The organism is Microtetraspora glauca (genome assembly GCF_040656155.1).
GTDB lineage: Bacteria > Actinomycetota > Actinomycetes > Streptosporangiales > Streptosporangiaceae > Microtetraspora > Microtetraspora glauca.
In genome coordinates this window covers 148,062-204,990 of sequence record NZ_JBFALK010000001.1, presented here as the reverse complement: position 1 = coordinate 204,990, position 56,929 = coordinate 148,062, and the positions used below count along the sequence as shown (strand labels likewise).

Genomic DNA, 56,929 nt, shown 5'->3' with positions numbered 1-56,929 from the left:
GCCGGTCACCGATGGCCCGCTGCACGATCGCGGCGGCGACCGCGGAGTCCACCCCGCCCGACAGGGCGCAGATGGCCCGGCCGTCGCCGACCTGCTCACGGACGGCGGCGACGGCGTCGTCGACGATGTTGAGCATGGTCCACGAGGGGCGGCAGCCCGCCGCGTCCAGGAAGTGCTTGAGAACGGCCTGGCCGTGCTCGGAGTGCAGCACCTCGGGGTGGAACTGCACCCCGTAGAAGCCGCGCTCGGGGTGCTCGAAGCCCGCGACCGGGGTGTCGGCGGTCGAGGCGGTCACCGCGAACCCCTCGGGCGCGGCCACCACCGAGTCGCCGTGCGACATCCAGACCTGCTGGACGCGCGGGAGGCCGGCGAAGAGCGCGCCTTCCTGGAGGACGTCGAGCGTGGTGCCGCCGAACTCGGCCGAGCCGGTCCTGGCGACCTCGCCGCCCAGCGCCCGGGCCATCGCCTGGAAGCCGTAGCAGATGCCGAAGGTCGGCACCCCGGTCTCGAACAACCCGTCCGGGACCGCCGGGGCGCCCTCGGCGTACACCGACGAGGGGCCGCCGGACAGGATGATCGCCTTCGGTTTCCTGGCCAGCATCTCGGAGACCGGCATCGTGCACGGCACGATCTCGGAGTAGACGTGGCACTCACGCACTCGCCGTGCGATCAGCTGCGCGTACTGCGCACCGAAGTCGACGACAAGAACCGTGTCGAACTCAGACACCGGAAGGACCCCCATAAGGCTGCGAGCGGTACGCCCAGTCTATCGGCGGCCTCCCGCCGCACCGCCCACGCGCCGTTCCCCCGCCGGCCGGTGATCCTCCCTGATGAGACGGGGTCTCCCGGTTCCCGTACGGGACGCCCCGGGGTTCCTACGCGGAGTGCACGGCCAGGGCGGGATAGTCGGTGTACCCGCGGTGGTCGCCGCCGAAGGCGGTGCCGAAGTCGGGCTCGTTGAGTGCGGCGCCGAACCGGAGCCGGATCGGCAGGTCGGGGTTGGCCAGGAACGCCGAGCCCATCGCGACCAGGTCGGCGCCCCGGCCGAGCCAGCGGGCGGCGGTCGCGGCGGGCTCGCCCGCCCCCGGGGCGTTGACGATGAGGGTGTTCGGCCACAGTTCGCGGATGCGCAGGTTGAGGTCGTCGTCGCCGGCCGCCACCAGGTGCAGGTAGGCCAGGTCCAGCTCGGCGAGCGCGGAGACCAGCGCCGGGTACACCTCGTTCGCGTCCTCCTCGACCAGGTCCTGAACGCCGCTGGCGGGCGAGATCCGGATGCCGACCCGGGACGCGCCGATCGCCTCCACGACCGCCTGGGCGGTCTCCACGGCGAACCTGATCCGGCCGTCCACGGACTTGCCGAAGCGGTCGTCGCGCAGGTTGGCGTTCTGCGAGAGGAACTGGTGGATGAGGTAGCCGTTGGCGCCGTGCAGCTCGACCCCGTCGAATCCGGCGTCCACGGCCCTGCGCGCGGCGTCCACGAAGTCCTGGACGGTCGCCTCCACCTCGGCGGTGGACAGCTCCACGGGCATCGGATAGTCCTGCGGGCCGCTCGGCGTGAAGATCTGCCCGGCGGGCCGTACGGCGGAGGGGGCGACGGGCAACGCGCCGGTGTTGTCGGGGTGACCCACCCGGCCGGAGTGCATGAGCTGGGCGAAGATCCGGCCGCCCGCCGCGTGGACGGCGTCCGTCACCTCGCGCCAGCCGGCCACCTGCTCGTCGGTGTGCAAGCCGGGCGTGTTCATGTATCCCTTGCCGGCCTGGCTCGGCTGGATCCCCTCGGTGATGATCAACCCGGCCGAGGCGCGCTGCGCGTAGTAGAGCGCGGTCAGGGAGGAGGGGATCCCGTCCACATAGGCACGCGAGCGCGTCATGGGAGCCATGGCGAGACGGTTGGGCAGCCGCAGGTCACCGAGTTCGAACGACGTGAAGAGCATGATGGGCTTCCTTTCTTGGTCAGCCAATTTGGTCGACCAAGCAATACTTCTACAACTTGGCCGACCAATATGCAAGCTGTAGGCTGATCGACAAGAGGAGGCCAGACATGGCGGAGCCGGTGATTGACGACGCGACCACCTGGGCGGGGTCGCGTGACGAGGATCTCGACGAGCTGAGCTGCCGGATGGCCAAGACGGCGCTGGGCCATCGGGTCCTACTCGCCGGGCTGCTGGCCGAGATCGACCTCTACCCTGGCCAGGACCGGGTGCTGATCGCCCTCTGGGACCACGGACCGCAGTCGCAGAACAAGCTGGCCGGCCTGCTCGGCATCGACGTCTCCACGATGACCAGGAGCCTGCAGCGCCTTGAGCGCAGCGGGTTCGTGAGCCGCGTGCCGTGCCCTTCCAACCGGCGCATCAGCATCGTGAGCACGACGCCGAGGGGCGACGCCCTGCGCCCCGAGGTCCGGCGCGTCATGGCGGAGGTCCACCGGCGCATGGTCCAGGGGCTGACCCCGGAGCAGGTGGCGACACTCTGCTCGCTGCTCGACGTCGTCCGGGACAACCTGTGCGGCGAGGACGCCTGCGGCACCTGCGTCGAGTGAGTCCGGGAGCACCGGCAGGCCCCATCATTGACATGTGACCTATTGGTCACATAACTTGAGTCGTGGCTGATGACGACTGCGTGTTCAAGGCGCTCGCCGACTCGACCCGCCGGTTCCTGCTCGACCTGCTCTTCGTGCGTGACGGCCGCACGCTCACCGAGCTGGAGTCCGAGTTGGAGATGAGTCGCTTCGGTGTCATGAAGCACCTGCGCGTGCTCGAAGACGCAGGCCTCGTGGTGACCCGCCGGTCGGGCCGGGAGAAGTTGCACTTCCTGAATCCCGTGCCGATCCGGCTGATCCATGACCGGTGGATCGACAAATACACCGAGTACCACGCGTCAGCGCTCACCGACCTCAAAGCCGAGCTGGAGGACCAGCAATGACCGGTACCCCGCTGCACACCCCCACCGTCCAGATCTACCGGATCTACATCAAGGCCACCCCCGAGGCGATCTGGGACGCGATCACCAGGCCGGAGTGGACCGAGAGGTACGGCTACCGGTCGCCCGCGACGTACGACCTGCGCCCCGGCGGCAGGTACCAGGCATTCGCCAGCGAGGAGATGAAGGCGATGGGCGCACCGGACGTCGCCGTCGAAGGGGAGGTCATCGAATCGGACCCGCCGCGCAGGCTCGTGCAGACCTGGCATCCGGTCTGGGACGTCGAGACCGCGGCCGAGCCGGTCACCCGCCTCACGTACGAGATCGAGGCGGGCGAGGCCGGTGTCACGAAGCTGACCGTCACCCACGACGTCACCGGCGCCTCCCACGTGGGCGCCATGGTCGCGGGCGACCTGCGTGGCGCCGGCGGCGGCTGGAGCGAACTGCTCAGCGACCTCAAGACCCTGCTGGAGACCGGAAAGCCGCTCGCGGGCTGACCCCGGGCGGGCGCCGCTAGGTGATGTCCACGACGGGCAGGCGCAGCGCTCCGGGCGCGGCGGCGGGGACGACCGGCCTGCGCGGCGCGACCGGCGCGAGCCGTACGTAGTCCGACCCGGGCGCGGGACGCGGGTCGGCGTCGCCCCTGTTCGGCCAGAACGCCATGGCGCGTTCGGCCTGCGCCGTGATCGTGAGCGAGGGGTTGACGCCCGGGTTGGCCGAGATCGCCGACCCGTCCACGACGTGCAGGCCGTCGTACCCGTAGAGCCGGTGGTAGGGGTCGATCACGCCGGTCTCCGGCGAGTCCCCGATCGCGCAGCCGCCGAGGAAGTGCGCGGTCGCGGGGATGTCGAACAGGTCGAGCCAGGAGCCTCCGGGCATGCCGCCGATCTCCTCGGCCGCGATGCGGACCGCCTCGTGCCCGGCCGGGATCCAGGTCGGGTTCGGCTCTCCGTGGCCCGGCCCTGCGCGCAGCCTGCCCCGCTTCAGCGAGAGCGTGATCGAGTTGTCCTTCGCCTGCATCACCAGGGCGATGACGGCCCGCTCCGACCATCCGCGGTTGTAGAACAGGCGCGGCAGGAGGTACGGCCGGCGCAGCGCCTGGCCGAGGAACCTCAGCCAGCGGGGGGTGCCGCCGCCGTCGATCAGGAGGGTGCGCAGCAGGGCCATCGCGTTGGAGCCGTCGCCGTACCGGACCGGCTCGATGTGCGTGTGCGGGTCGGGGTGGAACGAGGACGTGATCGCCACGCCGCGGTTGAGCTTGTCGCCTTTCGCGGAGAACCGCTCGAAGCCGAGCAGGGCCTCGGAGTTCGTCCTGGTCAGCGTCCCGAGCCTGGGGGAGATCCGGGGCAGCGGCCCCTTGCGGAGCCGGTGCAGCAGCCGCTGCGTGCCGTACGTCCCGGCGGCGAAGACGACCTGCCGGGCGGTGATCACGCGCCGCCCGCCGGGCGAGCCCGTCCTCCTGACGGAGACCTCGTAGCCGCCGTCGACCGGCCGCACGCCGGTGACCGTGGCCTCGGCGTGGACGACGGCGCCGGCCTTCTCGGCCAGGTAGAGATAGTTCTTGATCAGCATGTTCTTGGCGCCGTGGCGGCAGCCCGTCATGCACTCGCCGCACTCGGTGCAGCCGCTGCGGCGCGGGCCGGCCCCGCCGAAGTACGGATCCTCGGCCTCGACGCCGGGCGTGCCGAAGAACACACCCACGGGGGCGAGGTGGAAGGTGTCGCCGACGCCCATCTTCCCGGCCACGGTCCGCATCACCTCGTCGGCCCGGGTGACGGTCGGGTTGCGCACCACGCCCAGCATGCGCGCGGCCTGGTCGTAGTACGGCGCGAGCTCGGCCTTCCAGTCGGTGATGCCGCTCCACTGCGGGTCCTGGAAGAACGGGTCGAGCGGCTCGTACAACGTGTTCGCGTAGACCAGTGAGCCCCCGCCCACGCCCGCGCCGGCGAGGACCATCACGCCGTTCCTGCCGCCGAGCACGTGGATGCGCTGGATGCCCTTGAGCCCGAGCGCGGGCGCCCACAGGAAGTCACGCGCCCGCCACGAGGTCTTCGGGAGCGTGCTCTCGTCGAACCGGCGCCCCGCCTCCAGGACGGCGACGGAGTACCCCTTCTCGGTCAGCCGGAGCGCGGAGACGCTGCCGCCGAACCCGGAGCCGACGACGACGACGTCGTGGTCCATCACTCCTCCGTTCCCTGCCGCCCGCACAGGCGCGCGGCCGTCCGTCACTTCAGGTGAAGCTTCCGCATCGTCTTGAGCAGCCCGGCCAGGGTGTCGGCGTACTTGTCGTACGCCATGCCGAGCACGGGGTCGAAGCCGAGCCAGGACGCCTGGCTGGCGACGGTCTGGGACTCGGTGTACTTCAGCAGGCCCTCGGCTCCGTGCCTGCGGCCGAGGCCGGAGGACTTCATGCCGCCCATCGGGGCGTCGTAGGAGGCGTAGGCGGCGCCGTACCCCTCGTTGAGGTTGACGGTGCCCGCCTTGATCCGGGAGGCGAGGGCGCGGCCCCGCGTGAGGTCACGCGTCCAGATCGAGGCGTTCAGGCCGTAGACGGTGTCGTTGGCCTTGGCGACGACCTCGTCCTCGGTGTGGAACCGGTAGAGCGCGACGACCGGGCCGAACGTCTCGTTGCCGCACAGGTCCATCTCGTCGGTGACGCCCGACAGGACGGTCGGCTCGTAGAACAGCGGTCCGATGTCGGGCCGCGCCTTGCCGCCCGTGAGCACCGACGCGCCCTTCTCGACGGCGTCCGCGACGTGCGCCGTCACAGCGTCGAGCTGGCGCTGGAAGGTGAGCGACCCCATCTGCACGGACCATTCGAGACCGGATCCGATCTTCATGTTCCTGGTCGCCCGGACGAACCGGTCGGTGAACGCGTCGTAGATCGAGTCGTGCACGTAGAGCCGCTCGATCGAGATGCAGAGCTGGCCGGCGTTGGTGAAGCAGGCCCTGAGCGCGCCGTGAGCGGCCCGGTCGAGGTCGGCGTCCTCCAGCACGATCATGGGGTTCTTGCCGCCGAGTTCGAGTGAGGCGCCGATGAGCCGCTTGGCGGCCTCCTCGGCGATCTTCCTGCCGCCGCGGGTCGAGCCGGTGAAGGCGACGTAGTCCGCGCCGTCGATCAGCGGGTCGCCGATCTCCGCGGGGTCGCCCGTCACGACCTGCCAGATCTCCCGGGGCATCCCGAGCTCCACGAGGAGGTCGATCGTCCACAGCGTCGAGAGCGCGGTCTGGGTGTCGGGCTTGTGCACCACGGTGTTGCCCGCGATCAGCGCCGGGACCACGTCGGTGACGCCCAGGGAGAGCGGGTAGTTCCAGGGGCTGATCAGCGCGACCGTACCCTTCGGATGCCGCAGCTCGACTGCCTGGGTGGCGATGGGGAAGATCCCTTTGCGCCGCTTGGGGGCGAGCAGCTTCGGCGCCTGCCGTACGTAGTGGAGCGCGCATCCGGCGACGTCGAGGACCTCCTCGAACGCGTGCCGCCTGGCCTTGCCCGTCTCCATCTGGACGATGTCGAGGATCTCCTCGCGGCGGTTGAGTATCGCGTCGTGCAGCCGGAGGAAGGGCTTCACCCGCTCCGCGACAGGCTGCGACGCCCACGCGTCCTGGGCCGCCCTGGCCGTGGCGTACGCCCTGCGGACGTCCTCGGCCGTCGAGACGGGGAGCTCGATGAGGGTCTCACCGGTGAACGGGGCGGGGACCGCCACGGTCTTCCCCTCCGAGGTGACGTGCCGGACAATGCGCTCAAGCATCAGGGGGTCCATGCCCGAAGGATATTCACGAGCCCATCTCATGGCTACTGGCCGGTAGGCAACCATCGGGACACGAGGGTTCCAGCGGTTCCGATTACCCGCCAGAATCCAGATATGCCAGGAAATGCCGAGTTTCGCGGGACAACCACGCCGTCGCGGAAGACCGCCGACTGATGGCGGCTCCCGACGTGGCCCCGCTGCGGCCGGGCGATCCGCCCCGCCTGGGCGCCTACGACCTCGGCGGACGGCTGGGCGAGGGCGGCCAGGGAGTGGTCTATCTCGGCACCGGCCCCTCCGGCGAGCAGGTCGCGATCAAGTGGCTCCGGTCCGACCTCGCGGGCGATCCCACCATGCGGGAGCGCTTCCTGCGCGAGGCGATCTCCGCCAAGCGCGTGGCGCCGTTCTGCACCGCCCAGGTCATGGACACCGGCGTCGAGGAGGAACGCCCCTACATCGTCAGCGAGTACATCGAGGGGCCCTCGCTCCAGCAGCGCGTGCAGTCCTCCGGACCCATCGCGGGCCCGGCCCTGCACCGTCTCGCGGTCGGTACGGCCACCGCGCTCGCGGCCATCCACCAGGCCGGGGTCGTCCACCGCGACCTGAAACCGGCGAACGTCATCATGGGCCCCGACGGCCCCCGGGTGATCGACTTCGGCATCGCGCGGGCGGTGGGCGCCTCGCACACGCTCACCTCCCAGCCGGTCGGCACCCCGTCGTACATGTCGCCCGAGCAGATCATGGGCCATCCGGCCGGGCCACCCGCCGACCTGTTCGCGTGGGGCTGCACGATCGTCAGCGCCGCCACCGGGCGGGCCCCGTTCGGCAACGACACGATGCCCGCCGTGATCAACCGCATCCTCAACGCGCCGCCCGACCTGGGGAACCTCGCGGCGCCGCTGCGCGACGTGGTGGCCGCGTGCCTGTCCAAGGATCCGCACACCCGGCCCTCCGCCGAGCAGGTGCTGCTCCGCCTGCTGCAGCACTCCGCGCCCGGCCCGGCCATCCTGAGCGAGGCCGCCGCGGTGGCCGCCCCGGAAGGACCGGCGCCCGCCGCGGGCGGACCCACGACGCCCCCCGGAGTACCCGTACCGCCGCCGCCCCAGCCGTACCCGACGGACCCCGGGGCCTATCCGTACGCGCAGCGGCCCTATCCCCCGCCGCCCTACGGCGCCTCGCCCTACCCTCCGTCGCCCTATCCCCCGCCGCCCTACGGCGCCTCGCCCACCGTCGCCCCCCACCCGGCGGCGCCGTACCCGACGGTGCCCGGCGGGCAGGGAGAGAAGCGGTCCGGGGGCAGGGCCGGATTGGCGGCGGTCGCCGTGGTGGCCGCGCTGGCCGTCGTCGCCGTGGTGGGCTGGCTCGCGCTGCGGCCCGGCGACACGAGCGGCCCGACCGTCCCGATCGCGGAGAGGACGAGCGAGGGCGTGCCCTCTCCGTCGCCGTCGCCGTCGCCCAGCCCGACGCCTTCCGCCGTGCCCACCACCGGCCTGACCACCACCAAGCTGCCGGGCGTGCGGGCCACGCTCTACGAGCACCCCACCGACCCGATGACGCTGATCTACTACGAGGTCGAGGACACCGCCAAGAACACCTGGATCAACTACCCCAGGAACTCGCGTACCGGCTCGTTCACCAAGAGCACGAAGTACTGGCAGCAGTCGATCTCCCCCGACGGGACGCTCTCCGCCGGGCGGAACAAGAACTACACCGACGACGACTTCCACGGCATCGACATCGTCACCAGGGCCACCGGCAAGGTCCGCACGGTCAAGACCGTGAAGAGCCCGCTGACCTACGAGTACGCCGAATGGACGAGGGACGGCGGCCGCCTGCTGCTCAGCATCAGGAACCCGGGCGGCAGCACCTGGACCACCAAGGGGTTCGTCGTCATCGACATCGCGACCGGCAAGGCGCGGGTGAAGCAGATCAACGATCCGGCGATCAAGGAGGGCCGGTTCTACTGGAGCGGCGACGAGACCATGGTCGCCACGTACTTCCAGAGCGGCAAGAAGTCCGGGGTCCGCTTCTACGACCTCGACGGCGAGATCGTCAGGACGCTCGACCACGTCGGCACGCCGTACAACACGTCCTCCGGGCTGTTCTCACCGTCGGGCGAGTCGATCGTCACCGACTGCCCGGACGCGACGAGCAAGGTCTGCGTGTGGGACGCCACCTCCGGAACCGAGACGACCAGGTTCGGTTCCGACTGCTCCAAGGTGCTCGGCTGGTGGGACACGGCGCACGTGTTCTGCTGGACCACGCCCAGCTCCGGCAAGGCGAGCGTGATCGTCGTCGACCTCGACGGGGCCACCGTGCGGACGCTGCTGGACACCAGCCAGGCGGATCTCCTCGGTCCTTTCTACGTACGTGCCGGGACCGGCTGATCGTCACCGCCGCGAGAGGGGCGGGAGGGCGCTGAACCTCCGCCGGAGGTGATCCGTCGTAGGTGGCATGAGGACAACGATTCGTACGGCGGGGGCCGTCGCGCTCGCCGGGCTGCTCGCCGCGGCGTGTTCCGGAGGCCGTGCGGCGTCCGCTCCCGCCGCCGTCGACCTGAGCGGCAAGGTCCGCCTGGTCTCCTATACGAGCTGCGACGACATGCTGGCCGGGCTGCGGCAGGCGACGCTGAAGAACGTCAGCGAGTGGGGCCTCGGCAACGCCGTTCCGTTCATGGCCAGGGACACCGCGCTGGGCAAGCAGGCGGTGCCGGAGCAGGCGCACTCCACCACGAACGTGCAGGAGGCCGGGGTCGACGAGCCCGACCTGGTCAAGACCGACGGCAAGCGTGTGATCACCGTCAGCCGCGGCGTGCTGCGGGTGGTCGACGCCGCGACCCGCGAGGTCACCGGTCGACTCCGGCTCCTCAAGGAGGAGGACAGCTGGGCCCCGGCGGACCTGCTGGTCTCCGGGGACCGCGCGCTCGTGCTGGTCCAGAGCGGCGGCATCATCCCGTTCGGCGCGATGGCCAAGATCAGGCCGGGAGCCGAGGGACCGAGGTACATGCTCGTCGATCTTTCCGGCCCTCCGAAGCTGATCGGCACGCTCAGCGCACGCGGCTCGCACATCGACGCCCGCCAGGTCGGCTCCACCGTACGGATCGTCGTCAGGTCCCAGCCCGAGATCGCGTTCCCGCAGCAGAAGCCGGACGCGACCGTCGCGCAGATGATCGACGCCAACCGCGAGGCCGTGCGCACCGCCCCCATCGACGCCTGGCTGCCGCGCTTCGAGATCACTTCCGGGGGCGAGAGCCGTACGGACCGGGTGAAGTGCGAGCACGTCAGCCACCCGGTGGAGTTCACCGGCACGTCGATGCTGACCGTGTTCACCGTGGACCTCGGCGGATCGCTCGGCGCGGTCCCGCCGATCAGCGTGGCGGCCGACGGCGACACCGTGTACGGCACGGGCGACAGCCTCTACGTGACCAGCAACCCCAACTGGTGGTTCCGTCCGATGCCGGTCGACGACGTCGCCGAACAGCCGGCGACCGGTGAACCGACGCCGACGGCTGAACCGGCGTCGACGGGTGAACCGGCCGCCCCCGCGGCCGGCCCTTCGGGTACGGCCGTCGCCCCCCAGGTGGAGCCGAGCACGGCACCCGCCGAGGAGGTCACACCCACGCCGCCCACCATGGTCGAGCCGGCCGAGAGCCCCACGGAGACTCCCACCGGGACGGTCGCCCCCAAGAACGAGCCGAGCGGATCCCCCACGGAAACCCCCACACCCACCGCGCCTCCGGAGCAGACCGAGGTGCACCGGTTCGACATCACCGGTACGGGAATGCCGCGCTATGTCAGCTCCGGCGTCGTGCCCGGACGGCTGCTGAACCAGTACTCGCTGTCGGAACACGCGGGCCATCTGCGGGTGGCGACCACCTCCAACGCCGAGGTCTTCGGCGGCGCCGCGGACAAGAGTTCGAGCGGGCTCTACGTGCTCAAGGCCGACACGCTGGCCAGGGTGGGCGCGGTGACCGGCCTCGGAAAGGGCGAGCGGATCTACTCCGTGCGTTTCATCGGCGAGGTCGGCTACGTCGTCACCTTCCGCCAGGTGGACCCCCTCTACACGCTCGACCTGCGCGACCCGGCGGCGCCCAAGGTCACCGGCGAGCTGAAGATCTCGGGGTACTCGTCGTACCTGCACCCGGCGGGCGACGGACGGCTGCTCGGCGTCGGCCAGGAGGCGAGCGATCAGGGCCGGGTCCTCGGCACCCAGATCTCGCTGTTCGACGTCGCCGATCCCGCGAACCCGCGGCTGCTCTCCCGGTTCCACCAGCGGAACTCGGGCTCCGACGCCGAGTGGGATCCCCACGCGTTCCTCTACTGGCCGCGGACCGGGCTGGCGATGCTGCCGCTGCAGAACTACAACACCGACTGGCGGAAGGGCAGCTCCGCGCTGGTGCTCAAGGTCGGGGACGGCGCGATCGCGAAGACCGGCACGATCAGGCACCCGGGCATCACGGGCAAGGACGACGTCGCCGCGGTGAACCCCGGCATCCGCCGCTGTGTCGTCATCGGGGACAGCGTCTGGACGGTCTCCGAGCTCGGTCTCAAGGTGAGCGACGCCGCCACGCTCGCCGACCAGGCGTGGATCCCGTTCACCTGACGGCCACGACCGTTTCGTGGATCTCCGCCGCGGCGAAGATCCACGGAACACGACCTACGCCGGACGGCCCTCCGGGACGGCGACCGGCACGATCTCCGGGGCGCCGAGCCTGATGGCGTCGGCCTCCCGGTCGGTGTCCTGCTCCTGGGAGTCCCTCTCGGCCTGGACCCGTTTGGTGTAGTACTCGACCTCACGCCTGACATGGTCGGCGTCCCAGCCGAGCGGGTCGGCCATGAGTTCGGCCACCTCCTGTGCGACGGCGACGCCCCGGTGGAAGGTCTCGATCGAGATGCGGGTGCGCCGGGTCAGCACGTCGTTGAGATGCCGGGCGCCCTCATGCGTGGCCGCGTAGACGACCTCCGCGCGGAGGTGGTCGTCCGCCCCGGCGAGCGGCCGCGCGAGCGACGGGTCGCGCTCGATGAGCACCAGCACCTCGTCGATCAGCGAGCCGTACCGCTGGAGCAGGTGCTCGATCCGCGCGACGTGCAGGCCGGAGGACTGGGCCAGGCGGTGCCGGGAGTTCCACAGCGCCTGGTAGCCCTCCGCGCCCACGAGCGGCACCTGGTCGGTGCAGGACTGCGGGACACGCTGGTCCAGGCCGTGGGCGACGGCGTCCACCGCGTCACTCGCCATGACGCGGTACGTCGTGAACTTCCCTCCGGCGATCATGACGAGTCCGGGCACGGGATGGGTGACGACGTGCTCGCGCGACAGTTGAGAGGTCTGCTCGGACTCCCCCGCGAGCAACGGGCGCAGCCCGGCGTAGACGCCCTCGACGTCGTCCCGGGACAGCGGCACCGCCAGCACCTCGTTGACGTGGTCGAGCACGTAGTCGATGTCCGCGCGCGAGGCGGCCGGGTGCGCCTTGTCCAGGGTCCACTCGGTGTCGGTCGTCCCGATGATCCAGTGCCGGCCCCACGGGATCACGAACAGCACCGACTTCTCGGTGCGCAGGATGATCCCGGTGAGCGAGTGGATCCGGTCGCGGGGAACCAGGAGGTGCACGCCCTTGGACGCCCTGACATGGATCTGGCCGCGCCCGCCGACGAGTTCCTGGATGTCGTCGGTCCACACGCCGGTGGCGTTGACCACCTGCCGGGCGCGCACGTCGAACTCGGCCCCGGTCTCCAGGTCGCGTACCCGCACGCCGGTGACGCGCTCCCCTTCGCGCAGGAAGCCGACGACCTGGCTGCGCGACGCCACGTACGCCCCGTAGGTCGCGGCGGTGCGCAGCAGGGTCATCACGTAGCGGGCGTCGTCCACCTGGGCGTCCCAGTACTGCACCGCGCCGGTGAAGGCCGACTTGCGCAACGACGGCGCGACCCGCAGCGCCCGCCTCCGGGACAGGTGGCGGTGACCCGGCACGCCGCGGGTGATGCCGAACGAGAGCCCCAGTGTGTCGTACAGCAGCAGCCCGGCCCCGATGTACGGCCGTTCCCACCCCGTGTGCGTCAGCGGGAACAGGAAAGGGATGGGCCTGACAAGGTGCGGGGCGATCCGCTGGAGCAGCAGCCCGCGCTCCCGCAGCGCCTCCCTGACCAGGTCGAAGTTGAGCTGTTCGAGATATCGCAGTCCACCGTGGATGAGCTTCGACGAGCGCGACGAGGTGCCGGAGGCGAAGTCACGCGCCTCCAGCAGCCCCACCGACAACCCGCGGGTCGCGGCGTCCAGCGCGACGCCCGCGCCCACCACTCCGCCTCCGACCACGACGACGTCGAGTTCCTGTGCCGCCATCTGGGCCAGTGCGCCCGCACGCTCGGCCGGGCCGAGCCGCGCTGCGCCTGTTCGCGCCGTCATAGGGCTCCTCTTGAGGTACGGCAGTCGCCTTACGTTATGGGAGTTCTACCCCGTTTTGTCCGGCAAAACTACTCGCGAGTAGCCCAGCCTGCGCCCCTCGCTGTGCCTGATTGCCGCGCCTCCGGCACGGCGGGCTCGGCGCGCCCTCGAGACGGCGGCTTTCCTCGTCGCTCGGGACTCGTCCCTCGCCCACTCGCTCCTCCTCAAACCACCGCCGCGCCCCTCTGTGTCTATTGCCGCGCCTCCGGCACGGCGGGCTCGGGGCGCCCTCGAGACGGCGGCTTTCCTCGTCGCTCGGGACTCGTCCCTCGCCCACTCGCTCCTCGTCAAACCACCGCCGCGCCCCTCGCTGTCTATTGGCACCCGGAGTTACTCTGCACAATTTTGCGCGTTTCTGCTATAGATGATGCAGAAACACTCAAAGAGGAGCATGCTTTGACCACTCACACCGAGGCGGAGATCGCGTCCCAGCCCGACTGCTGGCGCAGGGCGATCGAGCTGGCCTCCGAGGCCGGTACGGCACTGCCGCGCGAAGGCGAGCGAGTCGCCGTCGTCGGATGCGGCACCTCGTGGTTCGTCGCCCAGGCGTACGCCGTACTGCGCGAGCGGGCCGGCCACGGCGAGACCGACGCCTTCGCCGCCTCGGAGATGCCCACCGGCCGCGGCTACGACCGGATCCTCGCGCTGACCCGCTCCGGGACCACCACCGAGGTGCTCGACCTGCTCCGCGACACCACGACGGCGACCAGCGCGATCACCGCCGACCCCGCGACGCCCGTCATGTCTCTTGCCGATGAGGTCGTGGTGCTGGACTTCGCCGACGAGCGGTCCGTCGTCCAGACCCGCTTCGCCACCACGCAGCTCGCCCTGCTCCGCGCCCACCTCGGGGAGGACCTCACCCGGGCCGTCGCCGACGCCGAGGAGGCCGTCGCCGAGCCGGTGGCGGCCGAGCTGGTCGACGCCGAGCAGTTCACCTTCCTCGGCCGGGGGTGGACCTGCGGCCTGGCCACCGAGGCCGCGCTGAAGATGCGCGAGGCCGCCCGCTCCTGGACCGAGAGCTATCCGGCGATGGAGTACCGCCACGGCCCGATCAGCATCGCGGGCCCGGGCCGGATCACCTGGATGCTCGGGCAGGACGTCCCCCAGGGCCTCGCCGACCAGGTCGCGGCGACCGGCGGCGTCTTCCTCTCCACCCACAGGGACGCCATGGCCGAGCTCGTGAAGATCCAGCGTGTCGCCGTCGAGAGGGCCAGGGCCCGCGGCCTCGACCCGGACGAGCCGCTGCACCTCACCCGCTCGGTGATCCTCGACTCGTGAGCCGCGCCCGGTCGCGGCAGGATGGACCCATGAACGAGGACTCCGGGAACCGATCACCGCGGCCGCAGCGGGCGAGGAGGGCGGCATGAGCATCACCCTTTCCGACGCCCGCGTCGTCACTCTCGACGGCGAGCACGACGGATGGCTCACCATCGAGGACGGCCGCATCACCCACATCGGCCACGGCCCCGCGCCGGGGAACGGCCACAGCCTGGGCGGCCGCCTGATCGTCCCGGGCTTCGTCGACATCCACAACCACGGCGGGGCCGGCGGCTCGTTCCCCGACGGCGACCCCGGCACCGCCGCCGAGGTCGCGGCGTTCCACCTGGGCAAGGGGACGACCACCATGGTCGCCAGCCTCGTCACCGCTCCGCCCGACCGGCTCGCCCGCACGGCGTCCGCGCTGGCCGACCTCTGCGAGCAGGGCCTCCTCGCCGGCATCCACTTCGAGGGTCCGTACATCTCCAAGAGCAGGTGCGGCGCGCACGACCCGACGTTGCTGCGCGAGCCGTCACGCGAGGAGTTCCACCACCTGCTCAAGGCGGGCAGGGGACACGTCCGGATGCTGACGATCGCCGCCGAGCTGCCGCACGCGCTCGACGTCATCAGGGACGCCGCGGCCGAGGGCGTGATCGCCGCCCTCGGGCACAGCGAGGCCGACTACGACCAGACGATCGCGGGCATCGAGGCGGGCGCCAGCGTGGCGACCCACCTCTACAACGCGATGCCGCAGCTCGGCCACCGCAGCCCCGGCCCCATCGCCGCCCTGCTGCAGGACGACCGGGTCACGGTGGAGCTCATCAACGACGGCGTCCACGTGCATCCGGCGATGCTGGGGCTGGCCATGCGGGTCGCCGGCGCGGGCCGTACGGCGCTGATCACCGACGCGATGGCGGCGGCGGGGATGGGCGACGGGCGATACCCGCTCGGCCCGATGACCGTCGACGTGAAGGACGGGGTGGCGCGCATCACCGACGGCGGCTCCATCGCGGGCAGCACGCTCACCATGGACGTCGCGTTCAAGCGGACGGTCGAGCTGGTCGGCATGGCGCCCGCCGAGGTGGCCAGGATGGCGTCCCTCACCCCCGCGCGCGTCCTCGGTCTCGACCACGAGATCGGTTCGATCACCGTCGGCAAGTACGCCGACCTGGTGGTGCTCGGCGACACGCTGGAGGTCGAGGGCGTCATGCGCCGCGGCGCCTGGGTGCACCGCCCGGCCTGAGGCACCGGCCCCCCGGACAGACCAGCCGGTGTTCTGCCCCGGAGAACGAAAGCGGGCCCCTCTGATCGAGGGGCCCGCGGATCGTCAGCGTGCCTGGTCCGGAGCGGAGCGGGTCGGCGCCGGGGCGGAGCGGGTCAGCGCTGGGGCGGCGCGACGACGACCTCGACGCGCTGGAACTCCTTCAGGTCGGAGTAACCCGCGGTCGCCATCGTGCGCTTGAGCGCGCCCATGAGGTTCATGGAGCCGTCGGCGAGCGACGAGGGGCCGTGCAGGATCTCCTGCAGCGTCCCGATGGTGCCGAACTCGACGCGCCTGCCGCGCGGCAGCTCGGGGTGGTGCGCCTCGGAGCCCCAGTGGAAGCCACGGCCGGGCGCCTCCGTCGCGCGGGCGAGCGGCGAGCCCACCATGACCGCGTCGGCGCCGCAGGCGATGGCCTTGGCGATGTCACCGGAGCCGCCCATGCCGCCGTCGGCGATCACATGCACGTACCGTCCGCCCGACTCGTCCATGTAGTCGCGGCGGGCGGCGGCCACGTCCGAGATCGCGGTGGCCATCGGCACGACCACGCCGAGCACGTTCCGCGTGGTGTGCGAGGCGCCGCCGCCGAAGCCGACGAGCACGCCCGCGGCACCGGTCCGCATGAGGTGCAGCGCCGCGGTGTAGGTGGCGCAACCGCCCACGATCACCGGGACGTCCAGCTCGTAGATGAACTGCTTGAGGTTCAACGGCTCGGCCCGGCCGGACACGTGCTCGGCCGAGACCGTCGTCCCGCGAATCACGAAGATGTCCACGCCGGCGTCGATCACGGCCTTGTGGTGCCGCACCGTCTTCTGCGGCGAGAGCCGTACCGCGGTGGTGACGCCCGCGGCGCGGATCTCCTCGATGCGGCGGCCGATCAGCTCGTCGTCGATCGGCGCCGTGTAGATCTCCTGCAGCCGCCGGGTGGCCGCGTCCCGGTCGAGGGTCGCCACCTCTTCGAGCAGCGGCGTCGGGTCCTCGTACCGCGTCCACAGCCCTTCGAGGTCCAGTACGGCGAGGCCACCAAGCCGCCCGATCTGGATCGCCGTCTTCGGGGACACGACGCTGTCCATGGGGCTGACCACCACGGGCAGGTCGAACCGGTAGGCGTCGATCTGCCAGGAGATCGAGACCTCCTCGGGGTCGCGGGTACGCCGGGACGGCACGATGCCGATCTCGTCCAACGCGTACGCGCGCCGCCCGCTCTTGCCGCGCCCGATCTCCACCTGAGTCATATCGTCCTACTCTTTCCCATCCATACGTGTACGGCTCCCGCCGAGCGGCGGCAGCCGTACCGGCGTCACGGTGGCTCGCCGTCCGTGACAGAACTTATCGGCGGTGGTAGTTGGGCGCCTCGACGGTCATCTGGATGTCGTGCGGGTGGCTCTCCTTCAGACCCGCCGCCGTGATCGGCATGAGCTGCGCCTTCTCGTGCATCTCGGGGATCGTGCGCGAGCCGGTGTACCACATGCCCTGGCGCAGCCCGCCGACGAGCTGGTGGGCGACCGCCGCGACCGGGCCGCGATAGGGAACCTGCCCCTCGATGCCCTCGGGGATGTACTTGTCCTCGCCGCTCACGTCGGCCTGGGCGTACCGGTCCTTGCTGAAGGACGTGCCGCCGCGCTCGCGGTTGCGCACCGCGCCGAGCGAGCCCATGCCGCGGTACGACTTGAACTGCTTGCCGTTGATGAAGATCAGCTCACCGGGCGACTCCTCGCAGCCGGCGAGCAGCGAGCCCAGCATGACGGTGTCCGCGCCGACGGCCAGCGCCTTGGCGATGTCCCCGGAGTACTGCAGGCCGCCGTCGCCGATGACCGGGACGCCCGCGGGCGCGCAGGCGAGTGACGCCTCGTAGATGGCGGTGAGCTGCGGCGCGCCCACGCCCGCGACCACGCGGGTGGTGCAGATCGAGCCGGGGCCCACACCCACCTTCACCGCGTCGGCACCGGCGTCGATGAGCATCTGAGCCCCCGCGCGGGTGGAGATGTTGCCGCCTATGACATCGACGGTGCTGTTGGCCTTCATCTTCGCGATCATGTCGGCGAGGCCCTTGGAGTGGCCGTGGGCGACATCCACGATGATCACATCGACACCCGCCTCGACGAGCGCCTTGGCGCGCCGTTCGGCCTCGTCGCCGACACCGATCGCGGCGCCCACGACCAACCGGCCGTTGGCATCCTTGGTGGCCAGCGGGTACTGCTCGCTCTTGGTGAAGTCCTTGACCGTCATGAGGCCCTGCAGCCGGCCGGCCTCGTCGACCAGGGGCAGCTTCTCGACCTTGTTCTTGCGCAGCAGCCGGAACGCCTCGTCACGCGACACCCCGACGGGAGCGGTGACCAGCGGCATCCGCGTCATCACCTCGCGGACCGGCCGGTTCTGGTCGGCCTCGAACCGCATGTCACGGTTGGTCACGATGCCCACCAGGACGCCGTCGGCGTCGGTGACCGGTACGCCGGAGATGCGATAGGTGGCGCAGAGCCGTTCGACGTCGGCGAGGGTGTCATCGGGGGTGCAGGTCACCGGGTTGGTGACCATTCCCGCCTCCGAGCGTTTCACCAGGTCGGCCTGCGTCGCCTGATCCTCGATCGACAAGTTGCGGTGCAGGATGCCGATCCCACCCTGGCGGGCCATCGCCACCGCCATCCGCGCCTCGGTCACCGTGTCCATCGCCGCGGAGACCAGCGGAATGCGCAGCGTGACGTTGCGGGACAGACGGGTCGTCGTATCAGCCTCACCGGGCTGTAGATCCGAATACGCCGGGACCAACAGCACGTCGTCGAACGTGTATCCCTGTGCGGTGAACTTGGCCATCCGTGACCCCTCCTTCGCCTCGGCGGAGCCCTCGCCAGCCCCCGCAGCAAGTGTAGTGGCCCCGTTCAAACCTCCTTGTCAAGGCATGAGGTGCAAAAAGAAGTGGGGGGACCGGCTGACCGGTCCCCCCACCATCGGCAACAATCGCGATCCCGCGACCCGAGCCCCCCTCCGCGCCCGGTGACGCCGGATCGCGGTAACTTGCCGACGCTGTGTTAAGACTGCGTCACAATCCGTTGATGTGCAATGTCTCACCCTGCAACTGCACAAAGCTGCACCCGCGTTCCGGCGAATGCCTGAAGTTCCGGACAGGCCAGGACCGCGGGGATATCCTCGCCACGCGGCGCCCCGGAGCAGTTTCCCGCGTGACCCGCCGCGCCTGGCGACCCGAGCGCGCGGAGCGAGCCATGAACACGACGCGAAACGCCGACCCCCTCCAAGCCCTCGGCCTCGACGAGGCAGAGACCGCCGTGTACACCACCGTGCTGCGGCTGCACCGTGCGACGCTCGACGAGGTCGCCCAGGCCGTGGACGAGCCCGTGGAGCGGGTGACCCGCCTCCTGTCCACGCTCATCCGGCTCGGGGCCGTCGACGAGGCCTGCGGGGAGTACCTCGCCCGCCATCCCGCGGCCCCGGTCGGCCGGCTGGTCGCCGAACGGCTCGCCCTACTGGCCCTGCAGAGCCGCCAGATCGACGAGATGCTCGCGGCGGTCGGTGATCTCGCGCACCACTACGACTCCGGGCGCGACTACCGCACGGGCGAGCTGCACGTGCGTCCTGTGAGCGGCGCCGACCAGCTCTACGAGGCCGTGATCCGGCTGGCCAGGCGGGCCCCCGGTAAGGACCTGGTGGCCGCCCTCCCCGACCGGCGTACGGCCGGGGACTTCTTCGAGAAATACGCCGACATGTGGATTCGCGCGATCAAGGAAGGAAGCCTGACCTCGCGCCTGATCGTCCCGGTCTCCGCGCTCGGCGTCCCCGGCTTCCGGGAGGTCGCCGGACTCCTCAGCCGGGCCGGCACCGAGGTCCGCTCCCTCGACCAGGTGCCGAGCTGGTTCTTCGCGCTCGGCGCCGACGCGGCCGGACTGCCCGTCCAATGGGGCGCCTCTCCCTCCGAACACGCCTACAACTGCTCGCTGGTCCAGTCGCCCGTCGTCGTCGGCTCGCTCCGCGCCCTGTTCACGGAGCTGTGGGGCCGGGCCGTGCCGGTCGCGCATCCGGGAGGCACCATCCAGGTGCTGCGGCTCGCGGCCCAGGGCCTCTCCGACGAGACGATCGCCCGGCACCTCGGCCTTTCCGTCCGCACCGTACGCGCCAGGTTCGCCGAGGCCATCGCCGAGCTGGGCGCCAACTCGCGATTCCAGGCGGGCGTGGAGGCCAGCCGCCGGGCCTGGCTCTGATCGGCCGCCTCCCGGTCCAGTCCTCCGAGCGCCCCTCGGACCACGCCTCGGACCACGCCTCGGACCACGCCTCGGACCACCCACTCGGGCCGCCTCCCGATCCGCCCGGAGGAACCGGTTCCGTACGAGCCGGTCAAAGCGTGTGGACCGGCCCGAGTGGGCCCACTTCCACTCGCCGGAGCGGGCCGGGTCATAAGGTGGGATGGTGCTGGAAGACGTCCCCCGCGATCCTTTCGCGGACGACCCGAACGATCCGTCGGCGGAGCTGGGCGAACCCGACGACCAGGAGCCGCTGAGCCTCGCCGAGCGCGACGAGGCCCTGACCGACCTCGCCGACGTCGAGGTCTTCCGCTCGCTGCTCGAACCACAGGGCGTGCTCGGGCTGGTCCTCGACTGCCCGGAGTGCGGCGAGCAGCACTACTTCAGCTGGGACCTGCTCAGGGGCAACCTCCGCCAGATGATCGACAACGGCCGGCCGCAGGTCCACGAGCCCGCCTTCCAACCGGACCCCAGCGACTACGTCAGCTGGGAGTACGCCCGGGGCTACGTCGACGGCGTGATCGACACCGAGGAGAGCCGATGACTGTCCACGTCGGCGATCAGCGCGCCTAGCAGGCGCACGGCGACGTCGCCCGCCTCCACACCGAAGGCGACGGACTCCCGCCGGGCCAGCGCGTCCAGAACGGCGTCGGTCCGCGCCACATCCGCATCCACTGCTGAATCGTCGCACGACCGCGGCCGGCGCGGCGCACGACCGCGGTGATCACGCAATCGACTCCAGTTCGGCCATCTGCCTGAGCCTGGTCAACGCCCGATGCTGGGCGACCCGCACGGCACCCGGTGACATGCCGAGCACGTTGCCGGTCTCCTCGGCCGACAGCCCCGACACCACCCGTAGGATCAGCAACTCGCGCTGGTTGTCCGGCAACCGCGACAACAACGCCCGCGCGTGCTCGGCCTCGATGTAGCGCACCACCGTCTCCTCCGGCCCCGGGCCGTCGTCCGGCCCGTCGGGAAGATCCTGGGTGGGCACGGCGGAACGCACCGAACTGCGCAGCGCGTCGGCGACCTTGTGCGAGGCGATCCCGAACACGAACGACGCGAACGGGCGGCCCATGTCCCGATAACGCGGCAAGGCGGACAGTACCGCGATGCACACTTCCTGAGCCACGTCGTCGGCGATGTGATAGTGACCGGAAACCCTTCCCAGTCGCGCACGGCAATAGCGCACCACCATCGGGCGCAGATGTCCCAGAAGCGATTCGATCGCGGTGCGATCTCCTTGTACGGCAAGGCTGGTCAGTTCCCTGAGGTCGGACTCATCCGATCTCGTCGCAAGCCTTACCCCAGTTGCGGCGTCGGCGACGCGTCCCTCGGTCACGTTAGGCATGATGCCCGCCACGATCGCGCATGTCGTCATGGTTAACGGCTACGGATTGGTCACATTGACGCGTCGATAACCGCACGTAATCGATTGAACACAACAGGGTTTGAATATTTCAGATGAATGGCCCAATTGGCAATTACATGTCAGATGTTCGACCAGCGCCGACGCCCGACGCCGCAGTTCGGTTTACACCAAAAAGAAGTACGGCCCTCGCCTCGGCGAGAGCCGTACTGTGCTACTTTGTCCCGCCTTCGGCGGGACGGGCGTGAGGCGCCCTAGACCACCCGACGGGCGTGAGGCCTGTCAGTGACCGTGGCCGTGACCGTGGCCGTGACCGTTGGCGGCCGCGGGGGCCTCCTCCTCGGGCTTGTCCACCACGAGAGCCTCGGTCGTGAGCAGCATGCCGGCGATGGACGCGGCGTTCTGCACGGCCGAACGGGTGACCTTGACCGGGTCGATGACACCCTGGGCGATCAGGTCGCCGTACTCGCCGGTCGCGGCGTTGAGGCCGTGGCCGACCGCCATCTCGGAGACCTTGGAGGTCACGACGTACCCTTCGAGGCCGGCGTTCTCGGCGATCCAGCGAGCCGGCTCGACGAGGGCCCTGCGGACGACCGTCACACCGGTGGCCTCGTCGCCGGACAGACCGAGGTCGTCCAGCTCCTTGGCCACGTGCACGAGCGCGGAGCCACCGCCGGAGACGATGCCCTCCTCGATCGCGGCGCGGGTCGCGGAGATCGCGTCCTCGAGACGGTGCTTCTTCTCCTTCAGCTCGACCTCGGTGGCCGCGCCGACCTTGAGCACGCAGACGCCGCCGGCGAGCTTCGCGAGACGCTCCTGGAGCTTCTCGCGGTCCCAGTCGGAGTCGGACTGCTCGATGGCGATCTTGATCTCCTTGACGCGGTCGTCGATCGCCTTGGCGTCACCGGCGCCGTCGACGATCGTGGTCGCGTCCTTGGTCACGACGATGCGCCGGGCGCTGCCCAGCACGTCGAGACCGACGTTGTCGAGCTTGAGACCGATCTCCTCGCTGACGACCTGGCCACCCGTGAGGATGGCGATGTCCTGCAGCATGGCCTTACGGCGGTCGCCGAAGCCCGGGGCCTTGACGGCCACGGAGGTGAAGGTGCCGCGGATCTTGTTCGTCACCAGGACGGCCAGGGCCTCGCCCTCGACGTCCTCGGCGATGACGAGCAGCGGCTTCTTCGTCTGGACGACCTTCTCCAGGATCGGGAGGAAGTCCGCGATCGACGAGATCTTGCCCTGGGTGATCAGGACGTAGGGGTCGTCGAGGACCGCTTCCATCCGCTCGAGGTCGGTCGCCATGTGCGGCGACAGGTACCCCTTGTCGAACTGGAGGCCCTCGGTGAAGTCCAGCTCCAGGCCCATGGAGTTGGACTCCTCGACGGTGATGACACCGTCCTTGCCCACCTTGTCGAACGCCTCGGCGATCAGCTCGCCGATCTTGACGTCCTGGGCCGAGATCGTCGCGACGTGCGCGATCTCCTGCTTGTCGGCGACGGGACGGGCGCCGTCGAGCAGCTTCTCGCTGACGGCCTTGGCCGCCAGGTCGATGCCGCGCTTGAGCGACAGCGGCTGGGCACCGGCGGCGACGTTGCGCAGGCCCTCACGGACCATCGCCTGGGCCAGCACGGTGGCGGTGGTCGTACCGTCACCGGCGATGTCGTTGGTCTTGGTCGCCACTTCCTTGGCGAGCTGGGCGCCGAGGTTCTCGTACGGCTTGTCCAGCTCGACCTCGCGAGCGATGGTGACACCGTCGTTCGTGATCGTGGGCGCACCGAACTTCTTGTCGATGACCACGTTCCGGCCACGGGGGCCGAGCGTAACCTTCACGGCGTCCGCGAGGGCGTTCACGCCACGCTCAAGAGCGCGCCGCGCGTCCTCCTCGAACTCCAGGATCTTGGGCATTCACGTCTCCTTACGAGCGCGTCGGAGCCCCGGGCACGTGCGTCCCGGGGCTCCTCATGCTTTGCGCGGCCTACTTCTCGATGATGGCGAGCACGTCACGGGCCGAGAGCACCAGGTACTCCTCGCCGCCGTACTTGACCTCGGTGCCGCCGTACTTGCTGTAGAGGACGACGTCGCCCTCCTTGACGTCGAGCGGAATCCGCTTCTCGCCGTCCTCGTCCCAGTTGCCCGGGCCCACCGCGAGGACCTTGCCCTCCTGCGGCTTCTCCTTGGCGGTGTCCGGGATGACCAGACCGGAAGCGGTGGTCTGCTCGGCCTCAAGCGGCTGGACCACGATGCGGTCACCAAGCGGCTTAACGGGAACCTTAGTGGCGGTCGTCACGATCGGACCTCCCCTTCAGATTGCGATGAATGAGCTGAAGAGGCGACCAGCGGCCTGCCGTCGCGGGTGTCAGACCTGTCTCGTCGCTGTTGGCACTCTCGCTAGGCGAGTGCCAACACGAAACAGTATGCAAGGGCGCCGTGACAGTCAACACGAACCCCCGTCGCAGGTCAGCTATGGCGTCCCACCGGCGCCGATTTCGCTCAGGGCGTCTTCCGTGGCACCGGCCGCGAGGTCTTCCACGATCCCGGGGCGTGACGGCGTCCATCCGAGCTCCCGGCGCGCGCGGGCGCCGCTCACCCGCTGGCTCAGCGCGAGCGCGTCCGCGAACGGCCGCCCGAGCACCTCCGCCGCCTGCTCGACGGGCCACGGCACCGCCCGCGCGCACGGCGTTCCGGCCGCGCGCGCCGCCGCCTCGGCGATGGTCGAGACCGGTACGCCCTCCTCCGCGACCGCGTGGAACAGGTCTCCCGGCCTGGCCCGCTCCAGGACGAGCGGGTAGAGGTCGGCGAGGTCCGCGACGTGGACGGTCGGCCACACGGGCGGCGGCCCTCCCGCGTGGACGTAGCGGCCGAGGCCGTACTCCGCCGCCTGGGCGGCGAGCAGCGCGGGGATGCCCCTGCCGTACCCGTGGACGATGCCGGGGCGGATGACGAACCCCCCGCCGTCGAGCACGATCCGCTCCACGGCCGGCCGGTAGCCGACGAGCGGGAGGGGATCGACCGGAGCCTCCTCGGTGGCGGGTTCCCCGGTCCGGCCGAGCACCCAGACACCGCTGGTGTAGACGAGCGGCTTCCCCGTCGAGATGAGTGCCCGGACGGCCGCGACGTCGACCCGCTCGTCGCCGGTGGGGCTCGCCGCGTGGATCACCGCGTCGACGTCCGGCGTCACCGCCCCGATCAGGCTCTCCGGCTCGCGCAGGTCTCCGCGTCGCACGTCTCCGGTCAGGCCGCTTCCGGCCGGGTCCCGGACCAGCGCCACCACCTCGTGACCGTCACCGGCGAGCCGCTCCGCCACCGCGGCGCCGATGTACCCCGTCGCGCCGATCACCAGGACCTTCATCACTCTCACCTCGAACTTTTCGACATCAAAGCTTTCGATGCCGCAACACTAGCCGTCGATGTCGAATATTTCAACGTCGAAGTTTCCGCTAGCCTGGTGCGGAAGCCGAGAGCACATGGAGTGAGATGACCGGCATGCCCGACGCCGTGGACACGATCCTCGGCCAGTGGGCCCGTACGCGGCCCGACGTGGACTGCTCCCCGATGGGCGTGGTCGGCCGGATCTCGCGTGCCGCCCGCCTTCTGGAGAAGGAGACGCGAGAGCACTTCGCCGGGCACGGCCTGGAGCCGTGGGAGTTCGACGTGCTCGCGTCGCTGCTGCGGTCCGGTCCCGAACACCGGCTCTGCATGGGTGACCTCGCCGCCGCGGTCATGGTCAGCTCGCCCGCGCTGACGAACCGGATCGACCGCCTGGCGGCGAAGGGGCTGGTGAACCGCGAGGTCGCCCCCGACAACCGGCGCATGGTCCTGATCACCCTCACCGATGAGGGGCTGGCCGTGGCGAACGACCTCCTCGACGGCCATGCGGCCAACGAGCGCCGCCTACTGGCCGCGCTGTCCGGCGCGGAGCAGGATCGGCTCGCCGCCCTCCTGCGCGCGCTCCTCGTCTCCCTCGGGGACGCGGGGGAGGGCCCGGACCGCAGCGCTCCGGCGAAGCGATAGCGTCGGGAGCCGTGGACCTTGAGGCGTTCCGTGAGCTGCTGACACCCGAGGGGCGGACCGCGCTGGCCGAGGCCGTCCGTGTGGTGGCCGAGGGGCTCGATCCCGTGGCGGCGGCGACCACGCTGCGGCGCGTCCACGATCCCGCGCTCACGTCGGCCGCCCTGACCCAGGCCGCCCTCCGCCGCCGAGGAGAGGCGAAGTTCGGCGACGAGGCCGCGGTGATGTACTTCACACCCCACGGCCTCGAACAGGCGACCCGGACGGAGGTCGCCGCGCACCGCGCCCGCCGCGTCGCCGGCGCGGCGGGGCAGGGGCAGGGGGTGGGCGCGACGGGAGCGACGGGACCGCGCGTGCTCGACGTGTGCTGCGGGATCGGCGGCGACCTGATCGCCCTCGCCCGCGCGGGCTGCGCCGTGGACGCGGTGGATCTCGATCCACTCGCCGCCGAGGTCGCCCTGGCCAACGCCGCCGCGCTCGGCCTCACCGACCGCGTCCAGGTGCGTACGGCCGATGCCGCGGACACCGATCCCTCGGCGTACGACGTGCTGTTCGCCGACCCGGCCAGGCGCGGCTCGCGCGGGCGGGTCTTCGACCCGATGGCCTACTCGCCCTCATGGCCGGCCACGCTGGAGCTGGCGTCGCGGGCTCCGGCGGCCTGCCTCAAGGTGGCGCCCGGCATCCCGTACGAACTCGTGCCCGAGGGGGCCGAGGCCGAGTGGGTCTCCTACAAGGGCGAGGTGAAGGAGGCGGCGATCTGGCTCGGCGGCTTCGCGCCCGCCCTCGACGACGAGAGCCCCGGTCACACGAGCACCGGCTTCTCCCGGCGGGCGACCCTGCTGCCGTCCGGCGAGACCCTCGTCCCGACCGGAGCGGAGGCGGACACCGGCCCGGTCGCGCGATATCTGTACGAGCCGGACGGGGCGGCGGTCCGCGCGCACCTGGTCGCGGAGGTGGCGGACCTGGTCGGAGGGCGACTCCTCGACCCGCGGATCGCCTACATCACAGGTGACGCGCTGGTGCGCACCCCCTGGGCCGCGGCATACGAGGTGCACGAGGTCATGCCGTTCTCGTTGAAGGCGCTGCGCGCGGCTCTCCGGAAACGAGGCGTGGGGAATGCCACGATCAAGAAGCGCGGCTCTGCGGTCGATATCGAGCAATTGCGCCGGGATTTGCGGCTTTCTGGGGATAATTCAGTAGTAATCGTGCTTACCCGGATCGCCGACCGCCCTTACGCGCTCATCTGCCAAGCCGTCTGACCTGGCACTACGGCAAATTATCGCAATCCATCGATAACCACGGTCTTTCACCGTCCCGCCGGAAATCGGCGCCGCACGCGGCTATTGTGGGCGGTCGGGCGCGGCCCGCCCGATCACGAATCCCTCGAAACCGGATCAACCCGCCACTATGCGTCGGCGGGCGAAGGAGCTTTCGGTGGACCACTCCAGCCACGGCCTCCTCCACTCGGGCAGCCAGACCGCCGTCTCCGAGCGGATGCGCGAGCTGCTGGCCCGCGCGGCCCAGGATCACGTCTACGAGCAGCGCACGCAGGGTGCCGTGTTCGACGAGATCCGCCAGCGTCTCGAAGGCATGGAATGGCTGCTCCGCGAGCTTCGCGAGCGCGGGCTCGGCGGCCTGTGCGGCATGATCGAGGCGGTGGGCGACCAGATCGACGCGCTCGCGGCGAAACCCCCGTCCTGGGCGGAGAGCCTCGCCCGGCACGTCGAGGCGGTCAGCGACCAGGTCGACGCCGTCGGCGAGCGCGTGGACCGGCTCCAGGCGAGCATGGACGCCGCGGCAGGCCGCTTCACCCGGCTGGAGGGCCACCTGACCGACCTGGGCGCGCGGATGGCCGACATGGCCGCCACGCTCGGCACGGTCAGCACGAGGCTGGGCACGATCGACGGGCACCTGAGCCGCCACGACGACCGCTTCGACGTGGTGGAGGGCCGGATCGACGGCCGGTTCACCACCCTGGACGAGCGCCTGATCTCGACCGAGACGCGCCTCACCGGCCGGGTGGAGGCCGTGAGACGCCATGTGGAGGAGGCAGGGCGCCGCCCCGGCGACGGCGCGGCCTCAGACGTGGATGGCCGTGATGGGGAGCGACGAGTCGGCCGGGATGTCCAGCGCTGACGGCCGGATCCCCGCGGCGACCAGCTCGGAGCCGAGCGCGGCCACCATGGCGCCGTTGTCGGTGCACAGCCCGGGACGGGGCACCCGGAGCCGCACGCCCGCCGCGTCGCAGCGCTCCTGGGCGAGCGCCCGCAGCCGCGAGTTGGCCGCCACACCGCCACCGATGAGCAGGTCCTTGACGTCGTAGCGACGGCACGCCTGGAGCGCCTTGCGGGTCAGCACGTCCACGACCGCCTCCTGGAAGGACGCGGCCACGTCGGCCACCGGGACCGTCTCCCCCGCCGCCGCGCGGGCCTCGACCCAGCGGGCGACGGCCGTCTTGAGGCCGGAGAACGAGAAGTCCAGGGTGCCGTCGTCGTACTTGCCACGCGGGAAGGCGATGGCCGTACCCGAACCGGACGTGGCGGAACGGTCGATGTGCGGGCCGCCGGGGAAGGGCAGGCCGAGCACCCTGGCCACCTTGTCGAACGCCTCACCCGCGGCGTCGTCGACCGTGGAGCCCAGCGAGATCACGTCGTGCGCGACGTCGGGCACCAGCAGCAGCGACGAGTGGCCCCCGGACACCAGCAGGGCGATGGACGGCTTGGGCAGCGGCCCGTGCTCCAGCTGGTCGACCGCGACGTGCGCGGCCAGATGGTTGACCCCGTAGAGCGGCACGCCCAGCCCCAGCGCGTACGCCTTGGCCGCGGCGACGCCCACGAGCAACGCCCCGGCCAGGCCGGGGCCGGCGGTGACCGCGACGGCGTCGACGTCGGAGAAGCGCAGGCCCGCCTTGGCCAGCGCGCTCTCCACGGTCGGGGCCATGGCCTCCAGATGCGCACGGGAGGCCACCTCGGGCACCACGCCGCCGAAACGGGCGTGCTCCTCCATGCTGGAGGCGATCGTGTTCGCCAGCAGGGTGTGACCGCGGACCAGGCCGACACCCGTCTCGTCGCAGGACGTCTCGATCCCCAGGACGATCGGCTCGTCACGCATGCTCATGCGCCCCTTCTCTGAGGTTCCGCACCATCGTGATGGCGTCGGTTCCGTCGTCGTAGTAGTTCCGCCGGACGCCGAGCCGTTCGAACCCGAACCGCTCGTACATCGCCTGAGCGGGCGAGTTGTCCGACCGGACCTCCAGGAAGACCTCGCTCGCGCCGCGCCGCACCGCCTCGGCGAGCAGCTCGGTCAGCAGAGCGGCGCCGACACCGGACCTGCGGTGCCCCGCGAGGACGGCGATCGTCTGCACATCGGCCTGGTCGGCCGCGGCCGCGAGCCCCGCGTACCCCACGATCTCGTCGTCGACCACGGCGACCACGTAGTGCCGGGTGCGCGGCTGGTCGTCGAGCTCGCCGCGCAACATGGCCTCGCTCCAGGCGTCGAGCGGGAATGTGATCCGCTCGATCTCGACCACGGAGGGAAGGTCCGCCACGGTCATCCGGCGCAGCACGGCGGTCACGCCGTCACCTTCTTGGGCGCCCCCGGAATCTGGGCGTCGGGCCTGCGCAGGTAGATCGGCCGCGCCGGGCCGAGGACGGCCAGCTCCCGTGCCTGCTCGACGGAGTCGATCCTGCCCTCGGGCACCCGGGCGAGCTCCGCGGCCCGCTCGGGGGTCAGCGCGGCCAGGTGCTCGGCGGCGAGCGCGGCCAGCGCCCCCGCCGAGGGGTACTCCGGATCGGCGACCCGGTCCGGCCCGATCGTCTCGGCGTACATCCGGGCGCCCGCGCCGATCACCGGCAGCTCTCCCGGCAGGTCGTGCGGCCGGTCCACGCGCGGCCCGTCCAGGCGGGTGCGCGCGTCGCCGTACCGCGCCCAGAAGACCTCCTTGCGCCGCGCGTCCGTCGCGACCAGGAAGGGTTCGCCGCGGCCGGAGGCGTAGGCGATCGCGTCGAGCGTGCAGACGCCGTACGCGTGGACGCCCACGGTCCCGGCCAGCGCGCTCGCGGTCATCAACCCGACCCTGAGCCCGGTGTAGGGCCCCGGGCCCGACCCGGCGACGATCGCGGTCACATCGCGCAGAGAGGCGTCGCATTCACGGAGGACGTGTTCGATCGCGGGCGCGAGCAGCTCACCGTGGCGGCGGGCGTCGACCGTCGTCGACTCGGCCAGCACGCGGTCGCCGTCGTGCAACGCGGCCGTGACTGCGGGGGTAGCGGTATCCAGGGCCAAGACCAGCACAAAGGCCAAGCCTAGCCGTTGTCCGGTCTCCTCAGGCCCGTACGCCCGGGACCGGAGGCCTACGCGCGGGGGTCGCTCCCTGCCGGCGAGGCGTAGACGATGACGTTGTCGCGGTACTCGTGGTTGGCCCAGTCGAAGCTGCCGCCGCAGGTGACCAGGCGCAGGCCGTCCTCGGTGTACACCCGCTCGGCGGGGAAGTCGCTCTTGGGCACCCGCTCGACCGAGTCGACGCGGTATTCGGCCGTCTTGCCGTCGCTGCGCAGCACCTTCACCAGCTGTCCCTTCCGCAGCTCACGCAACCGGTAGAAGACGGCGGGCGCGGTCTTCGTGTCCACGTGCCCGATGATCACGGAGGCCCCGCCGTCGCCCGGTACCGCGCTGCCGGTGTACCACCCGGCCGTCCCCGGCTTGTCGTACGGCGGGAGCTCGACATCGCCCTCGGAGGAGAGGCCGAGCTTCATCAGCGGGGCCTTGAGCTTCAGCGCGGGGATGTCGATGCGCTTGGGCACGACCGTGGAGCGAGGGGCGGGCTGCTCGTGGTCCTTGGCGCTCATCGCGAACAACGCCAGCCCGGTGGCGATCCCGGCCACGACCACCCACCGGGACGAACCGGCCAAACTCAGCCTCCCGCGCGCCTACGTGCCACACCGACGCCGATGCCGAGGGCCACCAGCAGGCCGACCGCGGTCGCACCGACCGGCAGGCCGGAGTCCTCCTCGGGAGCGCCCGCCGCCGTGCCGCCGCCGCCCGCGTGCGGTGCCCGAGTGGGGATCTTCGTGGGGGTGGAGTCGGACGCGGATCCAGGGGTGACCTTCAGGGACGTGCTGCCGATGTCGTTGGTGGCCTCGCAGCGCACCTCGATCTTGTAGCCGCCCGGCTTCGCCTCCGCCCTGACATTGGCGCCGCCGCGTACGTGGGGAACGCCCGGGGTGGAGCCCGGAGAGGGCGTGCCGGTCGGGGCGACCAGCGTCACCAGGCCGGTGAACGCGTCCGACCTGGCGGTCGCGCGGTAGTCGGTGCCCCCCTGGGGCAGCGGGCAGTAGGCCGTGATGTGGACGGTCCTGGTGGACCCGCCCTCGACCTTGGACGGATCGACCGTGACGCGGATGTCCTGGCGGGGAAGGGTCACCGAAGGCGACGGTTGCCCCGGCGTCAGGGTGATCGTGGGGGTGGCACCGGCCGTCTGGGCCTCCGCCGTACAGCCGAGCCCGCCGAGCAGGACCATTCCCGTGACGGCGAGATGCCTGACCTTGATCATCCGACCACCCCTCCCACCCCGACCCTGTATACCCAGAAAATCTATGCCAATCCAGGGCTAAGGATCTTCATTCTTGGATGTTTCGGAATGATTCGGTGGGGCGCGGGAAACGCCCTGATCACCGTGCCCGGCGTTCCTGCGTCGGGGAGCGTCCCCCGGATCTGCGCGGACCTCGTGCCGGGAGGGGCACTAGACCAGCGAGGCGGGGATCGCGGACCAGCGCCCGCCCACGCCGCGCAGCCGTACCCGCCGGTCCTCGCCCTCTGGGTCGCGCTCGATGACGATCTCGAGGCGGTCCTCGGCGAGGCCCTCGACGAGTCCCTCACCCCACTCGACGACGGTGACCGAGTCCTCCAGGGAGGCGTCCAGGTCGAGGTCGTCGACCTCCAGCGAGCCGCCGATCCGGTACGCGTCGGCGTGCACCAGCGCCGGGCCGCCGGAGAGCGAGGGGTGGACCCGCGCGATCACGAACGTCGGCGACGTGATCGGGCCGCGTACCTTGAGCCCCTCCCCGATGCCCTGCACCAGCGTGGTCTTGCCCGCGCCGAGCGGTCCGGTGAGCACCATCAGATCGCCGGGGCGCAGCAGCCCCGCGATCTCCGCGCCCAGCGCCCGCATCTCCTCGGTGGTACGGACGGTTCTCACGTGTCACTCCTCCGTTCGCCCGGGCTCACCGGCCGCTCGCCTGACGCTTCCATCGGTCACTGTACGGTCGCCGCGGGCTGACGTGCCGCGCCTCCGGCACGGCGGTACGTCCGTTCACGCCTCGTCGCGCTGTCCTCGCTTGATCAGCTCGCGCAGCGCGTCGTTGACGACGGCGGGGGTCTCCAGCTGCACCAGGTGCGACGCCGCGGGAACCGTGGTCAGCTGCGCGGTCGGCACGGCCGCCGCGATCGCCCGGCTGTGGTCGAGCGGGGTCAGCCAGTCGCGCTCGCCGACGATGATCGACGTGGGCACCTTGTTGAGCACGTCGAGCGCGGTCAGCTTGTCATGGGACATGAGCGCCGGGTAGAAGTCGGCGATCACCTCGGACGGCGTGGCCCTGATCATGGACTCGACGAAGTCCACCACGGTCGGGCTGACGTTCCTGGAGTCGCCGAACCCGAGGTAGCGCACGGCGAGGAAGGCGACGTCGTTGCCCGCCTCGCGTCCCCGGTCGACCAGGGATCCGCGCTTGCGCATCACCGACACCGCCGACGGAACCGCCCTGTGCACGATCTTCGACACCAGCGCGGGAAGGCCGAGCGTGAGCTCGGCCAGCTTTCCCGCCGAGGTGGAGAGCAGCGCCACACCCCGGACCTTGTCGTCGAACAGCTCCGGCCGCCGCTCGGCCAGCGCCATGATCGTCATGCCGCCCATGGAGTGGCCGACGAGCACGCACGGGCCGGGGACCAGCTCCTCCACCACCAGTGCCAGATCCTCGCCCAGGCGGTCGATCGTGCAGTCGCTCGGCTCGGCTCGCGCGGACAGGCCGTGGCACCGCTGGTCCCAGGTCACCAGCCGGTACGACTCACGCAGATCACGCCGCTGGTAGTGCCAGGAGTCCGAGGCGAGGCAGTAGCCGTGGCACAGCACGACGGTGAGGGGAGCGTCCTCGGGGCCGTCGACCTCGGCGTGGATCATCACGCCGTCGGACGTCGTCAGCGCCACCTCCCGGCCGCGCAGCTCGCCGAAGGGCTCGCTCGCCTCCAGGTCGGGGCGCAACCGGATCCGGCCCACGGCGTACCTCTTCGCCATGGCCGCCGCCGCCGCTCCCGCCGACGCGGCGCCCACCACGGCCCCGGCGATCCCGACCGTGCGGCGTGTGCTCATACCTGTTCTCCTCGTGACGGCGGCGCGCTGCGGGCCGGCTCCACCTGATCCCGCTCGCCCGCGTAAACGCGCGGGACACGGGATCCGATCCTGGTCACGATCTCATGGGTGATCGTGCCGAGGGAATCCGCCCATTCCTGACATGTGGCCTCGCCTCGCGTACCGGGACCGAAGAGGATCACCTCGTCGCCCTCACTGACCCTGTTGTCGCCCGCGTCGACGACGAACTGGTCCATGCAGACCCGCCCGGCGATCCGCCGCCGCCGACCTGCGATCAGCACTTCCGCCTGGTTCGTGGCGGTCCGCATGATGCCGTCCGCGTATCCGAGGGGCACCAGCGCCAGCGTCGTCTCACGCTCCGTGACGTACAGGTGGCCGTAGGAGACGCCGGAACCGGCCGCGACCCGCTTGGCCTGCGCGAGCCTCGCCACCAGCGTCATGGCCGGGCGCAGCCCGAACCCGCCCATCTCCGGAATGGGGCTCAGTCCGTACGCCGCGATGCCCGGGCGGACCATGTCGTACCGCGCCTGGGGCAGCGTGAAGGCGGCCGCGGAGTTGGCGATGTGGCGGATCGCGTCGCTCGGCACGCCCATCCCGTCGGCGATCCGCAGCGCCTCGTCGAACACGGCGAGCTGCGCGCCGATCGACGGGTGGCCCGGAATGTCGGCGCAGGCGAAGTGGGACCACATCCCGGCGATCTCGATGGCGCCCTCGGCCCGCGCGGCCAGCGCCGCCTCGATCAGCGCGGCCCACTCGGCCAGCGGCGCCCCGCCCCGGGACATGCCGGTGTCCACCTTGAGGTGCACCCGGACGGTACGGCCGGTGCGGCCGGCGGCGGCCACGATGTCGTCCAGCAGCCAGGGGGCGTTCGCGGACAGTTCCACGCCCTGGAGCGCGGCCTCCTCCAGCGGCTCACCCGGGGTGATGAGCCAGGACAGGATCGGCGCGGTGACCCCGCCCGCGCGCAGGGCCAGCGCCTCGCGCACGAACGCGGTGCCCAGCCTCGTCGCACCGGCTTCCAGGGCCGCCTTCCCGCAGGGGACCAGGCCGTGGCCGTACGCGTCGGCCTTGACCGCGACCATGACGTCGGCGCCTGAAGCCCGCTCGGCGAGGAGACCGACGTTGTGCCGGATCGCCGCGAGGTCGACCCTCGCCTCGGCGGGGGTCCGGACCTGGTCTTTCGCGTCCACGGCGATCTGGAGACTCATCGTTCCAGTCTGTCAGGTGATCCCGGTTGCTCGGGCCCGTTGCCCTCCCGCGTCACAGGGCGCGTACGGCCTCGGGCAGGGCTTCGGCCACGTCGAGGGCGGCGATCGGCGCCTCGCCACCGGGCCCGGAGTCACCGGGCCCGGAACCTCCGGCGGCGCGGTCCGGCCCGGCCGCCGCGATCCGCGCCGCCAGCCCGTGCAGATAGGCGGCGCAGGAGGCGGCGTCGTAGCAGTTCAGTCCCCCCGCGAGCAGCGCGCCCGCGATGCCGGAGAGCACGTCTCCCGTGCCGCCCGTGGCCAGCCACGGCGTCCCTGTGGAGTTGACCCGGACCGGCCGGTCCTCCTCGGCCACGAGCGTGGTGGACCCCTTCAGGAGCACGGTCGCCCCGAGCTCGGCCGCCGCGCGGCGCGCGTGCTCGATCCGCCGCGCCTCGATCCTCTCCCGCGGCACGTCGAGCAGCCGCGCCAGCTCCCCGGCGTGCGGGGTGAGCAGGGTCGGTCCCGACCTGCGCAGCAGCGACCTGTCCGCGGCGACGTGGGTCAGCCCGTCGGCGTCCACGAGCACCGGGAGGTCGGTCGCCAGGATCTCCCTGACGATCGCGTGCGCCTCCCGCCCGGTGCCGAGCCCCGGCCCGACCACCCACGCCTGCACCCGTCCGACGTCGTCGAGCGGTCGTTCGGCTCCGGGGGTGAGCACCGTCGTCACGGCCTCCGGCCAGCGGGCCCTGACCAGCCGGACGGGCTCCTCGAAGCTCGCGAAGCGCACCATGCCCGCGCCCGCGCGTACGGCGCCGCCCGCCGCGAGCACGGCGGCTCCCGCGAACGTGTCGCTCCCCGCGGCGATCCCGATGACACCCCTGCGGTATTTGTCCGACTCCGGGGCGGGCTTCGGCAGCAGGTCGGCGACGTCGTCGCCGGTCAGCGCGGCCACGTCCGGGTCCGGGAGGTACGGCCCGAGCCCGATGTCCACCAGCTCCACCGCCCCGCAGAACGACGCTCCGGGATCGACGAGCAGCCCGTTCTTGTACGCGCCGAACGTCACGGTCGCCTGCGCCCTCACCACCGGCCCGTCCACGCGCCCGCTGCTCGCGTCCACCCCGCTCGGCACGTCGACCGCGATCACCACGCCCGGGGCGTCCGCCGTGAACCCGGCCAGCGTGCCGTACGGCTCGCGCAGCGCCCCCGTGCTCCCGATGCCGACCAGGCCGTCCAGGACCAGGTCGGCGGCGCCGATCAGCTCCCGGGCCGGTCCCGGAGCGAACTCCACCGCCCTGCCGCCCGCGGCGCGCAGCGCGGCCAGGCCCTCCTGGTGGGCGCGTGACCCGGCGAGGATCGCGTCCACCCGGGCGCCGCGCCGGGCCAGCCGGGCACCGGCGTACAGCGCGTCTCCCCCGTTGTCGCCGCTGCCGACCAGCAGGACCACGCGCGAGCCGTACACGCGGCCGCGCCTTTCGGCGAGGACCGGCGCGCACGCGGCGGCGAGCCCGGCGGCGGCCCGGCCCATGAGGGTCCCCTCCGGCAGCCGCGCCATCAGCGCCAGCTCGGCGGCCCGGATCTGGTCAGAGGTGTACGCGGTCCGCATGCGTCCGACCGTATCCCGGGGACGATCACGAAGGCGACGACCCCGCCGGGGCTACGACTCCGCGATCACGTAGGCGATGGCGACGCCTCCGTCGTGGGTCAGGGAGACGTGCCATCTCTTGACTCCGAGGGCGCGCGCCACGTCGGCGGCCGCGCCCGTGACCCGGATCATCGGCCGGCCGACCTCGTTCTTGACGACCTCGGCCTCGACATGGCTGAGACCGGCCGGGCAGCCCAGCGCCTTGGCCACCGCCTCCTTCGCGGCGAACCTGACGGCCAGCGACTCGGTCCGCAGCTCGCGCTCCGCCTCGGTGAACAGCCGCTCCCGGAGTGCGGGGGTGCGCTCGAGCGTGGCGGCGAACCTGGCCATGTCGACGACGTCCACTCCGATTCCCACGATCACAGGGCGAGGCTACCCGCCGCCCGCGCGGCGCGCTCGCCGCCGTGTTCCCCGCCGTGTTCCCCGCGGCGTTCCTGCCGTGTTCCCCGCTGCGTTCCCGAACCCTGCGGCCTTCCCCGGAACCTGTGGTCGCAATCCACCGGTTTCGTCCACAGGCTGTGCACCGCTCCCGGCCGAAGACGTTTTCGACCGGCTGAGTAGGCTTGGCCGACGTGGCAGATGGAGACGCGTATGTCGAGCTCAGCCGTGCCCAGTGGCGGGATCTCCGCAAGAGCACGCCGCTGACCCTCACCGAGGCGGAGCTTTCGGATCTGCGCGGTGTCGACGATCCGATCGACCTCGCGGAGGTCACCGACATCTACCTGCCGCTCACCCGGCTGCTCAACCTGCACTTCACCGGGTCGCGCCAGCGCAGCGCCGCCGTTGGGGCCTTCCTCGGCGAGCGCGACGAGCGCGTGCCGTACGTGCTGGGAGTCGCGGGGAGCGTGGCGGTCGGCAAGTCGACCACGGCGAGGGTGCTGCACGCCCTGCTGGCCCGCTGGCCCGAGCACCCTCGGGTCGACCTGATCACGACCGACAGTTTCCTCCACCCCAACAAGGTGCTGGAAGAGCGCGGGATCATGCACCGCAAGGGTTTCCCGGAGAGCTACGACCGGCGGGCGCTGGTGAAGTTCGTCGCCGACGTCAAGGCCGGCAACCCGTCGGTGACCGCCCCGGTCTACAGCCACCTGGAGTACGACATCGTGCCCGGGGCGGCGCAGACGGTGCAGCGGCCCGACATCCTCATCGTCGAGGGCCTCAACGTGCTGCAGCCCGCGCCGCCCACATCCCTCGCCGTGTGCGACTACTTCGACTTCTCCATCTACGTGGACGCCCGCGTCGAGGACATCAGGGACTGGTACGTCGACCGCTTCCACAAGCTGCGCCGTACGGCCTTCGCCGACCCGAAGTCCTACTTCGCGCACATCGCCGAGCTGTCGTACGACGAGGCCACCGTGTTCGCCAGGAACGTGTGGCGTGACATCAACGAGCGCAACCTCGTCGACAACATCGCCCCCACGCGGGGCCGGGCCGGGCTGATCCTGCGCAAGGGACCCGACCACTCCATCAGCCGGATCCGGCTGCGCCGTACATAATCGTCATCGTGCTGCACCTGCGCGTGATCAGCCCGGCCGACCGTACGGACCGGGTGCTGGAGACGATAGAGCGGGCGACCGGAGTCGCCAACGTCGTGCTGATGCCGAAGGCCGCGCGTCGACCGGCGGGTGACGTGCTGCTGTTCGACGTCGCGCGCGAGGCCGCGAACGACCTGATCGAGGAGCTGAAACGCCTCGGCCTGGAGGAGGACGGCTCGATCGCGATCGACAACATCGAGCTGTCGATCTCGCGCGCCGCCGAGGAGGCGGAGGAGCAGGCCCCCGGCGAGGGCGACGACGCGGTCATCTGGGACCAGCTCGCCCAGCGGGTGACCGCGGACTCCCGGATCACCTGGGCGTTCCTCGCCTTCCTCGCGATCGCCACGCAGATCGCCGGCATCGGCGTGCTCATCCCCTCGCAGATCCTCATCGTCGGCGCGATGGTGCTCGGCCCGGAGTTCGGCGCGGTGGCCGCCGTCTGCTTCGGGCTGCTGCGGCGGGACCCGCGGCTGATCGCCGTCGCGTCCCGGACGCTGGTCGTCGGATTCGCCGTCGCCATCGCGGTCACGTTCGCCTGCGCGTTCGTGTCGCGCGCCATCGGCTGGGTCACCCTCGACATGCTCCAGCACAACGACGAGGTGCGGTTCATCGTCACGCCGGACAAGTGGTCGTTCATCGTCGCCCTGCTGGCGGGCGCGGCCGGGGTGCTCTCGATCACCGCGGGCAAGTCCTCGGCCCTGGTCGGCGTCTTCATCTCGGTCACCACGGTGCCCGCCGCCGGATACATGGCCGTCGCGATGGCGCTCGGCCGCTGGGACGCGGTCGGCCACTCGCTCGCCCAGCTCGCCGTCAACATCGCCGGCATGGTGGCCGCGGGCACCGCCACCCTGCTCGTCCAGCGGTTCCTCTGGCACCGGTACGGCCGCCGGATACCGGTCGTCGCCGGCGTACACCACGAGCATGAGCACGGGCACGACCGGCGGCTCGTCACCCGCACCGGCACCTGAAGACGAGGCTGCCCCGCCACGGTATGACGCGCGGTTCCTCCTCCTGATGGAGGACCGGACCGCTGTCACGGGGGTAGTCTCCGGATCATGACAATCCTCGCAACCGAGGGTCTGACCAAGCGTTTCCCCCGCGTGACGGCACTCGACCGGCTCACGGTCACGGCCGGGACCGGCGTCACCGGGCTCGTCGGCGCGAACGGCGCCGGGAAGTCCACGCTGATCAAGATTCTGCTCGGGCTGCTCCCGCCGACGTCCGGCCGGGCCGAGGTGCTCGGCATGGACGCCGCCACGCACGGCGCGGAGATCCGCCGCGTCGTGGGCTACATGCCCGAGCACGAGTGCCTGCCGCCCGACGTGTCCGCCACCGAGTTCGTCGTGCACATGGCCCAGATGTCCGGCCTGCCGCGCACCGCCGCCCGCGAGCGCGCGGCCGACATCCTGCGGCACGTCGGCCTGCACGAGGAGCGCTATCGCCCGATCGGCGGCTACTCCACGGGCATGCGGCAGCGGGTCAAACTGGCTCAGGCCCTCGTCCACGATCCCCGACTCGTCTTCCTGGACGAGCCGACCAACGGCCTCGACCCGCAGGGCCGCGACGACATGCTCGCGCTGATCCGGCGCATCGGCACCGAGTTCGGCATCAGCGTGCTGGTGACCTCCCACCTGCTCGGCGAGTTGGAGCGGGTCTGCGACCACGTCATCGTGATCGACGGGGGCGCGCTCCTGCGCTCGTCCGCGATCGGCGAGTTCACCCAGGCCACGCAGGCCATCGCCGTGGAGGTGGAGGAGGGACTCGAACCCCTCGCGGCACGGCTGGCCGAGCTCGGCGAGGCGGTGGCCGTACAGGGACGCGTCCTGACCGTCCAGGTCCGCTCGGAGGACACCTTCGACGCCGTACGCGACGCCGTCTGCGATCTCGACCTCAACCTCGTCCGGCTCGAACAGCGTCGCGGCCGCATCGAGGACGTCTTCAGGGAGCCGGCCGCATGACCGAGCAGACCGCGATCATCCACGACATCGGCTACCGGCACTACGAGGGACCCCGGCTCGGCCGCGGGAGCGCCGCGCTCGCCCTCGCCGTGCACAGCCTGCGCGGTGTCTTCGGCCTCGGCCGGACGACCCGCTCCAAGATCATTCCGTTCCTGCTCGTGGCGATCATGCTGCTGCCCGTGGTGGTGTCGATCGCCGTCATGGCCCTGCTGAAGCAGAGCGCGATGGGCTATCCCTCGTACGCCGTGACCATGCAGGCGGTGCTCGCCATCTTCCTCGCGGCGCAGTCGCCGTACCTGGTGGCTCCCGACCTGCGGTTCCGGGTCCTGCCGCTGTACCTGTCCCGGCCGGTGACCGTGCTCGACTACGTCGGCGCGAAGCTGGCGGCCATGACGGTCGCGCTGTTCCTGCTGCTGGCCGTTCCGCTCACCGTGCTGTACGCCGGGGAGCTGCTGGTGGACCTGCCCGGTCCGCCGCACACCCGCGACTACATCGCCTCGATGGTGTGCGCGCTCCTCGCCGCCGTGTTGCTCGCCTCGATCGGCCTGGCCCTCGCGTCGTTCACGCCGAGGCGCGGGCTCGGGGTCGCGTCGGTGATCGCGTTCTACCTGTTCACCTCGGCGGTCTCCGCGGTGTTCTTCGGCGTGCTCCTGTCGGTCGGCAGGGACGCCGCCGCCAAGTGGGCCCTGCTGGTCAACCCGTTCTTCCTCATCGACTCCGTACAGGTGGCGCTGTTCGGCACCGAGCCGTCCAACGGCGAGGGCTACCCCGCGGGACCGTGGCCGGCGCTCATCCTGGTGGCCGTGATCGCCCTCGCGCTGACCGGACTCATCATGCGCTACCGGAAGGCGGCCTCCTCATGACGGTCACCACCGTTCCCGCCGTCGCCACCCGTGAGGGCGTCGTGGAGCTGACCCGGGTCTCCCGCTGGTACGGCAACGTCGTCGCGGTCAACGACGTCACGATGACGATCGGACCCGGCGTCACCGGCCTGCTCGGCCCCAACGGCGCGGGAAAGTCCACGCTGCTGCACATCATGGCCGGATTCCTCGCCCCGTCGAACGGCACCGCCACGCTGACCGGGCAGCCGATCTGGCGCAACCACGGCATCTACCGCCAGATCGGCCTGGTGCCGGAGCGGGAGGGCGTCTACGGCTTCCTGACCGGGTGGCAGTTCGTGCTGTCCGCCGCGCGGCTGCACCGGCTGCCGGATCCGGCGGGGGCCGCCACGCGCGCCCTCGACCTCGTCGAGATGACCGACGCCAAGGACCGCAGGATCGAGACGTACTCCAAGGGCATGCGGCAGCGGGTCAAGGTGGCGGCCGCGCTGGTCCACGACCCACAGGTGCTGCTGCTCGACGAGCCGTTCAACGGCATGGACCCCCGCCAGCGGCTCCACCTGATGGAGCTCGTCAGGCGGATGGGCGCCGAGGGCCGGACCATCCTGTTCAGCTCGCACATCCTGGAGGAGGTGGAGCGGGTCGCCGAGCAGATCGAGGTCATGGTCGCCGGCCGGCACGCCGCCTCCGGTGACTACCGCGAGATCCGCAGGCGGATGACCGACCGCCCGCACCTGTTCCGGGTCCGCTCCAGCGACGACCGCCGGCTCGCCGCCGCGCTGATCGCCGACCCCTCGTCCGGGGCGGTCTCCCTGACGGAGAACGGGCTTGAGGTGCAGGCGCTCGACTTCGCCCGCTTCACGCGGCTGCTCCCGAGGGTCGCCCGCGACACGGGGGTCCGCCTCTGGCAGGTGTCCCCCACCGACGAGGACCTGGAAAGCGTCTTCTCCTACCTCATCCAGCCCCGTGCGTGATCAGGCCGGGACCGCCCGGACGAACACGCGGAAACGTATCTCACCGGACTCCATTCGCGAGCGTGCGAAGGACTGCCGGAGCAGTCGAGCGGAGCGAGACCAATGAACACCGTCGTAGCTGACATCACGTACCGGGCGATGCTCGGCCGCAAGCGGATCCTGCTGCTCGTGCTGCTGCCGCTCGCCCTGATCGGCGTCGCCGGGCTGCTCCGGCTGATCGGGGGGTCCAGCGAGGACACGGCCGTGACGCTGATGAAGACGTTCGCGATCGGCACGATCCTGCCGCTCCTCGGGCTCATCGCCGGGACCGGCGTGATCGCGCCCGAGATCGAGGACGGCACGATCATGCATCTGCTGTCCAAGCCGATCTCCCGGCCAGTGATCACTTTCACGAAGTTCGTGGTGGCCGCCTCGCTGATGGCGGTGTTCGCCGCCGTGCCCACGTTCATCGCGGCGTTCCTCGTGGTGCGGACCGAGTCCGGCGTCGCGTACGGCTTCGCCCTCGGCGCCCTGTTCGCCGGCGTCGCGTACGCGGCGGTGTTCCTTCTGCTCGGCGTGGTGACCCGGCACGCGGTGACGGTGGGAGTCATCTACGCCCTGGTGTGGGAGGGCCTGGTGGGCGGCTACGTGCCCGGGGCGCGCAAGTTCTCCATCCAGCAGTGGGCCCAGTCGATCGCCGACCAGGTGTCGTCGTCCGCGTTCTTCAAGGCGGACGTCCCGATCGGCTTCGCCGTACCCGCGATGGTCATCGTGACCGTCGCCGCCCTGCTGATCGCCGGACAGCGCCTGCGCGGGCTGTCCCTGACCGGCGACGAGTGACCTCGGCCGGAAACGCGTGTGGCCTCCGCCGGACGGCGGAGGCCACACGCGTTCACGGACTCACACGCAGCAGGTACGGACGACCTCGGCGAGATGGCCCGCGACGGCCTCGGCCTGGTCGTGCGACCCGGCCTCGACCATGACCCGGACCATGGGCTCGGTACCGCTCGGCCGGATCAGGACCCGGCCCCCCTCACCCAGCTCGGCCTCCGCCTCCGCGACGGCGGCGGCCAACTCGGCCGAGGACCGCGCCTTCGCCTTGGAGACGTCCCGCACGTTGACGAGCACCTGCGGCAGCTTCGTCATGACGGAGGCGAGATCGGACAGCGAGGTGCCCGACTTCGCCACCCGCGCGAGCAGGTGCAGCGAGGTGAGCAGGCCGTCACCGGTGGTGGCGTGGTCGAGCATGATCACATGCCCGGACTGCTCACCGCCGAGGATGAAGCCGCCCGCCTGCATCGCCTCCAGGACGTACCGGTCGCCCACGGCGGTCTCCACCATGGTCAGCCCGGCGTCCCGCATGGCGATCTTGAAGCCCAGGTTGGACATCACTGTCGCCACGACGGTGTCCTTGGCCAGCCGCCCCTCGGCGTGCATGCCGGCGGCGAGGATGGCCATGATCTGGTCGCCGTCGATCTCCTCGCCCTTGGAGGTGACGGCGAGGCAGCGGTCCGCGTCGCCGTCGTAGGCGATGCCGACGTCGGCCCCCCGCTCGACGACGGCCTTCTTGAGCTCGCCCAGATGGGTGGAGCCCACGCCGTCGTTGATGTTCAGCCCGTCCGGAGCCGCGCCGATGGTCTCGACCGCGGCCCCCGCGCGCAGGAGCGCTTCGGGAGCCACCATGTGGGCGGCGCCGTGAGCGCAGTCGACGACGACCCGCAGGCCGTCGAGGGGATGCGGCAGGGTGGCGAGCAGATGCGAGACGTAACGGTCGGCCTCTCCGTACGCCTCACGGACCCGGCCGACGGCGGCGCCGACCGGTCGGTCCCACTTCTCGCCGAGCCGCTCCTCGATCTCGTTCTCCACGGCGTCGGGTAGCTTGAAGCCGCCACGGGCGAAGAACTTGATCCCGTTGTCCGGGGCGGGGTTGTGCGACGCGGAGAGCATCACCCCGAGGTCGGCCCCGAGAGCTGAGGTCAGGTACGCGACCGCCGGGGTGGGCAGCACGCCGAGCCGAAGCACATCCACGCCAGACGACGCGAGGCCGGCGACCACCGCGGCCTCCAGGAACTCTCCTGAGGCGCGCGGGTCCCGGCCTACGACGGCGATCGGGCGGCCGCGCCGCCCGACGCTCGCGTGGAACGCCCCGGCATCGCCGAGGACATGAGCAGCCGCCACGGACAGGTCCATGGCGAGCTCGGCGGTGAGGTCGCGACCCGCGACCCCACGTACCCCGTCGGTGCCGAAAAGGCGCCCCCTGAAGGAGTCGCTTGCGGGCTCCGGAGACACTGCTAACGCTTGCTGTACTGCGGAGCCTTGCGGGCCTTCTTGAGGCCGTACTTCTTCCGCTCCGTGGCTCGGGCGTCACGGGTCAGGAAGCCGGCCTTCTTGAGCGGAGGCCGGTTGGTCTCGGCGTCCAGGATGGCGAGCGCGCGGGACAGACCCATGCGCAGGGCGCCGGCCTGGCCGGTCACGCCGCCGCCGCCGATGCGGGCGATGACGTCGAACTGGTCCTCGGCGCCGAGCGTCACGAAGGGCTCGTTGACGATCTGCTGGTGGACCTTGTTCGGGAAGTAGGTGTCCAGCGAGCGGCCGTTGATGGTCCACTTGCCGGTGCCCGGCACGATGCGGACGCGGGCCACGGCCTCCTTGCGGCGGCCGGTGCCGTACGAGTTGCCCGTGGTGATGGGGCGGCGCACGGGGGCGTCAGCGCTGGGCGCGGACTCGGTGGTGTACTCGGAAGGGAACTCCTCGGACGAGAATTCGTCCTGCTCGCCCTCGACGAGCGTCTCGATACCGTTGGGCTCGGCCACGGTTCTCCTCTTACTTTCCTGGCTCGGCGATTACTGGGCGATCTGGCTGATCTGGAAGGACACCGGCTTCTGGGCCTGGTGCGGGTGCTCGGATCCGGCGTAGACCTTGAGCTTCTTCGCCATCTTCCGGCCGAGGGCGTTCTTGGGGAGCATCCCCTTGACGGCCTTCTCCACGGCGCGGTCCGGGCGCTTCTCCATGAGCTCGCCGTAGGTCACGGAACGCAGACCGCCGGGGTAACCCGAGTGACGGTAGGCCTTCTTCTGCTCGAGCTTGTTGCCGGTCAGGGCCACCTTGTCGGCGTTGATGACGATGACGAAGTCACCGGTGTCGACGTGCGGGGCGAAGATCGGCTTGTGCTTGCCGCGGAGCAGGGTCGCGACGTGGCTGGCCAGCCGGCCGAGCACGACGTCGGTGGCGTCGATGACGTACCACTGACGTTCGACGTCGTTGGGCTTGGGTGAGAACGTGCGCACGGCAGTGCCTTCTGTCGGAAATGTGAACTCACGGTAGGTTGCGCAGGCACGGCGGCAACCTCCCGTCTCCACATGCATGGGAGAAGACGCCGGACGCGCCGTGCACGGGTCACCAAAGGACCAGTGCACACAACGAATCAGCAGGTTACCCGTCCCAGCGCCCCAGGTCAAAACGCGCCGCCCGGAACGGGGGCCAGAACGCCGGGACACGGAAATCCAATCCCTCAGTCCCCTTCATCCTCATCGCCTCACATCCCTATATTTGACTGCGGTATGTGGCAGACCCCTCACACCCGGCACCCCCAACGGACGCCCCGGCGCGGCACTCACGTTGGCCTGCTCGCCTGCGCTGTCACACTTCTGCTCGCCGGCGTCGTCATCGGCAGGATCAGCTCCCGGAGCGGTGTCGACGAGGTCTACCTCCGCAACTCCGAACCCACGCCTTCGCCCACGAAGACCTCGGGGCCGTCGCCGCGGAACCGTCCGCCGCTCGACCACGTGGCGCAGGCCGGCGAACCGCCCGCGGCCGCCCAGGCGACCCCGACGACCAGGCCGCCCACCAGGAAACCGTCCACCATGATCGACGGCTCGGACGGCGGATCGCAGTGGAACACCTTCGCCCCCGGGTACGGCGACGAGTCCGGCGCCGTCGGCGGCAGGACAGGCGGTGACACGGGGGGCACGGGCGGCGGAACGGCCGCTCTCACCAGCCTGGAGTCCGAGGTCATCCGGCTGGCGAACGCCGAACGCCGCCAGCGGGGCTGCGCCCCCATGCGGATCGACAAGCGCCTCGTCCGGTCGGCCCGGCTGCATTCGCGGGAGATGGCCGCGAGCAACGCGTTCGAGCACGCCTCGCCCGACGGCCGCTCCCCGTGGGACCGCATGGAGGCGGCGGGTTACCGGGACGGCGGCGCGGAGAACATCGCCCGGGGTTACCACACCGCCCGCGAGGCGATTCAGGGCTGGATGGCCAGCAGCGGCCATCGGCGCAACATCCTCAACTGCAGCCTGGTCGCGACCGGTGTGGGGGTCGACATGGGGCCTGGTGGACCCTGGTGGACCCAGGACTTCGGTTATTCCTGACTTTCCTCATGTGCTGGGATACGCGGCTAATCTCAGCGCATGGGTTATCCCGGCGACCAGCCATACCGCCAGCCGTACCTCCCGCAGGGCGAGCCGCCGACCACCGACCGTCCCACCGAGCGCCGCCAGGCGCCGTACGGATCCGCGTCCGGCCAGGACGCCTCGGCGTTCGACCCGTGGCGCCGGCCGCAACGGGACGGCGCGCAGCAGGCGCGGCCGCAAGCGGGAGGCTGGGGGCCGGGCGGGCAGCCCGAGAGCGGGCAGGGCGGAACCTGGGGACCGGGGCCGTCGCAGCCAGGCGGCGCGGCCGGAGGCTGGGGACCTGGAGGCACTCCGTCGGGCGGCCCGGACGCCGGCGCGCAACCGGGCGCCTCGCCTTGGGGGCCGGGAGGCACGCGACCGGGAAGCCCGTTGAGCGAGAGCCGTCGGCCGGAGGGGGAGCCCGCCGGTTCCGCCCCCGGCGCGGTCGGCGCGACCGGTCAGGCCGGAGGTTCGCAGCCGGGCGATTTCGCGGTGGGCGGTCCGCAGAGCGGTGGATTCGCGCCGGGCAGTCCACAGAGCGGCGGTTTCGCCCCCGGAAGCCCGCAGGGCGGTGGATTCGCCTCGGCCAGTCCGCAGGGTGGCGGTTTCGCGCCCGGAAGCCCGCAGCCGGGCGGACAGCCCTCCGGACATCCGCAGCCGGGCGGCCCCGAGAGCGGCGGTTCCCTCCCCGGGGATCCGCACGGCCGGCAGTCGCCCGCCTCCGGGGAACCGCCTCGCGCCGAACGGCGCGCCGCCGCCGAGTCGTCGGAACCGCCGTGGGACCCCTACGGACCGGTCCCCTTCTGGCGGCGCCCTCTCGTGCTCGTCCTGGCCGGTCTCGCGCTGATCGCCGCCCTCTTCGCGGGTCTGTGGGTCGCGGCGAGCCGCGAGCAGCCGGTCCGCGCGGTTCCCACGCCCACACCGACGCCCATGGTCTCCACCGGCCCCACGAGCAAGTACGGCTACGCGGGCTCGCGCACGACCGACAAGTCCCCGCTCACCGCCACGGAACTCTTCGGCCAGAAGAAGGTCACCAGCGGCACCCGGTCCTACCTCCGGACGAAGGTCAACAAAGAGAAGAAGTGCGCCGACGGCGTGTCCGGCACGAAGATCACGAAGGCTCTCAAGGACGGCCGCTGCACGCAGCTCATCCGCGCCAGCTACCGGGACTCCAAGGGCACGATCATCGGGACGGTCGGCGTCGCCAACCTCAAGACCACCACCGCGGCCAAGAAGGTGGCGTCCGCCGGCGGCGGCAAGGAGCGGCAGGACTTCCTCAAGCCGCTGCCGGGCACCGACGACATCACCAAGTTCCTCGGGACGGGCGACGCGTACGCGGGCGGCTGGATCCACGGCCACTACACCGTGCTGCTGTGGTTCCAGTTCAAGGACGGCCACAACCCGAGCAAGACCGAACTCAAGCGCCTCTACCAGGCAGCCATGGACATCACGGAGAAGACCGTCTTCCCTGCTCTCGACACGAGGTCCCTGACCGGAGGACGCGGCTGATCCGCGAAACCATCTTTCCGCCGATCTTTCTGGACAAACACCTCTCGGGGGCTGCGCACAAACGCCCATAGCGGCACGACGATCTCGTCTACGCCGATACGCTTCCGCATATGCGTGGCCAGGATCCCGTTTCCGAGCACGAACACGGCGCCGACGGCTCGACGGCACCCGCTGTGCCACCGCCGAGCTTCGGCCATCCCGACGAGACAGCCGGTGACGTACCCGGCGAGACACCGTCGGGCTACGACTGGTTCGCCCGCCCCCACGGCGCGGCGGATGAGCCTGCGTCGCCCGAGGGATCGCGGAACACCGCCCCCGGCGGTGCCCCGTCCGGTCAGGACACCGCCGACGCGGGACAGGCGTCCCGAACGCGTGCCGAAACCGTCCACGAGAGCACCCACGACCTCACGTCCGACGCCGCCCGTGACGCGCGGGAAAGTCCCGAGCGTCCGGGAGCGGTGACCCCCGGTGGAGCTCCTCGCCCGGCCGGAACCGAGCCCATGGAGAGCGCGGCCGGAGAGCCGCCCTGGTCCCCATGGGTGCAGGCGAGCCGGCCCACCGGGGAACGGCCCGCGGAGCAGGCGCCGTCCCCGGCCGAGACCCCGCAGTGGGGTCCGCCGCCCGCTTTCGGCGCGGCCACCGGACCCACTGCGACCGCTCGGCCGGACGGCCGGGGCACGGCACCCCAAGGAACGCCGACGCCCGCTGAACCGCGGGCATCGCAGGGAACGCCGGCATCGCAGGAAAGCGGCCGCTCGTTCCGGGAGAATCCCGAGCGGGACCAGTTCGAGACCATCGACTTCCCCGCGATCGACGTCACCAAGCCGTGGGTTCCTCCCACCGGCCAGGGGCGTCCCGGCTCGTGGAACGCCGGGGCCGCGCGGTCGGGCACCCAGCCGTCGCCTTCCGGCAACCAGCCGCCTCCCAGCACGCAGCCGTCGGCTTCCGGCAACCAGCCTCTCCCTGACACCCAGCAGCCGCCTGCCGGCAGCGAGGAGAGCACGTACGGCACGCCGGGTGGCACGCGTCCGGCACCTCCCACCACGCCCCATACGGCTCCGCCGCCCAGGCCACCCGCGCCGCCCGTCGCACACACACCGACTCCGGCCGCCGCGTCCCCCATGCATCCGGCGCCTCGGACCGTGCCCATGTCGCCGCCCGGGCCTGCTCCCGTCCCCGCCGAGCCGCAGGGCCAGGGAACGGCACAGCCCTCCCAGGCCGACGAGCCTTCGGAGCGCGGAGTGGAAGCGCCGCCGGAGGACCGGGGATGGCCAGAGGAGCACCTCGACGCCCAACAGGACGCGACGCGCCCGCGAGAGCGCCCCGAAGAGCTCACCGCCCGTACGACATCCAGCGACGCCGAGCGGCTTGGTGACCGTCGCGGGCCCCGCGGACCCGAATCCGGGACGTCCGGTGACCGTCGGTGGCTCGGCGGCCCGGAATCCGGGAAGGTCGACCACGCCGGAGACGAGGCCGAAGAGGTCGGGCAACCAGGTGACTTCGGAGCCTGGCACGAGCAGGCGCCGGCCATGGCCACCTGGTCGGCCTCGGCGGTCCGCGACGACCTGTCCGGCGACACTCCGGCCGAGCCCGCCCCCGGCCTCGCGGCCCGGCCTGGTTCACTGCCCGGTGCCGCGCCCGTGGAAGCGGAGCCCGCGTCTCCCCCGGGAGCGGGGCCCTGGCCGGAGCGGGAGCCGATTCCGTCGGGCACCGCGGAACCGGTCGCGACACCGGGACCGGTCACCGACCCGGACCCGAAGGAGCGCCCGCTTCCCACGGCGGCCCATGACCTGGCGGATGACCCCGGCCATGACCCGGCGGATGACCCCGGCCATGACCCGGCGCATGGCCCCGCGCATGACCCGGCCGCGCCGGAACGGCCCGCCCACCTCTCTGAGCAGGCTTCGCCGGTGACCCGCGAGCAGGGACCGACCGTTCCTCTCAGGCCGCCCGCTCCCCGGGAGGCTCCTGCCCGGTCCTTCAGGCCCGCGGAGCCCGGTGACGTTCCCGTGTGGCCGCCCAGGCTGCCCGGTGAGACGGCCCCGGCGCCCGACGCCCCCCTGAGCGGCGCACGGGCGGCCTGGCCACCGGACGAGTCCCCTGCCCCGGACGCCCCCGGAGCCGCCGCGCGTGCCGACGCCACCGAACGCGGATCCGCCGCTCCCGGGCAGGATCCCGAGGGCGAGCATTCTGACGACCACTCCCAGCCACCCGCCGATGCGGACACCGGCGACCCGGCGGACGGCGAATCCTTCCGGCCCCAGCCTCCGGAGGCTTCCGGCGAACCGCCGCTGGCCCGGCCTCTGCCCGGCGTCTCGGATCTCACGCCGCCCTCTCAGAGCGAGGCCGTGGGCCCCCGGCAATCCGGCACGGCGTACGACTCGGGCCCGGACCAGGACTCCGGCTCCCCGAACGGGCACGGCCAGGCGGATGGGACCCCCGGACCGCGTCAGCCGGTCGGACTCCAGGCCGAAGCGGCGGGCCACCAGCACCTTCCGGCCCGTTCGGGCCCGGCGTCGCCGCCCATGCCGGTCACTCCTTCGCCGAGCCCCGTACTGCTCGCGCCAGAACAGGGCCGGCCGCCCGGCGACCTTCCGGTCCCGTTCGTCCCACCGGCCGCTCCGCCCGCCAGGCGCTCCTCCGGCACAGGCAAGAAGATCCTGCTCGGCGCCGGCACGGGAATCGTGGTGGTGGCCATCGGCGCCGCCGCCTACCTGGCGTACACCGGGCAACCCGAGGACGCGTCGGCCGCCGGCGCGCCCCCGACGACCAGCGGCGCCCCCGCGGCCACCACCCCGGCGGCACAGCCGAGCACGAGCACGAACGCGAGCGGCGGCACGAACGTGAACGCCGCGGCCCCTCTCGACTCGGAGGAGACCGACCCGCGCAAGCTCACCCTGGCCGAGACGTTCCCGGACGCGCGGATCACCCTCGCCGGGCGCAGCTTCAAACGGGTCAAGGTCAGCATGACCGACAGCTGCGAGCAGGCGGCGGCGGGCACCTTCGCCGACGCGCTGAAGCAGCAGGAGTGCCGCAGGGTCCTCCGGGCCACCTACGTGGACGCCAAGCAGCACTACGCGGTGACCACCGGAATCGCGGTGCTGCCCACCAAGGACGCGGCCCTCGCGGTCGACAAGGCCAAGAACCTCAGCGGCAACCTCTGGTTCCGCGGGCTCAACGGCGACACGGGCAGCGGCGCCGAGCGCGTGGCGATCTCCGGCGGCTACGCCGCGGGCATGGTGTGGGGTCGCTACATCGTGTTCAGCTACGCGACCTACGCCGACGGCCACACGCCGGGCGCCAAGGAACAGGATCTCGGCCCGGTCAGCGGTGCGTTCCGCGACCACACCGCCGAGGTGATCGGCAAGCGCATCACGGGCTGAGCGTGCGCACCCGGCGCGTCGCCATGGCGCGCCGGGCCAGTTCCTCGCCTACCGGGTAGCGAACCTCCTCCAGGGTCAGCCCGTGCGCCGGGGCCACGTGCACCCCGGACTCCCGTACGGCCCTCGACAGCACCAGACCCGGCCATTCGACGGGCTGCCTGCCCTCCCCGACCGCGAGCAGGGAGCCCACCAGGGCGCGGACCATGGAATGGCAGAACGCGTCCGCGACGACGGTCGCCCGGATGATCCCGTCCTCGCCCCGCGACCAGTCGAGCCGCTGGAGCTCGCGTATCGTCGTGGCGCCCTCGCGTTTCTTGCAGAACGCGGCGAAGTCGTGCTCGCCGATCAGCCGCTCGGCCGCGGCGTTCAGCAGATCGACGTCGAGCGACCTGTTGTGCCACAGCACCTCGCGCCGCCGCAGCGGGTCGGTCCCACCGGGAGCGTCACAGACGCGGTAGACGTATCGCCGGAACAGAGCGGAGAATCGCGCGTCAAACCCCTCAGGAGCCACTGAGACGGCATAAACGCGTACGTCTTGGGGCAGAACACCTGCCAGCCGTCTGGTCAGCGCAGCGAGCCAATGAGCGCCTTCGGCACGCCAGGCGTCCTCGGGGTCGGTCTCCGGATCACGCTGCCGGTGCCGGGCCGTGTCGGCGACCGCGAGCCGGGAAAGCGCGAGATCCACGTGCGCCACCTGCCCCCGGGCGTGCACCCCCGCGTCCGTACGGCCCGCCACGGTCAGTTGAGGAGCCGGATCGAGCCGGAGGATGCGGCCCAGCGCGCCTTCCAGCTCTCCCTGGACGGTTCGCCGCTCCGGCTGCCGCGCCCAGCCGGAGAAGTCGGTGCCGTCATAGCCCAGATCGAGCCTCAGCCGAACTTCTCGGTCCACGTCCATCCTCCCGTACGGCAGGCGACCAGCCGTACCTGAAACGAAGAGCGGGCCCAGCGATCCCGGAAGGGACGCTGGACCCGCTCACAGGCTGTTGATCAGCACAGGCCCCTGATCAGGCCTCGTCCTTCTTGGCCTCGGCCTCGGGGGCCTCCGCCTCGGCGGCCGGGGTCTCGATGACCTCCTCGGCCGGGGCGGCCGGAGCGGTCTCGGCAGCGGCGGCCGGACGCGAGACGGTGACCGGGCTCAGCTGCTCGCTCACCAGCTCGATGACCGCCATGGGGGCGGCGTCGCCCTTACGCGGGCCGAGCTTGGTGATGCGGGTGTAGCCACCGGGACGCTCGGCGAAAGTCGGCGCGATCTCGGCGAAGAGGTGGTGGACGACGCCCTTGTCGCGGACGACCGTCAACACCTGGCGACGGTTGTGCATGTCGCCCTTCTTCGCCTTGGTGATCAGCTTCTCCGCGAGCGGGCGAAGACGCTTGGCCTTGGCCTCGGTGGTGCGGATCCGGCCGTGCTGGAACAGCTGGGTGGCGAGGTTCGCCAGGATCAGCCGCTCGTGCGCCGGGCTGCCGCCGAGACGGGCGCCCTTGGTGGGCTTGGGCATGTCGTTTCTCCTTGAGAGACAACCCGCTCCGGCCGTGTCAGGTACCGAAGTCGGGGCGGCGGGCTCCTGCGAGCCCGCCTTGGGCGAATCAGTGGTTCAGCAGGCACCCCGACTGATCGGGGATGCCTTCCGGCCGCCGGGACAGCGGTGTACCCGCTGTCCCGGTGCCGGCTCGGCCGGAACGCGACCTAGTACTGCTCGGTCTCGATGAAGCCGCCGTCCTCATCGTCGTACCCGCCGCCGGCGACCGCGCTGGGGTCGAATCCGGGCGGGGAGTCCTTGAGGGCGAGGCCCATCTCGTGCAGCTTCTGCTTGACCTCTTCGATCGACTTCGCGCCGAAGTTGCGGATGTCGAGCAGGTCCTGCTCGCTGCGGGCGACGAGCTCACCCACGGTGTGGATGCCCTCGCGCTTGAGGCAGTTGTAGGAGCGGACCGTGAGGTTCAGCTCCTCGATCGGCAGCGCCAGGTCGGCGGCCAGGGCCGCGTCGGTCGGCGACGGGCCGATGTCGATGCCCTCGGCCTCGACGTTCAGCTCGCGCGCCAGGCCGAACAGCTCGACCAGGGTCTTACCCGCCGAGGCGACCGCGTCGCGCGGCTTCATCGACGGCTTCGTCTCGACGTCCAGGATCAGCCGGTCGAAGTCCGTGCGCTGCTCGACACGGGTCGCCTCGACCTTGTAGGTGACCTTGAGGACCGGGGAGTAGATGGAGTCGATCGGAATCCGGCCGATCTCCTGGCCCGGCTGCTTGTTCTGGGCCGCGGAGACGTAGCCCCGACCGCGCTCGACGGTCAGTTCCATCTCCAGCTTCGCCTTGCCGTTCAGCGTGGCGATGTGCAGGTCGGGGTTGTGCACCTCGACACCGGCCGGAGGCGCGATGTCGGCGGCGGTGACCTCACCCGGACCCTGCTTGCGCAGGTACATCACGACCGGCTCGTCGTGCTCGGACGAGACGACCAGCGACTTGAGGTTCAGGATGATGTCGGTGACGTCTTCCTTGACCCCCGGCACGGTCGAGAACTCGTGCAGCACGCCCTCGATGCGGATGCTGGTGACCGCCGCCCCCGGGATCGAGGACAGCAGCGTGCGCCGCAGCGAGTTGCCGATGGTGTAACCGAAGCCCGGCTCCAGCGGCTCGATGACGAACTTGGACCGGTGCTCCTCGAGCGACTCCTCCAGGAGGCTCGGGCGCTGTGCGATGAGCATGTGGGTTCTCCCCTGATTTCCGGGACGATTCCACCGCGCCCCGCACCACCGCCGGCCGCTGATCGCGACTCGGCCGTGCCGGACCGGTTTCCTCTCCCTGTACGGCGGCGCCCGCTATTTGACGCCACTCGCCTACAACCATGATGCCGCACGGCTCGCGTTCCGCGAGCCGTGCGGCCATCATCTGGTCGAGAGCTCTTACTTGGAGTAGAGCTCGACGATGAGCTGCTCCTGGACCAGCGTGTCGATCTGCTGGCGAACCGGGAGCTGGTGCACGAGGATGCGCATGCTTTCCGGGGCGACACCCAGCCACGCCGGGACGGTCTTGTCACCGGCGGTGGCGCGGGCCACCTCGTACGGAAGCAGGTTCCGCGACTTCTCGCGGACCTCGATGATGTCGTGCTCGCGCACGCGGTACGACGGGATGTCGACCTTCTTGCCGTTCACCACGATGTGCCCGTGGCGCACCTGCTGGCGGGCGGCGTCGCGCGACTCGGCGAATCCGGCGCGGTAGACCACGTTGTCGAGACGGCTCTCCAGGATCTGGAGGAGGTTCTCGCCGGTCTTGCCGGACTTGCGGTTGGCTTCCTCGTAGTAGTTGTGGAACTGCTTCTCGAGGACGCCGTAGATGCGGCGGGTCTTCTGCTTCTCACGAAGCTGGAGCTGGTACTCAGACTCCTTCGGCCGACCGCGACCGTGCTCACCCGGCGGGTAAGGACGGATCTCGATGGGGCACTTCGCGGACTCGCACTTCTTGCCCTTGAGGAAGAGCTTCGTCTTCTCGCGTCGGCAGAGCTTGCAGTCCGCACCCGTGTAACGAGCCATTTCTCTCTATCTCCTGGAGCTCAGACGCGGCGGCGCTTCGGCGGGCGGCAACCGTTGTGCGGGACCGGAGTCACGTCCTGGATGGACCCGACCTCGAGGCCGGTCGCCTGCAGCGAACGGATCGCGGTCTCACGGCCGGAGCCGGGACCCTTGACGAAGACGTCGACCTTGCGCATGCCGTGCTCCATGGCGCGGCGGGCGGCGTTCTCAGCGGCCATCTGCGCGGCGAACGGGGTGGACTTACGGGAGCCCTTGAACCCGACGTGGCCGGCACTGGCCCAGGAGATCACGTTCCCGTTCGGGTCGGTGATCGAAACGATCGTGTTGTTGAACGTGCTCTTGATGTGGGCGTGCCCGTGAGCGACGTTCTTCTTTTCCTTGCGGCGCACCTTCTTAGGTGCGCCCTGGCGGCTCTTCGGCGGCATTTAAGCGCTATCTCCTGGAATGTGGCTGCTAGGACTACTTCTTGCCCGGCTTCTTCTTGCCGGCCACGGTCTTCTTCTTGCCCTTGCGGGTACGCGCGTTCGTCTGCGTCCGCTGACCGTGGACAGGCAGCCCCTTGCGGTGCCGGATGCCCTGGTAGCAGCCGATCTCGATCTTGCGGCGAATATCGGCCTGAACCTCGCGACGGAGGTCACCCTCGATCTTGAAGTTCGCCTCGATGTAGTCACGCATCGGCACGAGCTCAGCGTCGGTGAGCTGGTGGACGCGCAGGTCCGGGCTGATGCCCGTCGCCTCCAGGATCTCCTGGGCGCGAGTGCGACCGATTCCGAAAATGTAGGTGAGAGCGATCTCCAGCCGCTTGTCGCGGGGGAGGTCGACGCCAACCAGGCGAGCCATGGTCGGGCATTCTCCTTCGTGGTGGCGGAGGTCCTGCGCCTCACTTCCCCTCCCCATGCCCGGGGTGAGGGCCCCGGCCTCCGACCGGGGGTCTCCCGTGTGGTCCGGCTCCCGACATCGGGAAACCGCCTTCACGGGTGTGACGCGCGATTACTGTTCAACGGTCCACATGGCTCGAGCCCGCCACTGGAGCGGACTCACATGGAACCTTTTCTGCGACCGTCGCCAGCCGAGTCCGCCTCGCCTCGCGCCCCATCGGCCCGCTTTCGCGAACTTCCCGGTGCCCGGCTCGGCTTCCTCTCCTGCTGACTGGTCGAGTCCGCCTCGCCTTACACCCGATCGGCCCGCTTTCGCGGAACCGCCCGATGCCCGGCTCGGCTTCCTCTCCTAGCCCTGGCGCTGCTTGTGGCGCAGGTTGTCGCAGATCACCATGACGCGACCGTGCCGGCGAATCACCTTGCACTTGTCGCAGATCTTCTTGACGCTCGGCTTGACCTTCATAGTCCTTATTCGTTCCTCAGACGGCCCGCCCTGATTAGAGGGGGGCTTACTTGTACCGGTAGACGATCCGCCCGCGACTCAGGTCGTAGGGGCTCAGTTCCACGACCACCCGGTCGTCGGGGAGGATCCGGATGTAGTGCATCCGCATCCGTCCGCTGATGTGGGCCAGGACCTTATGGCCGTTGTCGAGCTGCACCCGGAACATCGCGTTCGGGAGCGACTCAACCACAGTGCCCTCGATCTCGATGGCGCCGTCTTTCTTGGCCATGTCCCTCGCGTTTCACTGATCGGTCGTCTGAGGCTTCGGATCACTACGCAGCCGCGACCTAAGGGCGCTTCCAGAGAGCGGCGACCGGCAAGGTCACCTGTGCGCAAAAGGTCATAGTGAGCCGACAAAGGAGTGTACGACAACCCGGCCAGAAATGCGAAACGGCCGGCGCTGTCTCCCACACCGGCTGCCAGGCTACCCCAGATCACCGTCTACTCACGCACTGCCGTACGCGATGGTGGAAGGGCTGTTCCGGCCACCGGGTCCCCCTGCCGGCGCCGCCGATGTGCCGGGCCTGGCGGACACGGCGACCAGATCCGGCCGGCCGACGAAGATCACCTACCCGGCTACAAGCCGAGCGATCACACCCGGCCGGTAAAGAGTGCGTCCGTCTCGGCGCGGGCCGACCGGCCCGCGCCACCCGGGCTCACGACCGCTTCTGGTCCCGCCCGAAGATCGTGCCGACTAGGAGGACGGCCCCCCACGGGCCCATCACCCACAACGGCCACGGATAGACCCAGTGGACCGACGAGATCACGACGATCAACCAGATGACCCAGTTGACCGCGCTCGCGGTCGCCCAGGCGCCCCAGGCGGCCTTCAACCCCGCCTGGGTGCCACGTCGCGGGCGCGGGCGCGACTGAGAGGAGACCGTAGCGGGAAGAGTGTGCAGATCGATGTCCGGCAGGTCCGACGTCAGCGTGGCGAGCTCGCCGTACGTCCGGCTCTCGTAGACCTGCGCCAGCCGCTCGTTGAACTCGTCGACGGTGAGCCGGCCCTCGGCGACATGCTCTCGCAGAGCGGCGGCGACCCGGTCCCGGTCGCCGTCGGAGGCTCGCATCTCCGGAGTTGCCGCCATCACCATCTACTCCCGCCGCTCCACATGATTAGCCCCATTATGTGACACGAGACGGCACGAGGGGCGCTGTGAATCAGCCCTGTTCGCCGGAACCCGCGGAGGTCTGGCCGAAGCGCGACGCACCCCCGTCGAGCGCCGTGAGGACCAACGGGCCGTTGTCCGTGACCGCCACGCTGTGCTCGAAGTGCGCCGACGCCTTTCCGTCCACCGTCACGACCGTCCAGTCATCGGACAATACGCGAGTACGGTCGGTGCCCAGGTTGACCATGGGCTCGATCGCGAAGCACATGCCGGGCTCGAAGCGCGGCCCGCGGCCGGGACGGCCGTGGTTGGCGACCCACGGGTCCATGTGCATCTCGGTGCCGATGCCGTGCCCGCCGTACTCCTGGGGGATGCCGTAGCGGCCCTGGGACCGTACGTACTTCTCCACCTGGAACCCGATGTCCGACAGGTGACCGCCGACGCGGAGCGCGGCGATCCCGCGCCACATGGACTCCTCGGTCACTCGCATCAGCTCGGTGAGCGCCGGGTCGACCTCGCCCACGGGGACGGTGATGGCGGAGTCGCCGTGCCACCCGTCGAGGATCGCACCGCAGTCGATGGAGATGATGTCGCCTTCGCGCAGCTTGCGCCGGTCGCTGGGGATGCCGTGCACGACCTCCTCGTTCACGGAGGCGCAGATGGTCGCGGGGAAGCCCTGGTAGCCCTTGAACGACGGAATCGCGCCCTCGTCCCTGATCGCCTTCTCGGCGATGACGTCGAGATCGAGCGGGGTCAGGCCGGGCTCGACGGACGAGCGGAGCAGTTCGAGCGTCCTGCCGACGACCAGACCGGCCGCCCGCATCTTCTCCAGCTGCTCAGGCGTCTTCACCTGGATTCCGTGCTTGTTCTTCTTGAACACTCTGGCACCCCCTGGGGTGTTCT

General features: G+C 70.9%; 56 protein-coding genes (1 of these 56 running past the window's edge). 21 read left to right on the top strand and 35 right to left on the bottom strand.

Annotated features, from left to right (window positions below; translation table 11 throughout):
- Positions 1-742, bottom strand: the beginning of a protein-coding gene (gene guaA, locus AB0I59_RS01080) for a glutamine-hydrolyzing GMP synthase (protein WP_061253275.1). Its footprint begins 821 nt before the window's first position; 742 of the gene's 1,563 nt are visible here — the first part of the coding sequence; the start codon lies at positions 740-742; its stop codon lies off the left edge, out of view.
- 133 nt (positions 743-875) lie between these two features.
- Complete coding sequence (locus tag AB0I59_RS01075; protein WP_358128786.1) at positions 876-1,934, bottom strand: alkene reductase; 1,059 nt, start codon at positions 1,932-1,934, stop codon at positions 876-878.
- A gap of 107 nt (positions 1,935-2,041) precedes the next feature.
- On the opposite strand from AB0I59_RS01075, the gene AB0I59_RS01070 reads away from it, so the two are divergent.
- From AB0I59_RS01070 to AB0I59_RS01060, 3 genes are all read left to right on the top strand, one after another.
- Positions 2,042-2,539 (top strand): MarR family winged helix-turn-helix transcriptional regulator, encoded by a 498-nt coding sequence (locus AB0I59_RS01070; protein WP_061253273.1) that lies wholly within the window; start codon positions 2,042-2,044, stop codon positions 2,537-2,539.
- A gap of 62 nt (positions 2,540-2,601) precedes the next feature.
- Positions 2,602-2,922 (top strand): ArsR/SmtB family transcription factor, encoded by a 321-nt coding sequence (locus AB0I59_RS01065; protein ID WP_358128783.1) that lies wholly within the window; start codon positions 2,602-2,604, stop codon positions 2,920-2,922.
- Positions 2,919-3,416, top strand: coding sequence for an SRPBCC family protein (locus tag AB0I59_RS01060; protein WP_061253271.1), 498 nt, complete (start codon positions 2,919-2,921; stop codon positions 3,414-3,416). The genes AB0I59_RS01065 and AB0I59_RS01060 overlap by 4 nt, the downstream gene beginning before the upstream one ends.
- A gap of 16 nt (positions 3,417-3,432) precedes the next feature.
- On the opposite strand, the gene AB0I59_RS01055 is transcribed toward AB0I59_RS01060, so the two are convergent.
- Positions 3,433-5,100: a GMC oxidoreductase gene (locus AB0I59_RS01055; RefSeq protein ID WP_358128780.1), complete on the bottom strand. Its 1,668-nt coding sequence runs from the start codon at positions 5,098-5,100 to the stop codon at positions 3,433-3,435.
- A 44-nt stretch (positions 5,101-5,144) separates the two neighbouring features.
- Positions 5,145-6,668: a succinic semialdehyde dehydrogenase gene (locus AB0I59_RS01050; RefSeq protein ID WP_358128778.1), complete on the bottom strand. Its 1,524-nt coding sequence runs from the start codon at positions 6,666-6,668 to the stop codon at positions 5,145-5,147.
- Between the two features lie 173 nt (positions 6,669-6,841).
- Between AB0I59_RS01050 and AB0I59_RS01045 the strand changes: the two genes are divergently transcribed.
- Positions 6,842-9,052 (top strand): protein kinase domain-containing protein, encoded by a 2,211-nt coding sequence (locus tag AB0I59_RS01045; RefSeq protein ID WP_358128776.1) that lies wholly within the window; start codon positions 6,842-6,844, stop codon positions 9,050-9,052.
- Between the two features lie 67 nt (positions 9,053-9,119).
- Entirely contained in the window at positions 9,120-11,267 is a 2,148-nt protein-coding gene (locus AB0I59_RS01040; protein ID WP_358128774.1) for a beta-propeller domain-containing protein, read from the top strand.
- Positions 11,268-11,321: 54 nt separating this feature from the next.
- On the opposite strand, the gene AB0I59_RS01035 is transcribed toward AB0I59_RS01040, so the two are convergent.
- A complete protein-coding gene (locus AB0I59_RS01035) occupies positions 11,322-13,064 on the bottom strand; it encodes a glycerol-3-phosphate dehydrogenase/oxidase (protein WP_061253266.1) in 1,743 nt (580 codons plus the stop codon).
- Between the two features lie 435 nt (positions 13,065-13,499).
- Between AB0I59_RS01035 and AB0I59_RS01030 the strand changes: the two genes are divergently transcribed.
- Together AB0I59_RS01030 and nagA are read left to right on the top strand one after the other, a co-directional pair.
- Complete coding sequence (locus AB0I59_RS01030; protein WP_358128771.1) at positions 13,500-14,381, top strand: SIS domain-containing protein; 882 nt, start codon at positions 13,500-13,502, stop codon at positions 14,379-14,381.
- Between the two features lie 85 nt (positions 14,382-14,466).
- Positions 14,467-15,603, top strand: coding sequence for an N-acetylglucosamine-6-phosphate deacetylase (gene nagA / locus AB0I59_RS01025; protein ID WP_358128768.1), 1,137 nt, complete (start codon positions 14,467-14,469; stop codon positions 15,601-15,603).
- A 134-nt stretch (positions 15,604-15,737) separates the two neighbouring features.
- Here nagA and AB0I59_RS01020 read toward each other — a convergent pair whose 3' ends face one another.
- On the bottom strand, positions 15,738-16,856 hold the full coding sequence (locus AB0I59_RS01020) for a GuaB3 family IMP dehydrogenase-related protein (protein ID WP_358128765.1): 1,119 nt from the start codon (positions 16,854-16,856) through the stop codon (positions 15,738-15,740).
- 94 nt (positions 16,857-16,950) lie between these two features.
- Entirely contained in the window at positions 16,951-18,432 is a 1,482-nt protein-coding gene (gene guaB, locus AB0I59_RS01015) for an IMP dehydrogenase (protein WP_061253263.1), read from the bottom strand.
- Positions 18,433-18,839: 407 nt separating this feature from the next.
- Here guaB and AB0I59_RS01010 point away from each other — a divergent pair, with 407 nt between their 5' ends.
- Both AB0I59_RS01010 and AB0I59_RS01005 read left to right on the top strand, forming a co-directional pair.
- Complete coding sequence (locus AB0I59_RS01010) at positions 18,840-19,832, top strand: helix-turn-helix transcriptional regulator (protein WP_358128762.1); 993 nt, start codon at positions 18,840-18,842, stop codon at positions 19,830-19,832.
- A 205-nt stretch (positions 19,833-20,037) separates the two neighbouring features.
- Complete coding sequence (locus tag AB0I59_RS01005; RefSeq protein ID WP_358129505.1) at positions 20,038-20,415, top strand: DUF5319 domain-containing protein; 378 nt, start codon at positions 20,038-20,040, stop codon at positions 20,413-20,415.
- Here AB0I59_RS01005 and AB0I59_RS01000 read toward each other — a convergent pair.
- The 5 genes from AB0I59_RS01000 to AB0I59_RS00980 all read right to left on the bottom strand — a co-directional run bounded on the left by AB0I59_RS01000 (position 20,376) and on the right by AB0I59_RS00980 (position 24,592).
- Complete coding sequence (locus tag AB0I59_RS01000) at positions 20,376-20,546, bottom strand: hypothetical protein (RefSeq protein WP_228645257.1); 171 nt, start codon at positions 20,544-20,546, stop codon at positions 20,376-20,378. The genes AB0I59_RS01005 and AB0I59_RS01000 overlap by 40 nt on opposite strands.
- Positions 20,547-20,595: 49 nt before the next feature.
- Positions 20,596-21,222 (bottom strand): sigma-70 family RNA polymerase sigma factor, encoded by a 627-nt coding sequence (locus AB0I59_RS00995; RefSeq protein WP_228645294.1) that lies wholly within the window; start codon positions 21,220-21,222, stop codon positions 20,596-20,598.
- 300 nt (positions 21,223-21,522) lie between these two features.
- Positions 21,523-23,148 (bottom strand): chaperonin GroEL, encoded by a 1,626-nt coding sequence (groL, locus tag AB0I59_RS00990; RefSeq protein WP_061253261.1) that lies wholly within the window; start codon positions 23,146-23,148, stop codon positions 21,523-21,525.
- 70 nt (positions 23,149-23,218) lie between these two features.
- Complete coding sequence (gene groES, locus AB0I59_RS00985) at positions 23,219-23,530, bottom strand: co-chaperone GroES (RefSeq protein ID WP_055482820.1); 312 nt, start codon at positions 23,528-23,530, stop codon at positions 23,219-23,221.
- Between the two features lie 174 nt (positions 23,531-23,704).
- Entirely contained in the window at positions 23,705-24,592 is an 888-nt protein-coding gene (locus AB0I59_RS00980) for an NAD-dependent epimerase/dehydratase family protein (RefSeq protein WP_063818609.1), read from the bottom strand.
- Positions 24,593-24,717: 125 nt separating this feature from the next.
- On the opposite strand from AB0I59_RS00980, the gene AB0I59_RS00975 reads away from it, so the two are divergent.
- From AB0I59_RS00975 to AB0I59_RS00965, 3 genes are all read left to right on the top strand, one after another.
- Entirely contained in the window at positions 24,718-25,254 is a 537-nt protein-coding gene (locus tag AB0I59_RS00975) for a MarR family winged helix-turn-helix transcriptional regulator (RefSeq protein ID WP_082776537.1), read from the top strand.
- 11 nt (positions 25,255-25,265) lie between these two features.
- Entirely contained in the window at positions 25,266-26,510 is a 1,245-nt protein-coding gene (locus tag AB0I59_RS00970; protein ID WP_358128758.1) for a class I SAM-dependent methyltransferase, read from the top strand.
- 175 nt (positions 26,511-26,685) lie between these two features.
- A complete protein-coding gene (locus AB0I59_RS00965) occupies positions 26,686-27,387 on the top strand; it encodes a hypothetical protein (RefSeq protein ID WP_061253259.1) in 702 nt (233 codons plus the stop codon).
- Here AB0I59_RS00965 and tsaD read toward each other — a convergent pair.
- The 10 genes from tsaD to AB0I59_RS00915 form a co-directional block, all read right to left on the bottom strand.
- Positions 27,331-28,368 (bottom strand): tRNA (adenosine(37)-N6)-threonylcarbamoyltransferase complex transferase subunit TsaD, encoded by a 1,038-nt coding sequence (gene tsaD, locus AB0I59_RS00960; protein ID WP_228645262.1) that lies wholly within the window; start codon positions 28,366-28,368, stop codon positions 27,331-27,333. The two genes, AB0I59_RS00965 and tsaD, sit on opposite strands and share 57 nt — an antisense overlap.
- Entirely contained in the window at positions 28,355-28,825 is a 471-nt protein-coding gene (rimI, locus tag AB0I59_RS00955) for a ribosomal protein S18-alanine N-acetyltransferase (RefSeq protein WP_228645263.1), read from the bottom strand. Before rimI ends, tsaD begins: the two co-directional genes overlap by 14 nt.
- A complete protein-coding gene (gene tsaB / locus AB0I59_RS00950) occupies positions 28,822-29,544 on the bottom strand; it encodes a tRNA (adenosine(37)-N6)-threonylcarbamoyltransferase complex dimerization subunit type 1 TsaB (protein ID WP_358128754.1) in 723 nt (240 codons plus the stop codon). Before tsaB ends, rimI begins: the two co-directional genes overlap by 4 nt.
- 59 nt (positions 29,545-29,603) lie before the next feature.
- Positions 29,604-30,161, bottom strand: a complete 558-nt coding sequence (locus AB0I59_RS00945; protein WP_358128751.1) for a class F sortase — start codon at positions 30,159-30,161, stop codon at positions 29,604-29,606.
- A gap of 2 nt (positions 30,162-30,163) precedes the next feature.
- Positions 30,164-30,802 carry a hypothetical protein gene (locus tag AB0I59_RS00940; RefSeq protein WP_061253255.1) on the bottom strand — a complete coding sequence of 213 codons (639 nt, stop codon included), beginning with the start codon at positions 30,800-30,802 and terminating at the stop codon, positions 30,164-30,166.
- Between the two features lie 189 nt (positions 30,803-30,991).
- Positions 30,992-31,447: a tRNA (adenosine(37)-N6)-threonylcarbamoyltransferase complex ATPase subunit type 1 TsaE gene (gene tsaE / locus AB0I59_RS00935; protein WP_061253254.1), complete on the bottom strand. Its 456-nt coding sequence runs from the start codon at positions 31,445-31,447 to the stop codon at positions 30,992-30,994.
- A 114-nt stretch (positions 31,448-31,561) separates the two neighbouring features.
- Positions 31,562-32,614 carry an alpha/beta fold hydrolase gene (locus AB0I59_RS00930; RefSeq protein WP_061253253.1) on the bottom strand — a complete coding sequence of 351 codons (1,053 nt, stop codon included), beginning with the start codon at positions 32,612-32,614 and terminating at the stop codon, positions 31,562-31,564.
- Positions 32,611-33,822, bottom strand: coding sequence for an alanine racemase (gene alr, locus AB0I59_RS00925; protein ID WP_358128747.1), 1,212 nt, complete (start codon positions 33,820-33,822; stop codon positions 32,611-32,613). The genes AB0I59_RS00930 and alr overlap by 4 nt, the downstream gene beginning before the upstream one ends.
- 52 nt (positions 33,823-33,874) lie before the next feature.
- Positions 33,875-35,404, bottom strand: a complete 1,530-nt coding sequence (locus AB0I59_RS00920) for an NAD(P)H-hydrate dehydratase (protein ID WP_358128744.1) — start codon at positions 35,402-35,404, stop codon at positions 33,875-33,877.
- A 51-nt stretch (positions 35,405-35,455) separates the two neighbouring features.
- Positions 35,456-35,806, bottom strand: a complete 351-nt coding sequence (locus tag AB0I59_RS00915; protein WP_061253250.1) for a holo-ACP synthase — start codon at positions 35,804-35,806, stop codon at positions 35,456-35,458.
- A 209-nt stretch (positions 35,807-36,015) separates the two neighbouring features.
- Here AB0I59_RS00915 and coaA point away from each other — a divergent pair, with 209 nt between their 5' ends.
- From coaA to AB0I59_RS00885, 6 genes are all read left to right on the top strand, one after another.
- The gene (gene coaA, locus AB0I59_RS00910; protein ID WP_061253675.1) at positions 36,016-36,939 is read left to right on the top strand and encodes a type I pantothenate kinase; all 924 of its coding nucleotides are present in this window, start codon (positions 36,016-36,018) and stop codon (positions 36,937-36,939) included.
- 8 nt (positions 36,940-36,947) lie between these two features.
- A complete protein-coding gene (locus AB0I59_RS00905; protein WP_063818608.1) occupies positions 36,948-37,946 on the top strand; it encodes a DUF389 domain-containing protein in 999 nt (332 codons plus the stop codon).
- Positions 37,947-38,033: 87 nt separating this feature from the next.
- Entirely contained in the window at positions 38,034-38,936 is a 903-nt protein-coding gene (locus tag AB0I59_RS00900) for an ABC transporter ATP-binding protein (RefSeq protein WP_061253249.1), read from the top strand.
- Positions 38,933-39,799 carry a hypothetical protein gene (locus tag AB0I59_RS00895; protein ID WP_061253248.1) on the top strand — a complete coding sequence of 289 codons (867 nt, stop codon included), beginning with the start codon at positions 38,933-38,935 and terminating at the stop codon, positions 39,797-39,799. The genes AB0I59_RS00900 and AB0I59_RS00895 overlap by 4 nt, the downstream gene beginning before the upstream one ends.
- Positions 39,796-40,749 (top strand): ABC transporter ATP-binding protein, encoded by a 954-nt coding sequence (locus AB0I59_RS00890; protein ID WP_061253247.1) that lies wholly within the window; start codon positions 39,796-39,798, stop codon positions 40,747-40,749. Before AB0I59_RS00895 ends, AB0I59_RS00890 begins: the two co-directional genes overlap by 4 nt.
- A gap of 102 nt (positions 40,750-40,851) precedes the next feature.
- Positions 40,852-41,568 (top strand): ABC transporter permease subunit, encoded by a 717-nt coding sequence (locus AB0I59_RS00885; RefSeq protein WP_061253246.1) that lies wholly within the window; start codon positions 40,852-40,854, stop codon positions 41,566-41,568.
- 60 nt (positions 41,569-41,628) lie between these two features.
- On the opposite strand, the gene glmM is transcribed toward AB0I59_RS00885, so the two are convergent.
- The 3 genes from glmM to rplM are packed head-to-tail and all read right to left on the bottom strand — an operon-like array spanning position 41,629 to position 44,015.
- Entirely contained in the window at positions 41,629-43,017 is a 1,389-nt protein-coding gene (gene glmM, locus AB0I59_RS00880; protein ID WP_061253245.1) for a phosphoglucosamine mutase, read from the bottom strand.
- A gap of 2 nt (positions 43,018-43,019) precedes the next feature.
- The gene (gene rpsI / locus AB0I59_RS00875) at positions 43,020-43,541 is read right to left on the bottom strand and encodes a 30S ribosomal protein S9 (protein WP_061253244.1); all 522 of its coding nucleotides are present in this window, start codon (positions 43,539-43,541) and stop codon (positions 43,020-43,022) included.
- 30 nt (positions 43,542-43,571) lie between these two features.
- Positions 43,572-44,015, bottom strand: coding sequence for a 50S ribosomal protein L13 (rplM, locus tag AB0I59_RS00870; protein ID WP_061253243.1), 444 nt, complete (start codon positions 44,013-44,015; stop codon positions 43,572-43,574).
- A gap of 273 nt (positions 44,016-44,288) precedes the next feature.
- Between rplM and AB0I59_RS00865 the strand changes: the two genes are divergently transcribed.
- From AB0I59_RS00865 to AB0I59_RS00855, 3 genes are all read left to right on the top strand, one after another.
- Positions 44,289-45,098: a CAP domain-containing protein gene (locus AB0I59_RS00865; protein ID WP_358128737.1), complete on the top strand. Its 810-nt coding sequence runs from the start codon at positions 44,289-44,291 to the stop codon at positions 45,096-45,098.
- Between the two features lie 39 nt (positions 45,099-45,137).
- Complete coding sequence (locus AB0I59_RS00860) at positions 45,138-46,628, top strand: hypothetical protein (RefSeq protein ID WP_358128734.1); 1,491 nt, start codon at positions 45,138-45,140, stop codon at positions 46,626-46,628.
- A gap of 110 nt (positions 46,629-46,738) precedes the next feature.
- On the top strand, positions 46,739-50,011 hold the full coding sequence (locus tag AB0I59_RS00855) for a hypothetical protein (RefSeq protein ID WP_358128731.1): 3,273 nt from the start codon (positions 46,739-46,741) through the stop codon (positions 50,009-50,011).
- Here the strand turns inward: AB0I59_RS00855 and truA are convergent.
- The 10 genes from truA to map all read right to left on the bottom strand — a co-directional run bounded on the left by truA (position 50,001) and on the right by map (position 56,906).
- The gene (gene truA / locus AB0I59_RS00850; protein WP_061253239.1) at positions 50,001-50,906 is read right to left on the bottom strand and encodes a tRNA pseudouridine(38-40) synthase TruA; all 906 of its coding nucleotides are present in this window, start codon (positions 50,904-50,906) and stop codon (positions 50,001-50,003) included. The two genes, AB0I59_RS00855 and truA, sit on opposite strands and share 11 nt — an antisense overlap.
- 109 nt (positions 50,907-51,015) lie before the next feature.
- Positions 51,016-51,507: a 50S ribosomal protein L17 gene (gene rplQ / locus AB0I59_RS00845; RefSeq protein ID WP_358128729.1), complete on the bottom strand. Its 492-nt coding sequence runs from the start codon at positions 51,505-51,507 to the stop codon at positions 51,016-51,018.
- A 188-nt stretch (positions 51,508-51,695) separates the two neighbouring features.
- Positions 51,696-52,712 carry a DNA-directed RNA polymerase subunit alpha gene (locus tag AB0I59_RS00840; protein ID WP_061253237.1) on the bottom strand — a complete coding sequence of 339 codons (1,017 nt, stop codon included), beginning with the start codon at positions 52,710-52,712 and terminating at the stop codon, positions 51,696-51,698.
- Positions 52,713-52,910: 198 nt separating this feature from the next.
- Positions 52,911-53,537, bottom strand: a complete 627-nt coding sequence (rpsD, locus tag AB0I59_RS00835) for a 30S ribosomal protein S4 (protein ID WP_061253236.1) — start codon at positions 53,535-53,537, stop codon at positions 52,911-52,913.
- A gap of 20 nt (positions 53,538-53,557) precedes the next feature.
- Complete coding sequence (gene rpsK, locus AB0I59_RS00830; RefSeq protein ID WP_020542285.1) at positions 53,558-53,962, bottom strand: 30S ribosomal protein S11; 405 nt, start codon at positions 53,960-53,962, stop codon at positions 53,558-53,560.
- Between the two features lie 34 nt (positions 53,963-53,996).
- Positions 53,997-54,377 carry a 30S ribosomal protein S13 gene (gene rpsM, locus AB0I59_RS00825; protein WP_061253235.1) on the bottom strand — a complete coding sequence of 127 codons (381 nt, stop codon included), beginning with the start codon at positions 54,375-54,377 and terminating at the stop codon, positions 53,997-53,999.
- Positions 54,378-54,764: 387 nt separating this feature from the next.
- Positions 54,765-54,878, bottom strand: coding sequence for a 50S ribosomal protein L36 (rpmJ, locus tag AB0I59_RS00820; protein WP_003956441.1), 114 nt, complete (start codon positions 54,876-54,878; stop codon positions 54,765-54,767).
- Between the two features lie 46 nt (positions 54,879-54,924).
- A complete protein-coding gene (gene infA, locus AB0I59_RS00815) occupies positions 54,925-55,146 on the bottom strand; it encodes a translation initiation factor IF-1 (RefSeq protein WP_012887858.1) in 222 nt (73 codons plus the stop codon).
- 427 nt (positions 55,147-55,573) lie between these two features.
- Positions 55,574-56,005, bottom strand: coding sequence for a DUF1707 SHOCT-like domain-containing protein (locus AB0I59_RS00810; protein WP_358128666.1), 432 nt, complete (start codon positions 56,003-56,005; stop codon positions 55,574-55,576).
- A 73-nt stretch (positions 56,006-56,078) separates the two neighbouring features.
- Positions 56,079-56,906 carry a type I methionyl aminopeptidase gene (map, locus tag AB0I59_RS00805; protein ID WP_358128663.1) on the bottom strand — a complete coding sequence of 276 codons (828 nt, stop codon included), beginning with the start codon at positions 56,904-56,906 and terminating at the stop codon, positions 56,079-56,081.
- Positions 56,907-56,929: the final 23 nt, after the last annotated feature.

Coding starts and splice junctions, on each gene's coding strand:
- infA (WP_012887858.1), bottom strand. CDS start 55,146: ATGGCCAAGAAAGACGGCGCCATCGAGATCGAGGGCACTGTGGTTGAG.
- AB0I59_RS00900 (WP_061253249.1), top strand. CDS start 38,034: ATGACAATCCTCGCAACCGAGGGTCTGACCAAGCGTTTCCCCCGCGTG.
- AB0I59_RS00995 (WP_228645294.1), bottom strand. CDS start 21,222: ATGCCTAACGTGACCGAGGGACGCGTCGCCGACGCCGCAACTGGGGTA.
- alr (WP_358128747.1), bottom strand. CDS start 33,822: ATGAGTCTCCAGATCGCCGTGGACGCGAAAGACCAGGTCCGGACCCCC.
- rpsM (WP_061253235.1), bottom strand. CDS start 54,377: ATGGCTCGCCTGGTTGGCGTCGACCTCCCCCGCGACAAGCGGCTGGAG.
- AB0I59_RS01045 (WP_358128776.1), top strand. CDS start 6,842: ATGGCGGCTCCCGACGTGGCCCCGCTGCGGCCGGGCGATCCGCCCCGC.
- AB0I59_RS01035 (WP_061253266.1), bottom strand. CDS start 13,064: ATGACGGCGCGAACAGGCGCAGCGCGGCTCGGCCCGGCCGAGCGTGCG.
- AB0I59_RS01040 (WP_358128774.1), top strand. CDS start 9,120: ATGAGGACAACGATTCGTACGGCGGGGGCCGTCGCGCTCGCCGGGCTG.
- AB0I59_RS01075 (WP_358128786.1), bottom strand. CDS start 1,934: ATGCTCTTCACGTCGTTCGAACTCGGTGACCTGCGGCTGCCCAACCGT.
- tsaD (WP_228645262.1), bottom strand. CDS start 28,368: ATGAGCATGCGTGACGAGCCGATCGTCCTGGGGATCGAGACGTCCTGC.
- rpmJ (WP_003956441.1), bottom strand. CDS start 54,878: ATGAAGGTCAAGCCGAGCGTCAAGAAGATCTGCGACAAGTGCAAGGTG.
- rpsK (WP_020542285.1), bottom strand. CDS start 53,962: ATGCCGCCGAAGAGCCGCCAGGGCGCACCTAAGAAGGTGCGCCGCAAG.
- AB0I59_RS00930 (WP_061253253.1), bottom strand. CDS start 32,614: ATGAGCACACGCCGCACGGTCGGGATCGCCGGGGCCGTGGTGGGCGCC.
- AB0I59_RS01020 (WP_358128765.1), bottom strand. CDS start 16,856: ATGACTCAGGTGGAGATCGGGCGCGGCAAGAGCGGGCGGCGCGCGTAC.
- guaB (WP_061253263.1), bottom strand. CDS start 18,432: ATGGCCAAGTTCACCGCACAGGGATACACGTTCGACGACGTGCTGTTG.
- AB0I59_RS01010 (WP_358128762.1), top strand. CDS start 18,840: ATGAACACGACGCGAAACGCCGACCCCCTCCAAGCCCTCGGCCTCGAC.
- AB0I59_RS00975 (WP_082776537.1), top strand. CDS start 24,718: ATGACCGGCATGCCCGACGCCGTGGACACGATCCTCGGCCAGTGGGCC.
- AB0I59_RS01055 (WP_358128780.1), bottom strand. CDS start 5,100: ATGGACCACGACGTCGTCGTCGTCGGCTCCGGGTTCGGCGGCAGCGTC.
- nagA (WP_358128768.1), top strand. CDS start 14,467: ATGAGCATCACCCTTTCCGACGCCCGCGTCGTCACTCTCGACGGCGAG.
- AB0I59_RS00890 (WP_061253247.1), top strand. CDS start 39,796: ATGACGGTCACCACCGTTCCCGCCGTCGCCACCCGTGAGGGCGTCGTG.
- AB0I59_RS01070 (WP_061253273.1), top strand. CDS start 2,042: ATGGCGGAGCCGGTGATTGACGACGCGACCACCTGGGCGGGGTCGCGT.
- AB0I59_RS00865 (WP_358128737.1), top strand. CDS start 44,289: ATGTGGCAGACCCCTCACACCCGGCACCCCCAACGGACGCCCCGGCGC.
- AB0I59_RS00860 (WP_358128734.1), top strand. CDS start 45,138: ATGGGTTATCCCGGCGACCAGCCATACCGCCAGCCGTACCTCCCGCAG.
- rpsD (WP_061253236.1), bottom strand. CDS start 53,537: ATGGCTCGTTACACGGGTGCGGACTGCAAGCTCTGCCGACGCGAGAAG.
- AB0I59_RS00855 (WP_358128731.1), top strand. CDS start 46,739: ATGCGTGGCCAGGATCCCGTTTCCGAGCACGAACACGGCGCCGACGGC.
- truA (WP_061253239.1), bottom strand. CDS start 50,906: ATGGACGTGGACCGAGAAGTTCGGCTGAGGCTCGATCTGGGCTATGAC.
- AB0I59_RS01060 (WP_061253271.1), top strand. CDS start 2,919: ATGACCGGTACCCCGCTGCACACCCCCACCGTCCAGATCTACCGGATC.
- AB0I59_RS00885 (WP_061253246.1), top strand. CDS start 40,852: ATGAACACCGTCGTAGCTGACATCACGTACCGGGCGATGCTCGGCCGC.
- AB0I59_RS00980 (WP_063818609.1), bottom strand. CDS start 24,592: ATGAAGGTCCTGGTGATCGGCGCGACGGGGTACATCGGCGCCGCGGTG.
- AB0I59_RS00840 (WP_061253237.1), bottom strand. CDS start 52,712: ATGCTCATCGCACAGCGCCCGAGCCTCCTGGAGGAGTCGCTCGAGGAG.
- AB0I59_RS01050 (WP_358128778.1), bottom strand. CDS start 6,668: ATGCTTGAGCGCATTGTCCGGCACGTCACCTCGGAGGGGAAGACCGTG.
- AB0I59_RS00940 (WP_061253255.1), bottom strand. CDS start 30,802: ATGATCAAGGTCAGGCATCTCGCCGTCACGGGAATGGTCCTGCTCGGC.
- AB0I59_RS00810 (WP_358128666.1), bottom strand. CDS start 56,005: ATGGCGGCAACTCCGGAGATGCGAGCCTCCGACGGCGACCGGGACCGG.
- AB0I59_RS00920 (WP_358128744.1), bottom strand. CDS start 35,404: ATGCGGACCGCGTACACCTCTGACCAGATCCGGGCCGCCGAGCTGGCG.
- groL (WP_061253261.1), bottom strand. CDS start 23,148: ATGCCCAAGATCCTGGAGTTCGAGGAGGACGCGCGGCGCGCTCTTGAG.
- AB0I59_RS00895 (WP_061253248.1), top strand. CDS start 38,933: ATGACCGAGCAGACCGCGATCATCCACGACATCGGCTACCGGCACTAC.
- rplQ (WP_358128729.1), bottom strand. CDS start 51,507: ATGCCCAAGCCCACCAAGGGCGCCCGTCTCGGCGGCAGCCCGGCGCAC.